We start from the raw sequence: 47481 nt of genomic DNA on the forward strand, positions 1-47481 counted from the left end.
TGTGATCAGTTGTGCGCGTGCGTAGTGCCCGCCGGGGGCTGTGCCCGTGGCGGTGCCGGTGCCGGTCTGATGTCGGTTGTTGGTTTTGTTGTTGTGGGGTCGGTGTGGTGGGACGGTGCCGGCGGGTCGTAGTCGGCCGCGGCAGAGGAGTCGCCGTAATCGGGCGCCGCGGGTGGTCGACGTGGCTGCACTATCGGGACCGGCTCCAGCATCAGGGTCGGGGTCGGGGTCGGGTTTTTCGGATGTCGGTGGTGGGGTGGTTTCGTTCGCGGAGTGCGTCTTTCGGGCAGGCTCGGTATCCGGACCGCCACCCCCGTCTGGGCCACCGCCGCCAGAATTACCGCCGCCGTCCGGATCGTCGTCTGGATCTTCGGTGTCCGGGCCATCGCCGTCGGTCTTACTGCTTGTCTCGGTGTCTCGTGCTGTGTGTGTACGCCGTGCGGTCTGGAAGGCCTCGGACTGGGTCAGCTCCACCAGCAGGCCCTGCCATGTGCTGTCTTCGGCGAGCATCCGCGCCAACTCCGGATCCAGCGGTGTCCCGTCGGCGAGGACTGCAGGAGTCTGACTCAATCCCAGCAGTGTTTCCACTTCGATCAAGATCTGTATCAGATGTCCCCGCCGACCGTCCGCGAGATCGGCGACCCCGAACTGCGGGCACCTTTCACCGCGGTCACAGCGGCATTGCAGGGCATGCTCGCCATGCAGCAACGCCAGTAGTGCATCGACGCGTAGTTCCCGCGCCGACCGCGGATCTTCACCGCAGATCGATTCGACCAGTTCTTCGATCAACGCTTCCGCTTCGGCGCCCTCGACATCGGTCATGGTGACCTTCAACTGCGAGGATCCGTCCCCTTCTTGGGTGAGGGACATTCCGCGTTGTCCTTTCACCGACGCCGACCGCACCCTCGATGCTTCCTGCGGGTCGAGCTCCATCCACATCTGCCACAGCATCAGCCGCAGGCTCCGCGGACCCACCGACTCCGCGAGCGCGAGCGCCTCGAATTCGAGGGCCTCGATGGTGGCATCGGAGGCTTTGCCGAGTACCGATGCGATCGCTGTCACCCGGGCCCAGTCGAGGACCCCGCAGACCATCCGCAGCGCCGTGAGCGGCAACCTGTCGAGCGTCAATCCGACATCGACGAGTGGGCGCGCGACCCGCTGCGAGACTCCCAGTGCCAGCGCTACTTCACAAACCACCGATCGCATCACCGTCAACGGATCCCCGTCGCAGTCCTCGGCGTCGGCGAACCGGATTTCGGCGATCTCGCATGCTGTTTCCACGACCTGCGCGCGGGCGCGGTTCTCCCTCAGCCGGCAGCGTGCGGCGTACACCGACAATCCCGCCACACACGCATCACTGACAGCCGCCGCATCCACGCCCGCTGCCGCGGTGTTGTGTCTGGTGGTGGCGCCTGCCGCACTCCCCATATCGAACATACGTTCGAGACTATCGGACCCCACCGACACAACCCGACCGACGAATGGCGAGTCCGAAGCTTGACAGCAACGGCACAATAAAGCGGACAAATGCGTCGCCCCGAGAACGATCCCGACCACCAAGGAAAGCCCGACAGACATGGCAGAGAAGAAGCCCGCCAAAGACCCCGCTGCAGCGGTAGTCGAGAGGATCGCCTCCTACCCGGCGCCGTACGACGCCGTCGGCAAGCGGCTCCACGAGGTGATTCTGGAGGCCGCTCCGGAACTGCAGCCCAGGCTCTTCTACGGAATGCCCGGCTACGCGAAGGGCAAGGGTCCGATCCTGTGCCACTTCATCGCCGAAAAATACATCTCGTTCGGGCTTTCCGAGAAGGCCAATGTCGTTGTGGGAGATGGTGCATCCGACAAACTCATGCCGTCGGGCTGGTTCCTCACCGAACTCGACGAGGCAACGGAGAAGCGAATCACCGAGATCGTGCGGCAGGCGGTCCAGTAGATCACCGTCGTCGGTAGAGCCTCTCCGGCCGTCCGACGTTCCCGTAGTCCAGCGACACGTCGACCCGGCTGATGCCCGCGAGATATTCCAGGTATCGGCGTGCGCTGGATCGCGAGATCCCCGACCGCTCAGACATTTCGGTGGCAGACACCGGACCGTCGACCTCGCGCAATTTCTCCTCGACGAGATCGAGCGTGACGCGACTGAGGCCCTTCGGTAGATCGGCTGACGCCCCGGTTACGCCGAAAGCCTTGTCGACCGCCGCTTGCTCGGCCTCGTCGATAACACTCAGCGACAACCGCGTCGTGCGATAGTGCTCCAGCCGCGCGTTCAGCACGGCGAATTTGAACGGTTTGATCAGGTAGTGCACGACACCGCTCCGCAGCGCTTTCTGCACGGACGCCACTTCTCGTTCACTGGTGATGACGAGAACGTCGACGTCAGGCACCTCCTCACGGAACTTGCCGATGAGGTCGAGCCCGCTCATGCCGGGAAGGTGGACGTCGAGCAGGACCAGATCGGGTCGCATCGCCGATACTGCCTCGATCGCAGCCTGTGGCGTGTGCGCGACACCGCAGACCTCGAAACCTTCCGCCTTGCCTACGAATCCGGAGTGTACTTTCGCAACCATGAAGTCGTCGTCGACGACGAGAACACGTATCACTGCTGCTCCTTCATCACGGCTCGAAATACCGTCCAGTCGGTGCCCGAGAGTAGTTCCGATCCAACCGACACGTCGCCGCCTCGGCGTCGACACGCCAGCCGTACGAGCGCGAGCCCGAATCCATGGCCGGTGCTCGCGGACCCTCGAGTGCTCCAGCCCTGTTCGAAGATCCGTTCCACATCCGACGCCGCGACACCGGGGCCATCGTCGAATACCGAGACGGCGATCTCGCCGCCCCTCTCCTGCAACGAGATACGCACTCGGCCGTTGCAGGCAGTGACAGCATTGTCTACGAGATTGCCCAGGACGGTGCACAGATCACGCGACAACGCCCCACCATGATGACCGAGCGCGGAACCGTCGACGATCTCGATCGACACCGAACGATGCGCGGCAGCACCGATCTTCGCAATGAGCAACGCCGCGACACCGACATCTTCGACGGAGTCGGTCACGGCCGACGTGGCATCCTCGCGCCTCGCCGTCAATCCCTCCACGTACCGAACAACTTCGTCGTACTCGTGGAGTTGGACGAGCCCGGAGATGGTGTGTAACTGATTGTCGAATTCGTGGATGTGTTCACGTAGCGCCGTCGAACTCGTCTTCGTCACGCCCAGCTCCTCCTCGATGTCGGTGAGCTCGGTGCGATCTCGGAACGTGGTGACCGTTCCGACGGCCTTTCCCTTCGACACGATCGGAACCGTATTCAACACGAGCACTCGGTCTCCGACCAGCACGATCTCGTCGGACGTGGCCACGGTACCGAGCAGCACGTCGCGCAGCCGGTCGGTCAGTCCGAGCTCGTCGACAGTCATTCCCTTACTGCCGTAGTCGATATGCAACAGTTCGTGCGCGCTCTCGCTCATCAGCAGCACCCGCCCGTGCGGATCGAGTGCAATGACACCTTCCTTGAGACCGCGCAGCATCGCCTCGCGCTGGCCGACCAGATCGAGGATCTCACTGGCCTCCATTCCCAGGGTCTGTCGCTTCACTCGGCGCGCGAGCAGCACCGAGCCCACTCCGCCGAGTACCGACGCCACCGCGAGATAGACGATCAGATTGGGCGCCGACTGAAGGAAGCGGTCCAACGCGGACGGATAGCGATCTCCGACGATCGCAGTTCCGACCAGCGTGCCCGAATCGTCCAGAACCGGCACGTGCGCTTCGACTGATCTGCCGAGCGGCGTGTCGGTCAGCCCGACCCACGACGCGCCTGCCGCCGACCCAACAGCGGTACCGACCTGCTCGGGAACGGTGGACAGCACGACGACGGCATCGACGCCCGCCAACTGCGCATAGTCCAGCCCCGAGACTGCTCGAACGGATTCGACGGCACTCTGCAGACCGGTCCTGATGCGGGGCTGCGCCGACGGCAGCAATTGTCGGACGACGGGATTGGCGGCCAGAGTCTCGGCGGCAGACTGCGCTCGTCGACCTGCGTCACGTTCGAACGTCGAGGACGATTGCGCGAGCGACAGTCCTCCGATGGCGACGAGCACTACGACGACGATGAGCAGCTGCAATCTCAGCAGCTGGGCAGCCAGCGTCGTTCTACGCACGGAACGACCCTACGTCGCCCCACCTACGACCGAACGAGAATGCGTGTGAGCACAATGGACACAAATGAAACTGTGGCCGCAAGGGTGACCGCAATCACAAAGTGTTGTTGACTATCGACGTGCCCACAATGAGAGTTCGAACTGCAGCCAGCGCCATGTGCGTCTCGGTCGCCGTTCTGGTGGGCGCCTGCGGATCGGAACCTGCAGTATTCGCTGGTTCGGCAGCCAACGAGCGCGTTCGGTTCGTGGTTCCATCCGACGCGGGTGGCGGTTACGACCTCACTGCCCGCAACCTCACGCAGGCATTGGCCTCGGACGGCACCGATTTCGACGTCGTGGTGTTGCCCGGCTCCGGCGGTGTCGTCGGACTCGGCCGCTTGGCCCTCGAGAGCGGTGATCCCGATCTCGCGATGGTCATGGGCCTGGGCCTGATCGGCGCGCTGGAGACTACGGACTCGGATCGCACGATCGCCGACGTCACCCCCGTGGCCAAACTTCTGGAAGAACCAGAAGTCGTACTCGTTCCGGACAATTCGCCGCTGCGGACGATGGACGACCTGGTTTCCGCCTGGCGTGCGAATCCGGCCGAGCTGAGCTTCGCCGGAGGTTCGGCCGAGGGCGGGGCCGACGGACTCTTCCGAATTCTGCTCGCCCGCGCCATCGGCGTCGACGCCTCCGCGTCGAAGTACCGCCAGTTCGAAGGCGGCGGCCAGCTCCTACCGGCTTTGCTGACAGGAGAGGTCGATGTCGCCACCACGGGCGTCAGCGAATACCTGGACCAGATCGCAGCGGGAACCGTTCGTGCACTTGCGATCAGCACTGCAGAACGTATCCCCGTCGTAGACGCTCCGACCGCCCGCGAAGCCGGTGTGGACGTCGTCTTCGCCAACTGGCGCGGACTCCTGGCCCCACCCGGTTTGACGCAGGAAGAAACAGACGTGTGGATCGACCGCATCCGAGATCTGGATGCGTCCGCCGTCTGGCAGGACATTCTCACCAGAAACGGTTGGCGTAGCTCCGTCCTGACCGACTCCGAGTTCGCCGAATTCCTCACCGAACAAGCAGCATTCGTGCACGAGACATTGCCCGTCACGAACATCAGCTGATCCCCCCGGCTTCACCCTGCTCGCATAGAAGGAGTACACCCATGCTCGTGATACTGGGCTTCCTCATGGTCGCCGTCTTCATGTATCTGATCCTGACCAAACGCGCGACGCCCGTCGTGGCGTTGACCTTGGTCCCGGTTGCGTTCGGCCTGCTCGCGGGCGCGGGCCTGGGCATCGGTGACATGATCACCGACGGCATCAAGTCGCTCGCTCCTACCGCGGCCCTACTGTTCTTCGCCATCATCTTCTTCGGCATCATGATCGACGTCGGACTGTTCGACCCGCTGGTGAAGGGGATCCTGAAGCTCGTCAAGAACGATCCGATGAAGCTGGTGGTCGGTACCGCAGTTCTCGCGATGGTCGTCTCGCTCGACGGTGACGGATCGACGACCTTCATCATCGTGACCTCGGCGATGTTGCCGCTGTACCTGAAACTCGGTGTGAGCCCGGTCATCCTGACCGTCATTGCGGGATTGGCCAACGGAACGATGAACATCATTCCGTGGGGTGGCCCCACAGTGCGGGCAGCATCGGCGCTCGGCATTTCGCCCTCCGAGGTATTCATCCCGATGGTGCCGTCCCTTATCGTCGGCTTGATCATCGTGCTGGCGTTCTCCGTCCACCTCGGCATCATGGAACGTCGACGCATCGGATCGCTCGTCTACGATCGCCAGCTGGTGAAGCAGGGTGCGTCGACGGACACCACCACGGGCAGCGGCGGAAACTCCGGCACCGGCGGCGGTGACGGCAGCGCAGGTCAGTTCATCGACGGCCTCGACCCCAACCGGAACACGCTGCGGCCGAAGCTGCTGTGGTTCAACGCAACTCTGACGGTTGTTCTGCTCGTCGTACTCGTCATGGACATCCTTCCGATCCCGGTTCTGTTCATGATCGCCGCATCCATCGCACTTGCAGTGAACTTCCCGAAGGTCAAGGAGCAGGGCGAAGCTATCGCACGGCATTCCTCGTCGATCGTCTCCGTGGTCGCCATGGTTCTCGCTGCTGCGATTCTCACCGGCGTCTTCCAAGGAACCGGCATGGTCGAAGCAATGGCCGAGTGGCTTCTCAACGTCATCCCGTCGGGAATGGGTCCGTACCTCGCCGTGATCACCGGCGTACTGTCCCTCCCCTTCACGTTCTTCATGACGAACGATGCGTTCTACTTCGGAATTCTGCCGGTGCTCAGCGAAACTGCGGCGCAGTACGGCATCGAGCCCGTCGAGATGGCGCGTGCATCGATCACCGGCCAGGCGTTCCACCTGCAGAGCCCACTGGTTCCCGCAATTCTGTTGCTGGTCACTCTCGCGGGTGTCTCACTCGCCGACCACCACAAGAAGGTCCTGTGGCGTGCCGCCGTCATCTCACTCACCATGCTGATCGTCGGTGTCGCCCTCGGGCAGATCCCGTTCGGCTGACCCCTACCTCACAGTTCGAAAGGCACACCATGTCCGTCGTAGTAATCCACAACCAATCCGATGAGGGCCGTAGCGCACTCGAAGCCGGCATCCGTGAAGCGGAAAGTCGCGGAGCCGAACTCGTTGTCGTCCATGCACTGTCGGGCTCCCCCGACGCTCGTGCCCAGGCGCAAGAGCTCGCCGCCGTCGAAACCGCAGTTCATGCTCTGGCTCCGGACGCCCGCGTCGAAGCTGCTCTTCCCGATCCCGACGCCACCAGCACCCTCCTCACACTCGTCGACAAGGTCGACGCCGAGCTGGTCGTCATCGGATCACGCCATCGCAGTGCCGTCGGCAAGTTCCTGATGGGTCAGACGGTCCAGCGCCTGCTGCTCGAAATTCCGGTAGAGATACTTCTCGTGAAATCGCGGTAGCAGCTTCGAAGCGGCGGGAGCGGAGCCTGCAGGTTTCGCCACCCCGCCGCTCGGGCACACTCCGAGAACATGAACAATGTCTTCGATAGCACCACACCGCAACCGAATCCGGGGAGGGCGCCGTCATGAGTACGACCACCGTCGACGCCGTTGTCATCGGCGCCGGGCACAACGGCCTCGTCGCCGCTGCCGCACTGGCCGATGCGGGTTGGGACGTGGTCGTTCTGGAGGCAGCACCGGAGCCCGGAGGTGCAGTCAGGAGCGCGGAACTCGTTCCCGGCTATACGAGCGATCTGTTCAGCGCCTTCTATCCGCTCGGTGCCGCGTCCCCGGCGATGACGTCACTCGAACTCGAACGTCATGGGCTGCGCTGGTGCCGCGCGCCCGCGGCATACGGTCACGCCAGGTTTCCCGCGGACGAGGACGCACCGATAGTGCATGCCGACGTCGCAGACACTGCCGCAGCTCTTTCGGTGTACGACCGCCGCGACGGTGACGCGTGGATCGCCATGTTCGAACAGTGGACCCGAATCAAGAAACCGCTGCTCGACGCGTTCCTGGGCCCATTTCCGCCGGTACGCGCCGGTGCGTCGCTCGCCCGAACACTCGGCGCGGCCGAGACCCTTCGATTCGCTCGCTTCATGGCCCTGCCTGCGCGCGTCATGGCGCACGAGGCGTTCCACAGCTCCGCAGCACGATGCCTACTCCTCGGAAATGCGATGCATGGCGACGCCCCGCTCGAGGCTGCGGTGAGCGGAGCGATGGGGTACTTGCTGACGATGATGGCGCAGGACGTCGGTTTCCCGGTTCCCGAGGGCGGGTCGAGCGAGCTGACTGCAGCCCTCGTCCGCCGCGCGGGCACAGCCGAAGTGAGATGCGACAGCGAAGTCACCCGAATCGATGTCGCAGGTGGGCGCGCACGATCCGTGCACACCGCATCGGGTGACACCGTCCGAGTACGGCGGGCGATCATCGCCGACGTGTCCGCACCGATCCTGTACGACAAGCTGCTGCCCGACGATGCCATTCCCCCGCGGATGCGCAGGGATCTCGAGAACTTCGAGTGGGACACACCCGTCGTCAAAGTGAACTACGCGCTCGATCGACCGATTCCGTGGCGCTCGAAGAGCCTGTCCCAGGCGGGTACCGTCCACCTCGGGGCAGACGACGACGGACTGCTGCGGTGGACCACCGACCTGGCGACCGGCGTCCTGCCGAAGCGTCCGTTCATGCTGTTCGGTCAGATGACCACAGCAGACCCGACACGGTCACCGAGCGGCACCGAAAGCGCGTGGGCGTACACGCATCTGCCGCGCGGGATCGTCGACGACGCGTCGGCGGACACCATCGCCGAACGGGTGGGCGACGTACTGGAGGAGCACGCGCCAGGATTTGCAGCGTCGATCGTCGGCCAGGTCGTTCAGCGTCCCTCGGACTTGTCGGCGGCGAACTCCAGCTTGTACGGCGGCGCCGTCAACGGTGGCACAGCTCAACTGCACCAGCAGCTGATCTTCCGGCCTACCCCAGGCCTCGGACGACCCGAGACACCCGTCGAAGGCCTGTTCCTGGGAAGCTCCTCGGCACACCCGGGAGGCGGGGTGCACGGCGCCGGCGGCATGAATGCGGCCCGTGCTGCGCTGCGTCAACGGGGAGTCCTGGGCGCGGTGCGAAAAAAGGTGACCAGTTCCTTGCTGGAACTGGTCACCCGGTAGTTCTTGTGGAACTGCCCTTACAGAGCGCTGTCCACCGTTGTGAAGCGTCGAACGCTGGGCACCACCGAAGTGGCTTCCAGCAGTCGGTGGACTGCGTGTCCCTCTACCAGGCACCAAGCGGTACCGGCCGATTCGACGGTCTTGTCGAGCGCGGTGAACACCGTCAACCCGGCAATTCCAAAGAATCCGACATTCGTGAGGTCGAGAACCAGCCGAACCCCTACGGAGACGCGGCCGCAGACGTAGTCACGCAGAATCGGCGCGCTGCGCATGTCGATGTCCCCGTGAACTCTGACGAGCACGGCGTCGGTGCCTGCACTGACCGACGTGAAGATCGCCCCGGTGGCGGCAACTGCTACCGAACTCTCGGCCGTTGCCTTCGACCTGGTGGTGCCTTCGTCATCGAGATTGTGTGGAGTAACAGTCATAGCCGTCCCATCGTTGGTCGATTGGGAGGAGACCCGCTTTTCGGGTGCTGCAACAGAATTCTGAGGCGAACGAACTGCCCTCTACCTGTCGAGCCACACCGGCGGAGAATCCTCCGACAACGGCTGTTAGCTCAACCAAGAACAACCCTACGCCATTACTACCGGCCCGTATACCTGAGTTTCGACTACCAGGGTTTCGACCCGGTGTGCTCTGGGCACTTCGTCGAAGCGATCCGGCAATCGCGGTACAGGGCCGCTGACATCGAATGCCGTGAGGAGGCAGCGACAACCATGACACGTGTGCGAATGGTCAAGAACGGTCCACTCATGGTCGAGGGCCCCGTGGAGATCGAGATGCCCGACGGCCGGATCGTCGAGTCGAATCGAACCACCGTCGCGCTGTGCATGTGCAAGCGCAGCAAAACCTTTCCGCTGTGCGACACGAGCCACCGGACGAGGCGCTAGGCCGTCCAGCGTTGCATCAATGCGTCGCCGAAACGGTCTTCCAGGAAAGACAACGCCCGCATACCGAACACGATGTCGGCTTCGAGCTCGGGCTGGGTGGCGATCAGCGATCCGACGACGTCGTGCCGCAGTATCTGTTCGTGCACCGCGTCGGCCTCGACGTGTTCGGCGTAGAAGTGCACGCACTCTTCCGGGGCCTCGAGCCGCCGTAACGCCTCGACCAGCCGCGCAGCCCCGGGAGAGGACGTGATCTCGGTGGCGGCGAAGTGCCCGACGACGGCACCCCGCAGCGAGCGATGCAAGCCGAACAGCGACATGACGTTGACGATCGCGAGCATTTCCGGGCTCGCATCGTCGAGATACGCCAGGTATCCAGTGTCCATTCCGGCAGCGTGCATAGCCTCCAGGTACAGCCGCTGATGCATGCGATCGACGCGTCCGGCGCCGTACTCGTCGTATTCCACCGCGACGAACGACGCTTTTGCCTGGCCGGTCAGGCGAGGAATTGCCCATGCATGCGGGTCGGCCTCTTTGAGGTGGTAGAGCGAACGGTTGGCGAGGTACTCACGCATCTGGGACCAGGTTCCGGCGTCGCGCAGAAACCACGACGGCCCCGTTCCGGCTCTCGGCTCCACCGACAGGGCGTCCATCTCATCTGTCGCACTCGAACCGGGCTCGACCGATTCCTTTATGCGCGAAAGAAATCCGCGTTCGAGTGGTCGGCGAAGGCCGAGCATCTCGGTGTTCCATTCCCACTCGTCGTCGACGCCGCGGAAGCCGCGGTAGTGCAGTTCGTAGCAGAGGTACAGCGCCAACTGCACGTCGTGACCGAGGTAGTCCGCGTCTGCAGGCACCTCGGGGAGACTCGCGGGCTGGGACGGATCCCCGCGGAGCGCGCTGATCACGGCCGTGGACACCGGACCGCGCGGGCGCGGCAGATGGCCTGGCCGCCCGGTATCGATCGACGCGGCAACAGTGGCTGTGGAAGTCATGTTGCAGTGTTTACCCGGTCGAACGTGGGCGAAACCGGATCAACCGGCGTGCAACTCGTCGTGATGCTCGCGCATCGCGTCGATCAATACGCTGAAGACTCGATGCGCTGCAGCAAGATCCGAATCCGGTATGTCGGCGAGAGCAGCTGACGTCCGTGCACCCAGCGGCCCGAAGAATCCGCGGGCTACCTCCATGCCGTGGGCGTCGTAACGCAGAATGACTTTACGACGGTCGCTCGCGACCTTTTCTCGCTTGATGTGACCGGACTCGATCATCCGCTCGACCAGGTACGTCATCGCAGCCGAGGACAGACCGAGCCGGTTACCGAGCTCCCCCGCTGTCAGCGGCGTGCCTTCGACATCGGCAATCATGATCAGCAACAGCGCGCGAAAATCGTTGGGCCGCAATTCGTGTTGGGCGCCGAATGCGCGACCGATCTCCTCCGAGACAGCAGACAGCGCGCGAACGTCCGATGAGATCATCGACTCCAGTTCACTGCGGTCGGACACTGTCTTTCCTTTCGATCGGTAGCCGCGTCAGACTATCGCGCCGAAGCGCGCCAACTCTCTCAGTTGCTTAATTGTTAAGTTGATGAGATTCTTTTCGGGTGGACCTGTGGACCCGATTCGCCCGAATTGTCAGTTCGCGCCGCTCGTGGGCACTCTCACTCGCGGTGCTGATCCTCTCGTTGGGCTTCATGGCCCTCGTCGGAGAGAACGACTCCGCCGGACAAGCACCCTCGTCCGTGCCACCTGCAGCGGACTCCGCGCAGGTCACCGAACTCCTGACGCAATTTCCCGGTGCCGATACCGCTCCGGTGATTCTCGTCGTCAGCCGGGACGACGGTGCCGAATTGGACTCTGCCGACCTCGATGCCGCACAGCAGGCGCTCGACAGGCTGTCCGACGCCGACACGCCGCTCATTCCTGCGCCCGACGGCAAAGCCACGCTCGGAATCGTGCAGATCGACTCCGCGCTGTCCGGCTTCTCACTCAGCGACACTGTGACCTCACTGCGAGAGTCAGCCGCCAACGGCCTACCCGATGGGTTGTCCGCGCAGCTCACGGGCGGTCCGGCGTTCGGCGCGGACATTGCCGACTCGTTCTCGGGTGCCAACTTCACCTTGCTTGCCGTCACCGCTCTCGTCGTCGCGATCCTGCTCATCGCGACCTATCGATCGCCGATTCTGTGGCTCGTCCCGCTGATCGTCATCGGCCTCGGTGATCGGGTAGCCACCTCGGTCGGTACCGCGCTCGCCGACGTGACAGGCCTGTCGTTCGACGGGTCCACCTCGGGCATCACCAGCGTGCTCGTCTTCGGCGCAGGCACCAATTACGCATTGCTGCTGATCTCTCGCTATCGCGAAGAGCTCCGCACTCGAACGGATCATCGCGAGGCACTGCAACACGCCGTCAGGCATGCCGGTCCCGCAATCCTCGCGAGTAACGCGACAGTCGTACTCGCGCTTCTGACGCTGCTGCTGGCAATCCTCCCGAGCACGCGCAGCCTCGGCGCGCTCGCCGCAGCAGGGCTCGTCGTCGCAGCCGTGTTCGTGCTCGTCGTACTTCCGCCTCTGCTGGCGCTGTTCGGGCCGAAGTTGTTCTGGCCGTTCGTCCCGAAGCCCGGAGACAAGGACACCGCAACCACGGGTACTTGGCATTCGGTCGCTGCGGCTGTCTCGCGGAACCCGATACGGACGGCATCGATCACCCTCGTGGGGTTGATCGCCTGCGCTGCAGCATTGTTCGGAACAGAAATCGGGCTCTCCCAAACCGAGCAGTTCCGAGTCACGGCCGAATCGGTCGAAGGGTTCGACACGCTCGCCGAGCACTTCCCTGCCGGGCTCGCCGACCCGACGACCGTCGTTGCCCCGGCAGAATCCGCAGACCGCGTCGACACGGCGCTCGGCTCCGCGAGTTCCGTCGAAACGTATACCCGTGGAGCTGATTCCGGCACCGGTCTGGCGCAGTGGTCCGTTGTGACCGATGCCGCGCCCGCATCGGACCAGGCTTTCGACGCGGTCACCGATCTCCGTGAGGCACTTACCGACATACCTGGCACGCTCGTCGGCGGAAGCGACGCTCAGGCACTCGACACCAGCGAGGCTGCCGCCCGCGACCGACTGGTGGTCGTACCTGCGATTCTGATCGTGGTGCTCCTCGTTCTGATCGCACTGCTGCGATCGCTGGTAGCGCCCCTTATTCTCGTCGGTACCACGGTGTTGAGCGCGCTCGCCGCCCTCGGCGTCGGAAGTTGGTTCAGTAGCAACGTTTTCGGTTTTCCAGCGTTGGACGACAACGTCCCGCTCTTCGCGTTCCTGTTCCTTGTCGCACTCGGCGTCGATTACACGATCTTCCTGGTCACCCGCACCAGGGAGGAAACACCGGGGCACGGAACCCGAGCCGCGATCGTGCGCGCCGTCGGAGCCACCGGCGGTGTCATCACGAGTGCGGGCATCGTTCTGGCAGCCGTGTTCTGTGTGCTGGGTGTGCTTCCGCTGATAACCCTCACCCAGCTGGGCATCATCGTGGGATTCGGAATTCTGCTCGACACGTTCGTCGTGCGCACGCTGGTCATCCCAGCCCTGTTCACCCTCGTCGGCCCGGGGATATGGTGGCCGAACCGCATCGATTCCAGCAGGACCGAACTGATGGACGTCAAGGAGTGAAAATCATGAAGGTACGTTCCATGGCAGGGCGAGCACTCGTGGCGGGAGCCTGCGCTACCGGTCTGATACTTGCCGGCGGCACTGCTCAGGCGGCACCGGCACCATCCGGATCCGCCGGCTGGGAGCCGCTGACTCCGATCCCGTCGCTGGACGTCGAGCGGTATCTCGGGACGTGGAATCAGATCGCCGCAGTGCCGCAGCCGTTCAACCTCGAATGCGCACGCGACACCCAAGCGAACTATTCGTTGATCGATCCGGCGAACATCCGCGTCGAGAACACCTGCACCACGTGGACCGGCGAGCAGAACGGCATAGTCGGAAACGCGCGCGTCAACGACACCGTCACCAATGCTCAGCTGCACGTGAGCTTCCCGGGCGTTCCCACCCAGGAGAACCCGGAGGGCCCGACCAACTACATCGTGGCCTACATCGCCGACGACTACTCCTGGGCGCTCGTCGGAGATCCGTTCCGCACCTCGGGGTTCGTCCTCTCGCGTTCCCCTGAGGTGAGCACCGAGAAGTTCCGTGAAATCCGCGCAGTGGTGGAGTCCAAGGGCTACAACTCGACATTCGTCCTCACCTCGCCGACTCCCGGCGGCGCGACGGACATCCGGCCGCTGTCGAGCGTCTAGCTCCGGTTTCATCAGGTCAGGGCTTCCAGCCCAGTGGCGCGGTTAGGTGCATTCCAGTGCACTCAATCGTGCCACTGGCGGCGGAGCCGCCTACCCGCTCCCGCCGCAGTACGCTCACTCGACGTTCAGCGCAACCCGACGCAGCAGACCTGCCAACGTCTCCAACTCGCGATCACTGAGCCCACCCAGTAGCTCACGATCCTTGCCGAGCCGGACTGGGAACACGCGATCCACCAATTCGCTTCCGGCGTCGGTGAGCTCGAGCAGCACCACCCGGGCATCGCGCGCAGACTTCGAGCGCTGAAGCAGCCCCACTCCCACCAGACGCTCGGAGATCTTCGTCGTCGATGCCCCACTCATCAGGGTCACCGAGGTCACTTCGCTCGCGCGCAACGGCCGGTCGGCGCGTCGGAGCGCACTGAGCACGTCGAACTCAGCTCGCGACACACCCACCGGGGCCAACGCCACTTCGAGGAGGTTGTTCGCCTTCGACGCGATTCTGGCGATACGCGCCAGAACTTCGATGGGTGACGTGTCGACATCCGGGAACACTTCTGCCCACTCGCGCCTGACGTTGTCGACGAAGTCTCCGCCCGATTTCTGCGCCGGAATCATGCCGTCACACTACGGCGCGCATCACAGTCCGACCCAATTACTTTACTAGTGAAATACCTGTAAAGTTCTTGCCGTGACTGCCTCACTCGACCGACTCGAACACTCCCGATCCGCGTTCGCCCATGCCGTGTCGCCCAGAACATGGCGTCAAGCACTGGCCATCGCGCCATCCGACGCGTCGTTCGCGCCCGCTCTCCGAGTCGGCCTGGCAGTCACCATCGTGCTGGTCGGCGGCGGCTTCCTGGGTCGTCCCGACCTCGCCGGCTTCGCGGCGCTCGGCGCGCTGTGCTCGGCCTTCGGCCGCTACGAACCATATCCGCGCCGCGCCGGCAAGATCGCGCTGGTGAGTGCGCTGATCGTCGCGTACGCATCGTTCGGAGCACTTCTCGGCGCGACCACGACGTCCGCCGCCGTACAAGTACTTGCAATATCGGTCTCGGCCGGCGTCGCAGCCATGGTGCTCGCCGCGTTCGCAATCACCGGTCCAGGTGCGGTCATCCTGATCTTCGCATCGACAGCGGCGGTCGCTTTCTCCCACACCGAAGCCGACATCGCCACGGTGTGCACGACGGTCACTGTCGGTGCCGCTGTCGGGTGGGTGGCCTCGATGCTGCCTGCCCTCGTCCACCCTGTCGGACCTGCGCAGCTTGCAGTGGCGCGAGCACTCGCTGCCGTCGACTCCCGGCAACAGGATGCGGCTCGCGCGGCCATCGCGCGAGCCCGGACCGTCGTCGCGCTGAACACCGGCACCCGCGCGCACCGACTCGGACTGGTGACACTCCTCGACGACGCCGAAGCCCTCCTCGACGCATGGGCGAACGGCGACGACCCGACGCACGCGAGTGACGTTCTCGCTCACGAACGAGAACTCCGCAAGATGCGACGCTACAACGCACTCGAAGTCCGCGCAGCGCAGTTCGACACACCGCCGCGGAACTTCTTCGCGGCAGGACTGACGCAGCTCACTTCGCCGGCGCTGGTGGTCAATGCCGCCCGAATCACCGTTGCCGCAGCGCTGGCTGCTTGGTGCGCAACACTTTTCGGATTCGAACACCCACTGTGGGCAACGATGGGTGCGATTGCAGCAATGCAAGGAATCACGTTCCACACCACCGTCCAGCGCGGCATCCAGCGACTGCTCGGCAATATCGGTGGCGCGATCTTCGCAGCCGGACTGATCGCTCTGTCACTCGGATACTGGCAGACCGTCGTTGCGATCGTCGTGCTGCAGATCGCCGCCGAGCTGCTCGTGCTCAAGAGCTACGCCTTGACCACGCTCGCCATCACGCCGATGGCCCTGTTGCTGACCGGACTGGCCGGTCACCTGACGCCGGCAGTGACCATCAGCCGCATCGGCGACACGCTGATCGGAGTTCTCATCGGCATCGTGATCGCGGCACTCACCATCGAGCGAGCCGATCGATACCATCGGAGCTGACCACCGCGGCGTCAGGACGAGGTCAGGCCAGAATCTCGGCAACCGGCGTCGACGCGCGACCGATCAGCTTCTGCAGATCTCCGGAATCCGTGTCGAGATCTCCGCGAGCAACGCCAGCGTCGGCACTGGCCAGCATCTCGGCGACGAAGCTGGGCAGGCCCGCACCTTCGAGAATCGAGCGGTACTCGGCCTCGGGAACATCTTTGTAGACGACGGGTTTGCCGGACACCTGGGCGATGACGGCGGCCAGCTCGGTGTAGGTCAGACGCTCGTTGCCACCCAGCTCGTAGATCCGGCCCTCGTGGCCCTCCGACAACAGAACCTGCACTGCCGCCGCCGCGAAGTCGGCTCGCGAGGCTGCGGCGAGCTTTCCGTCTGCTGCCGCGCCGAGTAGGACGCCGCTGCCGATGATCTGCTGCAGGGAACCCTCGTAGTTCTCCCAGTACCAGCCGTTGCGCAGGAGAACGGACGGGATCGACGACGCCGCGAGCCGCTGCTCGGTTGCGACATGCTCCACCGCGAGGCTGACTCCGGAGGTGTCCGCCTTCAGGAGCGATGTGTAGGCGATCAGGGAAACGCCTGCGGCCTCGGCCGCATCGATCACGTTGGTGTGCTGTGCAACCCGCTGACCGATGTCCGAGCCCGATACCAACAGAAGCTTGTCCACACCGGCGAGAGCGGAACGCAGGGCGTCGACGTCACCGTAGTCGGCAACTCGCACCTGGACGCCGCGATCGACCAAGCTCTTCGCCTTGGCCTCGTCGCGGACGATCGCAACGATGTCCGAGGCAGCGAAGCCCCGCTCGATCAAACCATCGACGACGAGCCCGCCGAAGTGTCCGGTTGCGCCTGTTACTGCAGTAGTCATGCCCACTCCTTGGTTGTTCCTTCAAGTCCTCAACTACTATGCACTTACTGTTTCGATAGTGCAACCGCTAGCGACAGTGCATACAGAAGTGCATGCGCTACCATTGCCGAATGAGCGAAGCCGATACCTCTATCGAGGCCGACGTCTTCGCGCGGAATTGTTCGTCGCGCGAGGCGCTGCACAACGCAACCAGCAGATGGGGCATCCTTGCCCTCGCGGCCCTCGCAGAAGGTGACTACCGATTCAATGCGCTACGCCGGCGGGTCGACGGCGTCAGCGAGCGCATGCTTTCCCAGACCCTCCATACGCTCGAACGCGACGGGCTTGTCGTGCGTACGGTTCTGGAGTCGATTCCACCGAAAGTCGAGTACAGCCTGACGCCACTCGGACGCGGCGTCGCCGAGCAGTTGACCAGCTTGATCGAGCTGATGCAGTCCAATCTTCCGGCCGTCCTGGCAGCGCGCGCCGAGCACGACGCGCGCTGATCACGCCGGGACTACCACGCACCACTCGTTGCCCTCTGGATCGAGCAGTACTTGGAACGATCCAGCCGTGCCGGAATGGACATCCCCTACCACCGTCGCGCCCAGCTCCGTTGCCGCGCGCGTCGCTGCGGCGATGTCCGTGACGACAACGTCCAGATGTAGGCGGTTCTTCACTGTCTTCGCCTCGGGGACTCGCTGCAGCGCGATGCGGGTGAAGCCTGGAACATCGACGTAGTGCCATGCCGGATCGCGCACGGCCGGTACCCCGCCGAGCACGCCCGCCCAGAACGTGGCCAACACGGCCGGTTCCGCGCAGTCGATCACAACCTCGTCGATTCTCCCGATCATGATCGGATCGTATCGGGCTCACAGCGGCGAGGTGCGGTGCTACCGTGCAGTTCGACCAGCCGAGAGGGGCACGTACCAGGTGATCGGGAGAAGATCTTTCCTTGCCGCAACCGGTGTTGCCGCTCTCGGAAGCGTTGCGCTCGGGTCTGGTCGGGCATCGGCGTCGCCGAGTGGCCTGGATGTAGGCCGGGGCATCGGCGACATGACCGGCGAACCGTTGGGTGCCGGGATGAACGGCTATGCGGTACTGGAACAGTCGTCTGCCGGCCTTCATCTACGTCAGCGTGCCCGGGCGTTCGTTTTCGTGGACACCGCGTCGGGTGCGCGCCTTGCCCACGTGACGTGCGAGGTCGGCCTGATGTTCGAGAGCATCTTCGAGGAAGTACTCACCCGACTCTCGTCGCGCTTCGGCGACCTCTATCACCGCGGAAACGTGCTGCTGTCGGCAACGCACACCCATGCTGCCCCAGGTGGGACTGACTCTCATCTGCTCGTGGACATCACGACTCTCGGATTTCGTCCGATCACGTTCGACGCCAATGTTTCCGGAATAGTCGACGCAATCAGTCGGGCGCACGAGGACGTACGACCAGGACAAGTACGCATCACCACCGGCTCGCTGCACGACGCAGGCGTCAACCGATCACCCGTGGCGTTCGACCGAAATCCGGACAAGGATCGGCTGCCGACGAGAATCGATCCTCGTTCGGTCAATCTTCAGCTCGAACGAGACGGAGAATTGGTCGGCATCATCAATTGGTTTGCCACACACGGCACCTCGATGACGGCAACCAATCTGCTCGTCAGCAGCGACAACAAGGGGTACGCGGCCTGGCACTGGGAGCGAGAAGTCGCCGGGGTCGACTACTCGAACCCCAGTTTCGTCGCTGCCTTCTGCCAGAGCACCCCCGGCGACATCTCCCCCAATCTCGACAAACAGCCGGGAACCGGACCCACCACGGACGAGTTCGAGAACACCCGCATCGTCGGAATGCGCCAATTCGACACCGCACGTGGACATACCGGCGATGCAGGTGCATCGTCGGACAACGGAATCGACATACGGTGGATGTATGCGGACTTCTCCGCGATCACCGTCCGCCCCGAATTCACCGGAGACGGCCGCACACACACGACGAGTCCTGCTGCCCTCGGTGCCGCGTTCGCCGCCTCGAGTCAGGAAGATGGCGGAGGTCTACCCGAACTCGGACTGGCAGAAGGTGAGCGAGGGGGCAATCCCGCGTTGGCTGCGTTGAGTTCGGTGGTCATGCCGCAGTGGCTTCGCGACGCCCATGCGCCGAAGGACGTCGTCCTGCCGGTCGGGCTGATCCCCGGAATCGTCCAACAGGTGTTTCCATTCCATCTTGCGCGCATCGGATCCTTCTACCTGTTCACCTGCCCGTTCGAGCCGACGGTCATGGCCGGGTCGAGGTTGCGTACCGCGCTCGCGAACACGCTCGGAGTGGACCCCGAGCTTGTTGTCGTGCAGGGCTATACCAACGGCTACGGCCACTACGTCACCACTCCCGAGGAGTACGACCAGCAGGACTACGAGGGAGGTGCGACGGCATTCGGACGCTGGCAGCTACCCGCGACACTGCAGATCGCCGTCGATCTGGCATCGGCCATGCGTGACGATCGTCCCGTGCCGACCGGCGCGAAGGAGCGCGATCTCACCGGCATCGTTCCGACGTCACCTGGCGGAGTACCCGTCGTCGACATCGCTTCCCCCGGAACCGAGTTCGGTCAGGTCTTGACCCAACCCGCACCGTCGTACGCCCCCGGGCAGCGCGTCTCCGTTCGGTTCTCCGGCGCGAACCCGAACTCGAATCTCCGGCGAGACGACACCTATCTCGCCGTCGAGTCTGCCCAGGGCATCGAGTGGCGGCGCGTGTACGACGACGGCGATTGGTTCACCAAGATCCTGTTCGAGAACGTCGGCCCCATCACGACGTCGACCGTCGTCTGGGACATTCCACCCGGCCAACATCCCGGTCGCTACCGAATCGTGTATTTCGGCGATTCCCGCGCGCTCGACGGGCACCTGACGCCGTTCGTGGGCACCTCTACGGAGTTCGAGGTCAGCTGAGCAGTGTGTGGCCTCGACGACGTCAGGGCTCCAGCAGTGACCCCAGCATCCGTGCCGTCAGGGCAACTACCATCTCCTGATCGGCAGAGGCCAGCTCCTCCAATGTTCCTGCGGCTCGGCCGAGAGCAACGCCCGACAGCGCCGCAACCGCCATCTGTGCACGCAATCTAGGCGAGTCGAGACCTGCGTCCCGCATGCGCCTTTCGAGTCCCGCGGTCAGACGCTTGTCCACTCGATCGGCCGCCGCCGATTGCACGGACGGGTCGTCGTGTGCTCGCATGACAGCTTGCAGGACCGGGCCGGACCCCTGCCGACTCACCCTTCCGATCGTCTCCCCGATACGCGCCGGATCGGCGATGTGAGCGAGGTCCGGACCGGTGTCGTCGGTCGGCAGCGTCTCCAGATACAGCGCGGCTTTGTTGCCGAAGTACCGTGCGATGAGAGCAGAGTCGACGCCGGCGCGGTCACCGATGTCACGGATCGTGGTCGTCTCGTATCCACGCTCCCCGAAGAGTACGGCTGCGGCATCGAGCAAGTTCTGCCGTGTCCGTGCGGAGTTCCTGGTCCGTGCTTCAGGTTTCACTACATTTTCAGAACCCATTGCGCGCTCCCATGTCGCGGTGGCTGTCGATATCGTAGACGAATCCGCCGGTCGCGGCCGATTCGACACTCTCGTCGATCAACTCCTCACGCACGCGAACGGTCCGCCGTCGGGCGTAGGACAGCGTGAGCGCCAACAGGGCCGTCACAACCCACAGGCCAACTCCCACCACGATGACCGTCGAGTATCCGTTATCCGTGGGATAGAGCTGCCCCGGCAGCGTGTACCCCGCGAGAACTGTTGCGCTGAGAGCGCTTCCGACAGCACCACCGACCGTTCGGGTCACCTGGTTGACACCGAGGGCACTCCCGGTCTCGTGAGCGGGGACGGCACTGACGATGAAGGCGGGCATCGCTGCGAAAGTGAATCCGACTCCCAGCCCGGCAATTCCCATGACCACGAACACGATCCACAGATCCGAACGGCCGAAAAGCAGGAGCACGAGTGCCGCGACGAATGCCAGCGCACCGACGGGCATGATCAGGTTGCGCGGCAACCATCGACTCGTTGTCGGGACAAGCTTGTTGGCGACGACACTCGCCAGCGAGAACGGAACGAGGACCAGCCCCGCGATCATCGCCGACCGACCGAGCCCGTATCCGGTATCCGTCGGCGTCTGGACGAAACGGATGACCGTCGAAGACATCACGAACATCCCTATCCCGGCGAGCAATCCGGTGACGTCCGCAGTCAGCACGGATCGGTTGCGCAGCAACCTAAGTTGAACGATCGGGTGATCGCAGCCCAACTCGTGGCGGGCCCACGAGGCCAGAATCACCGCTCCCAGCACGGCGCACGACAACAGCGGCACCGAAGTCCAACCCCACTGGCCTCCCAAACTGATGGCAATCAGCAGCGCGGTGAGCCCAGCCCCCAGCGCGAGCGCCCCGACCACATCGAGCGGGTGCCGCTCCAGATGGCCGCTGCCCGGGACCACGACGATCGCACCGATCAGGACGATCGTCGTCGCGAGAGCGGCAACGACGAAGCACGCATGGAACCCCCAGAAGTGCGCTATGACGCCGGTCAGCGGGTACCCGAGTCCGATGCCGGCAACCGCGGTGACGGACAGCGCAGCAACGCACGCTCGCGCACGGTGCGCATCGAGGTGATCACGAGCGACGGCCATCGCCAGCGGCATCAGACCGAGACCGATTCCCTGCAGGCCGCGTCCGACGATGAGCATCGCGAAATTGCCGGGGATCGCCGCGAACACGCAGCCGACCAACACGACGGCCAGTGCGCCGATCACGACCGGTCGACGCCGGGGTCCGTCACCGAGGCGTCCGAGCACGGGCACCGTGACCGCTCCGGTCAACATCGCGATGGTCAACGACCACTGTGCGGCTGTGAACGAGACCCCGTAGGTCTGGGCGACCGTCGGAATGAGCGGCGCTCCGACGCTGCTCACGACCGCGACGATGGTGCAGACAGCGATCAGGATCGGCACGAGGGCGCGATCGCGCGTCGACCGGCGGGTGTCTACACCCTGTTTGTCATCGATCGATGTCATCAGGTGATGATAAGCCCCAGCGCTCGAAGTTACCGAAAGGAGATCATTTGGTTACCCCTCCGTGATCAGTGCTGCGCTCTGCCGTGTCGGACGAAGCGGACTGTTGGGTGTACGGGGTGAACACGGCCTCGACCGGCACGACCTATAGGGAGGACTTCATGACCAGGACACTCGGAACCACCCTCACCAGATCGATCGGCGGAGCGGCTGCGCTCGGAATTGCAGGCGCATGCGCACTTCTACTGCCCGGCACAGCGTCGGCCGCCCCCGTCGGATGTACGACCGCACCCGGCGGAATGGTCGAGACCGGCCTCGGCGGCACCTCCCAGTGCGACAGCGCGGCCGACTCTACGAGCGCAGCGGCGGGATACGGTGTCGACGGCTGGGGTTCGGCAACAGCCCTCGGCAACGCCGCCGCCCTGGCTCTCGGAATCAACGGGGGCACTGCGGTAGCGGACGGCTCGGTGGGTGCCGGACCGGCAACCATCGCAATCGGCCCGGGCAGCGTTGCCGTCAACGAAGGCATCGGTCCCGGCCTGTCCATCGCCGTCGCGGGACCCGGCGCGACCATCACCCTGACCCCGACAGGCGCCGTGTGCGAGGGCCCCGGAATCGCGGGGAGTTTCACCACACTGCAGGGATGCATAGGCTAGATCATCACTTGACGGAAGCCTTCTCGCGCTCCGACTTTCGCGCACGGCGTGAGCGGAGCGCGACGAAGGCCTTGGCTCCGAATGGCGCCGCGAGCAAAATGATGACCAATCGGACGACCTGGACCGCGGCTACGAACGTGACGTTCACCCCGCTCGCCGCCGACACCGCCAGCACGGCCGAGAGTCCACCGGGCGTAGTCGCCAGATAGCCTTCCAACAAGCTTGTTCCGGTCAGGCTCGACAGCATCAGTCCCAGCAACGCACACACCACGCCCAGTACGAGGACGAGCAGAATCGCCCACGGCAGAACTCTGCCGACCGCCCTCACGCTGTCGCCGGTGAACGCCAGCCCCGCTTGCCATCCGATCAGCACGAACGCGATCGGCAGCAGAATCGTGGGCGCGGACACCGAGTCGATCCATCCCGACAGCTCCAACGCGCCGGATGCGCCCAGCGGACCCAGCGTGGCAGGTGCAGGTAGGTGAACGAGTCGCCCGACGCCGATGCCGACACCGATGCATCCCGCGACCACCAGAAGGTCTACGTACCAAACGCTTCCACCTTCGGCGGCGGGCACGGCTGCACCCGAGCCTGCCCCGAAGAGAACAGTTGCGACCACGGGCATCGTGACGATGATCAACCCGACACGCACGTACTGAATCACGGCGACGATGCGTTCGTCGCCGCCCAGTTCGCGAGAGATCGCGACCAACCCCTGCGCGCCACCGGCAATCATCGACAACGCACCGGTCACAGCGTCGACGTCTCGATGCGCAGCCAGCAGGAACCCGGCTGCGACGCTGACCACGAGGGTCGCGACACAGACTGCGAGCGCCGGCAACCAACTCGAACCGAGCGCCGAGAGCGTCTCCGTATCGATCATGAAGCCGATGCTCACCGCGAGAATCCCCTGCGCGAGCATTCCAACCGGCCTGGGAATCCGCTCCGGTCCGATACCTCGGACTGCCAGCACCGCCGCGACCACCAGCGATGCGAACAGTGCCGCGGCCGACAGACCCGCGAAGGCCAGGACCGTCCACACCGCGCCGGTGGCGAGGGCGAGTCCGGCCCACCGAAGTGCAGAGTTCCGCATCGACACCATTCGCATATAGTAAGACTACTCTTAGCTTTATCGAGGTCAAATCCAACACAATCGCGCATTGAACTACGGGAATTCTTACCAATGTCCGTGCACCGGCGATCACCTGGCACTCTTGTGACCTGCACGCCAGGCCGCAACGGGCGTCACCATCCACGAGAGGGGTCATGCGCATGGGCACCGAGAGGCTCGCGTCGAACGCGTCGGAACTGCGTGAAGCGATGCTCGCATTGACTCGGCGACTCCGACGCCAACGCCCACAGCACTACCTCACCCCGAGCCAGATGCAGATCCTCGGCGACGTGGAACGCAGCGGAGGTTCGAGCGCACCGGTCGACCTAGCCGCGATGCAGGGGGTTCGGATTCAATCATTGACGAGCAATCTCAATTCGCTCGAAGCGGAAGGACTCGTCACTCGCAGCCCCGACCCCAGCGATCGACGCCGACTACTGATTCGCATCACCGATGCCGGCACCGCTCTGGTCGCCGCCGACCGAGAGCAGCGGGACAGCTGGCTCGCGCAGGCCATGGAATCCGAACTCGGCCAACTCGAGCGCGACGTGCTTCACCTCGCGGCCCCCATCCTCTGGAAACTCGCGCGACGCCCCGAAAACAATGTGGCGGTTGACCTCCGACCCCGTTCTGAGGAAGCATGAGAGCCAGAACACACCTTCTGCAGCCGTGATGGCTGCGGGCCGAAAACAGGAGCTCTCCCGATGATGTCCTACTTGCTCTACGACGCGCTTCTCCCCCAGCTCGGTCACGACGCTGCGACGTATTGGGCGACCTCGCTCGTGTTCGACGCGCGTCAGTTCTGTCAGGTCGACATGGCCGCCGTGGCCAGTGCGTCTGTGGGGAGTAGCCGGGAGAGAACATCCGACAGCGTCACGACGCCGACTGTCCGGTCCCCGTCGACCACGAGCGCGAGGTGGCTGCTTGTCTCTCGCATCTTCGCGAGCGCGACATAGACCGGGGTGTTCGTCTCGAGCGTGAACACCGGGCGGGTGACGTCCGCGAGATCGACATCGCCGTTGAGCGTGTCGCGAACGTGCACGACGCCGCTCACCTTCTCGCCGTCACGCACCAGGATGCGCAGATGACCCGACTCGAGCGACGCAGTTCGCACGTCGGCGATCGTTGCCGTGGACAGCACCGACGTCGACACGCCGGGCGTGCCGATGAGGTCGCCCACGGTGAGTTTCTGCAGTTCGAGCGCTCCGGAAATCTGAACGGAGTAGCTCGCGTCGAGAGCCCCCACGTTGACCGAATGCTCCACCAACTGACGTAGGTCGTCCGGGTTCTGGCCCGACGCAACCGTGTCGGCAGGCTCCACGCCGACTCTGCGCAAACACCAGTTCGCCATGTTGTTGAGCAGAATCAGGATCGGCCGAGTCACGAACATGAAGCCACGCATCGGGAGGGCCAGCATCGTCGCCGACTTCTCCGGGTGCGCGATCGCCCACGACTTCGGCGCCATCTCACCGACCACGAGATGCAGGAACGTGACGATGATCAGTGCGAGTACGAACCCCGCAACGTCGGCCACCCAGTACGGGATTCCCCACGACTCGAACGCCGGCGTGAGCCAATGGTGCACAGCCGGTTTGGTCGTCGCACCCAACGCCAGGGTGCACAGGGTGATGCCGAGCTGCGAGCCTGCCAACAGAACCGTCAGCTCACTGGAACTTCGCAGTGCCGCACGAGCGGAACGACTGGTCATGGCCGCATCTTCGAGGCGATGACGCTTGGCAGCGAGCAATGCGAACTCGACGGCGACGAAGAATGCACTGGCCGCGATGAGGCCGACGGTGACCGCCAGGATTACCCAGGGATTGCTCATCGGTGGTTGTCCATTTCTCGCTCGTCGGAGCGTTCACGTTGACCGACTTCCAGACGTACGGACGAAGGAACGTAATTGTCGATCTCGAGCACCTCGACGGAGACGAACCTCTCGGGCGCCTCGTCGTCGTCACCGATCAGGTCAGCGGAATCTGCGGGCAGATCGACCTCGATCTTGGTGCCCACCTCCGGCAACGAGCCGTAGTGCGTGATGACGAAGCCTGCGATCGTCTCGTAGTCACCTGCGGGAAGGTCATGGTCGATGGACCGTTCGACTTCGTCGATGTGGATCTCACCCGACATCGTCCAGGTGCCGTCCTCGGCCACGATCGGCGTCGTATCGAGTTCGTCGATGTCGTGCTCGTCGGTGATCTCGCCGACGAGTTCCTCGGCGAGATCCTCGATGGTGATGACGCCGGTCAGTCCGCCGTACTCGTCGATGACACAGGCGAGTTGGTTCTTCGAACCGCGCAACTCGAGCACGGCGGCAGGAAGCGCCTGGGTCTCGGGAAGGATGAGCGCGGGGCGCACGTACTCGCTGACCGCGACGTTGCCGCGATCGGTGACTGCCAGGATGTCCTGCAGATGCACTACGCCGACGATTCCATCGTCCTCGTCGAGCACCGGATAGCGCGAATGTTCCTGCCCCATCAGGGCTCTGATGTCGGCAAGGGTGTCCGTAGCACGTACGGTCGCCGCACGGGAACGCGGAATCATCGCGTGCTCGACCGTCCGAGTCGGAAAGTCGAGAATACGATCCAGAAGGTCCGACAGCTCGTCGGGCAGATCACCGGAATCCTTGGATTCAGCGACGATGTGCTCGAGGTCGCGCGGCGTCGCGGAGTGCTCGACGTCGTGCACCGGCTCGATCTTCAGCGCTTTGAGCAGCAAGTTCGACGCGTGGTCGAAAATAGTGATGAGCCAGCCGAACAGCTTCAGGTAGATCGTGGTCGACAGCGACAACCAACGCGCCACCGGTTCGGGACGCGCGATCGCGAAGTTCTTGGGAAACAGCTCACCGAAGAGCATCTGCACGAACGTCGAGAACAACAACGCAAGGACTGTGCCGACGGTGACGCCGACTGCGGTAGGGATTCCCACGCCGCCGAGCATGGTGCCGAGTGACTGTCCGATCAGTGGTTCGGCCACGTAACCCACGAGAAGGCCGGTCACTGTGATGCCCAATTGAGCACCGGACAGCATGAACGATGTTCGTTTGGTGACTTGGAGTGTGCGGCGGGCACCTGCATCTCCGGCTTCGGCGCGGGCCTTGAGCCGGGAGCGGTCCACCGTCATGTACGCGAATTCCTGAGCCACGAAGTAGCCGGTGGCCACGGTGATCAGGAAGACGACGAGGATGCCGAGCAAGAGAGTGAGCAACACGCTCATTCGCCGGACACCGCCTCGCACGTCGTCGACGTCGTGCGGGGAGCCGTGTCCGGCCCGGGTTTATCGCTGTCCATGAATCCTCTGCTTGTGGTGGTGGTCGGTAATGTCCGATTCTAGCGGGTCACTCAGCGCTCACGGAGCCTTCACGACCAAAACGGGAACTGGACTGTCGAGTAACACTCGCTGCACGGTGCTGCCCATCAGGAATTTGCCGACCGCCGAGCGTCGACGCGAGCCGATCACCAACAGTGACGCTCCCGTGTCCGCAACGAGGTCGACGATTGCGCCTGCGGGATCGCCGGCGTCCGGTTCGACCCGAACAGAGAACTCGGCGTCCGAGATTCCGCGACTGGCCAAGACCTGCCGAGTTGCGAGTGTTGTTGCCTCCCTGTCCTCTTCGGTGACCGAGTTGGCATCGACCACGGTCAGGGCGATCAACTCCAGGCCGCGTAGCTTCGCCTCTTCGACCGCCCGAACGAGGGCCTCGCGACCTTCGGGTGAGTCGCTCGTGACCACGGCTACCGACATTGTGTCTCCATTCGTTTGCTGCAGTTGATTGGACTAATCGGACAAAGCGTATCTACAGTTGCACTGTGACACATCACACGAAAGGCTTTTGATGGAGTTCTCGCCCACTCTGTCCAAATCTATTCTCGCAGTCGCAGTGATCGGTGCGGTGACCGTCGCGGGCATTGATGCGAGCCGCAGTGAGAGCGGCTCCGACGCCCGCGCGAAACTGACGTTGATCGCGCCAGCCGCCGCCGGCGGCGGCTGGGATCTCGTTGCACGCGAAGCACAGCAGGCGATGCGCTCGGACAACATCGTCAACAACGCGCAAGTGGTCAACGTGCCGGGCGCAGGCGGCACGATCGGACTCAGCCAGCTCGAAGCCCTGTCCGGTCAGTCGACGACGATGATGGTCACCGGCACCGTCATGCTCGGTGGAATCGCGATCAACAACTCCGAGACCACGCTGGCCGACACGGTGCCCATAGCCAAACTCGCCGAGGACTTCGAAGTGTTCGTCGTTCCGAAGGACTCGCCATACCAGAGCGTCGAGGACATGATCGCGGCCTGGCGAGAGAACCCGGGTGGCTTACCCATCGGCGGTGGTTCCCTCGGCGGCATCGACCACATCGTTGCCGGGCAGTTGGCGCAACAAGCCGACATCGATCCGGCGGCGATCAACTACATCGCCTACTCCGGCGGCGGCGAGGTGCTCACCGCACTGCTCTCGAACACCGTCGGCGTTGCGGTGAGCGGCTTCAACGACTTTCGCGATCAGATCGAAGCCGGCAACGTCCGTGCACTCGCCGTCGCGGCACCGGAGCCGGTGGAAGGAATCGACGTCGACACCTTCGCCGAACTCGGATACGACGTCGACCTGGTCAACTGGCGCGGTTTCGTCGCACCACCCGGGATTTCCGACGAGGACCGCCAAACACTGATCGATATCGTCACCGAAATGTCGGAGACCGAGCAGTGGGCCAGCGCCATCGAACGAAATCGATGGAAAGAATCCTTCATGACCGGTGATGAGTTCGGCGAGTTCCTCGAGACCGAACAATCCCGCATCACGGACATCCTTCGAGAGTTGGGACTCGTATGACCTCCGAGACGAAGTCCTCCCCGGGCAACGATCCCGTTGTTCCGTCCAAAACCCCCGAGGCTTCGTTCTGGACCGGCCGCAGTGGCCTCGTCGTCCCGGCACTGCTCGTTGCCCTCGGTGCATTTCTGGTCTACGGCACGGTGACGATGACCGTCCCGGAAACAGCGACATCGCCAGGCCCACAGGTATTCCCGTCGATCGTTGCCGGCGGATGCTTCATCATTGCAATCCTCGTTACGATCCAGCTGATCCTCAAACCCGACGTCATAGACCGCGGGGTAGACGCCAACGGCGTAGCGCACACGGGCAGCGTCAGCAACTGGCGCACAACGGGGATCACCGTCGCCTCGGTGGCCGTCTTCATCGTTCTGCTGGACCCGCTCGGGTGGGTTCTGGCCGGTGCACTCCTGTTCTGGGGTGTGTCGATCGGACTCGGTAGCCGTCGGTACGTGTTCGACGCCGCCATCGCATTGTTGGTCTCCTCCGCGGTGCAGATCGCGTTTTCGGGCGGACTCGGACTCACTCTCCCCGGTGGCATTCTGGCGGAGGTGTTCTGATGGATTCGTTGAGCAATCTCCTCGAGGGCTTCGGGACTGCCCTGACGCCGATGAACCTCGTGTGGGTTCTCGTCGGCGCCATGCTCGGTACTGCGGTGGGCGTGCTCCCCGGCCTCGGTTCAGCCATGGCCGTCGCACTGTTGCTACCCGTCACGTTCACCCTCGACCCGACCGCAGCGCTCATCATGTTCGCCGGCGTGTATTTCGGTGGACTCTTCGGTGACTCCATCTCCGGCATCCTGATGAACACCCCCGGCAACAGCACCGCGATCGCGGGCACGTTCGAGGGCCACCGGATGGCGAAGAACGGCCGAGCGCCCCAGGCACTGGCCACGTCCGCGATCGGCGCCTTCATCGGTGGCATCGTCGCAACCACACTGGTCGTGTTCTTCGCACCCGCGCTGGCCGATCTTGCGACGAACTTCGGTCCTGCCGAGTACTTCGCGCTGGCCGTCTTCGCTTTCGTAGCAACCTCCGCGGTGGTATCGGACTCGGCGCTCAAGGGTCTGACTGCGCTGCTGATCGGCTTGACTCTCGCCGTCATCGGCATCGACGGCCCGTCCGGCGCGTCGCGCTTCACGTTCGAGGTGCCCGCGATGTTCGACGGCATCCACATCGTGGTCATCACCGTGGCCATGCTTGCTCTCGGTGAGGTGATCCACGTGGCATCGAAGATCGGACGCCCGGAGGACACCTCGCTCATCGCCTCCGAAGGTCGCCCCTTCCTGAGCCGGTCCGAGTTCCGGGATGCTCTCCCGGCCTGGCTGCGCGGTACCGCGTTCGGTGTCCCATTCGGGGTCATCCCGGCCGGCGGCGCCGAGGTACCGAGCTTCCTGGCCTACGGCACCGAGCGCAGGCTCGACCGCAACAGGAAAAATCCCATGTTCGGTAAGGGCGCCATCCGCGGGGTCGCCGGTCCGGAGGCAGCAGGCAACGCCACCGCCGGCACGGCGATGGGCGCACTCCTCGCGTTGGGTCTGCCGACATCGGCAACTGCAGCGATCATGCTTGCGGCGTTCCAGCAGTACGGGATGCAGCCGGGACCGTTGCTGTTCGAGCGCAGCGGCGAGATCGTGTGGGCCCTGATCGCCAGCCTGTTCGTCGCGATGGTGGTTCTACTCATCCTGAACCTGCCGTTTGCGCCGTTGTGGGCGAAGCTGCTGAAGATCCCCAAGAACTACTTGTACGCGGGGATTACCGTGTTCGCTGCCCTCGGCGTCTACGCATCGAGCGCGTCCACCGTGGATCTGATGTTCATGCTCGGTCTCGGCATCCTCGGGTTCATGATGCGGCGCTACGGCATTCCGCTTGCCCCGGTGCTGATCGCTGTCATCCTCGGCCCCCTGGCGGAGGACTCGCTGCGACGCGCGCTCGCCGTCAGCGAGGGTGACCCCACCATCCTCATCGGTAGCGAGATCACCGTCGTGCTCTACACGCTGCTGACGATCGCCATCGTCTTCACCATCGTCAGCAAGGTCCGTTCGCGCGCCAAGGTTGACTTCTGATCCCTGCGCCGGTGCCGAAAGCGCCCGCGCCAGTGCCGAAAAGCGCCCGCGCCAGTGGCACGGTTGAGTATGTTCCTGTGCACTCAACCGTGCCACTGCGGCGGAGCCGCGGCCTTCGAATGCCGGCTTACAGGATGTAGAGCATCTCCTGGTACGTCGGAAGCGGCCACAGATCGTCCGCCACCATTGCCTCGAGAACGTCGGCCGCAGATCGGACCGCGGCCATAGCCGGCAACAGAGCCTCTTTCGCGTGCTCTGCCTCGGCCAACGCATCCCCGCCCGGATCGCTTTCCAATGCAGATTTCAGCGATGCCAAGGCAGCTTTGAGTTCGCCGAGCGGAACAGTCACGGCTTCGAGCGCTGTCATGTCGGCATCGACGCCCGCGGCCTTGAGCGCAGACACGTTCTGCGCCAACTCGGTCTGGTAGCGAACAGCAGCCGGGAGGATGGACGTCTGTCCCATCTCCAGCGTCAACCGTGCTTCGACGAACACCGTCAACGCATACTGCTCCAGGCCGATCTCGTACCGCGAGTGCATCTCTCGGTGGTTGAAGACCTTGTACTTCTCGAAGAGCTCCATCGAGGACTCACTGATGAGCTCGGGGAGCGCGTCGAGCGTGGTTCGCAGGTTGGGCAGTCCGCGTGCCTCTGCTTCGACCTGCCAGTTGTCGGAGTAGCCGTCGCCGTTGAACACCACGGCGCCGTGCTCGGTGATGATTTCCGTCAGCAAGTTCTGCACGGCAGTATCGAAGTCGGTGCCGTCGGCGACGGCGGCTTCGAGGTTGGTCGCCATGTAGTCGAGGGCCTCGGCCATGATCGTATTGATCGTGACCATCGGACCGTTGACGGTCTGCATCGAACCGGGGGCACGGAACTCGAACCTGTTGCCCGTGAAGGCAAACGGGCTTGTGCGGTTGCGGTCGCCCGGATCGGTCGGCAGCACGGGCAGGGTGTCTGCACCGATCATCATGGTGCCCTTGCCCTTCGACGACGTTGCCGCGCCCTTGGCGATCTGGTCGAACACGTCGGCGAGCTGGTCGCCGAGGAAGATCGAGATGATCGCGGGCGGAGCCTCGTTGGCGCCGAGTCGGTGATCGTTGGTCGCCGACGCCACCGAGGCGCGCAGCAGACCACCGTATTTGTGGACGGCTCTGATTACTGCCGCACAGAACACCAGGAACTGCGCGTTGTCGTGCGGGTTGTCTCCAGGAACTAGCAGCGACCCGAGGTCGGAGTTGCCGAGCGAGAAGTTGACGTGTTTGCCGGAGCCGTTGACACCTTCGAACGGCTTCTCGTGGAACAGACATTCCATGCCGTGCTTCTTGGCGATCGTCTTGAACGTCGTCATCAGCAGCTGCTGGTGGTCCGCCGCGATATTGCCTCGCTCGAACATCGGCGCGATCTCGAACTGCCCCGGCGCAACCTCGTTGTGCCGAGTCTTCGCCGGAATGCCGAGCTTGAACAGCTCACGTTCGGTGTCCATCATGAAGCCGAGCACGCGCTCGGGGATCGCACCGAAGTAGTGATCGTCGAATTCCTGGCCCTTGGGCGGCTTCGAGCCGAAGAGCGTGCGTCCGGCGTTGAGCAGATCAGGCCGGGCGAGGAAGAAGTGCCGGTCGACAAGGAAGTACTCCTGCTCAGGACCGCAGAACGAGACGATGTTCTCGATGTTCTCGTGCCCGAAGAGCTTCAGGATTCGCTCGGCATGCCCGCCCATCGCCTGCTGCGAACGAAGCAGCGGCGTCTTGTGGTCGAGCGCTTCGCCGGTCATGGACACGAAGACCGTCGGGATACACAGCGTGTTGCCGTTGGGGTTCTCGAGAACGTATGCCGGGCTGGTGACGTCCCAGCCGGTGTAGCCGCGGGCCTCGAAGGTGTTCCGCAGACCGCCGTTGGGGAAGCTCGACGCGTCGGGCTCACCCTGAATGAGGGTCTTGCCGGCGAATTCGGCGAGCGCGCTGCCGTCACCGACGGGGTCGAAGAAGCTGTCGTGCTTCTCGGCCGTCAACCCGGTGAGAGGGTAGAAGACGTGCGCGTAGTGCGTCGCACCCTTCTCGAGAGCCCAATCCTTCATCGCCGACGCGACGGCGTCGGCCACCATGGGATCGAGCTTCTTGCCCTTGTCGATCGTCGCCATGACCGACTTGAACACGGACTTGGGAAGGCGCTTCTGCATGACGACCTTGCTGAAGACGTTCTCGCCGAAGATCTCGCCCGGCTTCTCGTCCCCGACAAAGCTCACCGCAGGCGGTACATATGCCTCGACGTCTTTGATCGCCTGCAGACGAACGGTATTTCCACTCATACGCTTACTACCCCTCGGCCTGTGCCCCACGGCTTGTTCGCGGAGCCAACCAGCGAACTGTACGAATCAGACGTAGCGGTGATGTTTCGCAACTGTGACCACTGCAATTCGCCCGTTACAGCTGTTCACGACGCATCGCGACCGACTCAGTCACACCTGTCTGGACAAATTTTGCATTTTGTCTAGACGGTTTACATTTTCGGTGTATTGTCATGTATCAAGTGATGGACACCACCGGTTCGCTCGGCCGGTGGGTCCGCCCGAACAAAGGAGATCCGTCGTGGCAACCCAGATGAGTCCGCAGTCGAATACCCCGGTCGACGAGTGGCGTGACAAGAAGCGATATCTCTGGCTCATGGGATTGGTGCCACCGACCGCGGTGTTCCTGGCCATCGGACTGATCTGGGCGTTCAACATGCTGGGCTGGAACGCTGTGTCACCGGTGTGGTGGTGGATCGGACCACTCCTGGTGTACGGACTGCTTCCGTTGCTCGACCTCTTCTTCGGCCCGGACGGGCAGAACCCGCCCGACGAGGTCATGGAAGCTCTGGAGAACGACAAGTACTACCGCTATTGCACGTACATCTACATCCCGTTCCAGCTCGCCAGCCTTGTCATCGCGTGCTACCTGTGGACTGCGGACAATCTCAGCTGGTTGGGAATCGACGGCGGACTCGGCCTGATGTCGAAGATCGGCCTGGCCATCAGCGTCGGCGTCATGGGAGGCGTCGGCATCAATACCGCCCACGAGATGGGGCACAAGAAAGACAGCCTCGAGCGCTGGCTGTCCAAAGTTACACTGGCCCAAACGTTCTACGGCCACTTCTACATCGAGCACAACCGTGGCCACCACGTACGCGTCGCCACCCCCGAGGATCCGGCGAGCTCCAAGTTCGGCGAAAGCTTCTGGCGCTTCCTCCCCCGCAGCGTGTGGGGCAGCCTGAAGTCCTCGTGGGAGATCGAGAAGACTCGGATGGAACGACTCGGCAAGCCCACGTGGAACATTCGCAACGACGTCCTCAACGCCTGGCTCATGTCCGTGGTCCTCTTCGGCGTCCTGACGGCAGTGTTCGGAGTCAGCATCCTCCCGTTCCTGGTCATCCAGGCTGTCTACGGCTTCTCGCTGCTCGAGACGGTGAACTACCTCGAGCACTACGGACTGCTCCGCGCCAAGACCGCCTCGGGCCGCTACGAGCGCTGCGCTCCTGCTCACAGCTGGAATTCCGATCACATCGTCACCAACATCTTTCTGTATCACCTCCAGCGACACAGTGATCACCACGCGAACCCGACTCGGCGCTATCAGACCTTGCGCAGCATGGAAGGTGCGCCGAACCTGCCGAGCGGCTACGCCAGCATGATCTCGCTCGCATACTTCCCGCCGATCTGGCGAAAGGTGATGGACCACAGGGTGTTGGAGCACTACCGAGGTGACATCACCGCCGTCAACATCGAGCCGAGCAAGCGCGAGAAGATCTTGGCCCGCTACGGCGCAGACTCGGGCAACGAGTGATGGCAGCGTACGAATGCCCCGTCTGCAACTACGTCTACGACGAGGCGGCAGGGGCACCGCGCGAGGGCTTCCCTCCAGGAACCGCCTGGGCAGACGTCGATGACAACTGGCCGTGCCCCGACTGCGGTGTACGGGAGAAGATCGACTTCGAACAGAAAGCAGGATGACATGTCCACCGACTTCAAGCTCTACCAGTGCATTCAGTGCGGGTTCGAATACGACGAGAAACTCGGCTGGCCCGAAGACGGAATCGAACCCGGCACCAAGTGGGACGACATCCCGGAAGACTGGAGCTGCCCCGACTGCGGTGCCGCCAAAGCGGACTTCTTCATGGTGGAGATCAGCCGACCATGACGGCGGTGGCTCGGGTCCACGCGTACACGGCGGATAGACTGGCCGTCGTGACAACCCATCCGGTGAACCCGAGCCCTTACAAGAGCGCGGCGACCAACCTGATGCGCACCACGATCCTCGACGGCTTGCACGATCTGCTGCTCGAACGCACGTGGTCGACGGTCAACATGACCGATGTCGCCAAAGCAGCCGGCATCAGCCGGCAGACGCTGTACAAGGAATTCGGCACACGCAAAGGCCTAGCTCAGGGGTACGCGCTTCGGCTCACCGACTCGTTCGTCTCGGCCGTCGACGATGCTGTGTATACCAATGAAGGTGACGCTCTGCGAACCCTGTACGTGGCGTTCACCGAGTTCTTCAGCCGAAGCGCCTCGGACCCACTCGTGCTCTCGATGCTCACCGACGATCCTCCCCCGGATCTGCTCAGGCTGGTCACGACCGAGAGCGGGATTCTCATCGAGCACGCCGCGGTCCGGTTGGCTCAAACCTTCGAGCGCAGTTGGCTTCGGGCGTCGGCTCACAACGCCGATGTCTTAGGCCGCACGGTGGTTCGGCTTGCCCTGAGCTACGTCTCCATGCCGCCGGACAACTCGGCCGATGTCGCGGCCGACCTCGCGTCGCTGCTGACGCCGTTCGTGGTCACCATCCAAGATACGGCGTAGGCGGGCCCGGGGTTTTCGGACCGAACGGCTGATTCAGTCACTTCAAGTGACCGAAAGGCTCGTTCGGTCACTCTGAGTGACTCAAAGGCTCGTTCGGTCGCCGCAAGTGACCGAAAGGCTCGTTCGGTCACCGGGACCCGTCGACCATCCCCAACGCAGCGTCGAGGATACTGTCCTCGGACAACAAAACCTCCAGTGCCGCGTCGCCGAGCGGGATGAAACTATCCTCGCTGGTGACCCTCCTGATCACGCCGTCGAATCCTGCGTCGACCAACGCCGTCACAACTCCTTCGCTCACTCCCCCGGACCTGCGGGTCTCGTCCACGACCACTACCTTGCCCGTCGCGCGCGCGTTATCGAGAATGTCGTCGACGGGTAGCGGTGCAAACCAACGAAGGTCGACGACGCGCACTCCGATACCCCGCTCCTGCAGTTGTCGTGCGACGCGAAGGCTCATCCTGACGCCGTTGCCGAACGTCACGATGGTGAGATCCGTTCCGTCCCCGTGCACTCCGGCCTGTCCGATTCGAACAGTCGTGGCGGTTCCCGATCCGAGCCATCCGCCGTCACCATCGTCGTGAAGATCGCGAGTGTGGTACAGCGCAATGGGTTCCAGGAATACACACACCGCACCGTCGCTGACCGCAGCGGCCGCGCAGGCGAGGAGCATCGCCGCGGCATCGTCGGGCCGGGACGGTGACGCGAGGACGATGCCGGGGATGTCACGCAGTGCGGCAATTGCGTTGTCGTTGTGGAAATGTCCACCGAACCCCTTCTGGTAACCGTAGCCTGCGACTCTGACGATCATCGGGTTGCGGTACTGCCGGTTGGAGAAGAACTGCAGCGTCGACGCCTCGCCTCGGATCTGGTCGGCGGCATTGTGCAGGTACGCGAGGTACTGAATCTCGGCAATGGGCAGAAGTCCGGAAACACCTGCACCGGTAGCCAATCCGAGTATCGCCTGCTCGTCGAGAACGGTGTCGAACACTCGCGTCGATCCCATCTTGGCCTGCAATCCGCGTGTGACGCCGTACACGCCGCCCTTGCGGGCAACGTCCTCGCCGAACAGTATCGACTGCGGATACATCGCCAGGATCTGCAGCAGCGCTGTGTTGATCGACTGCGCAAGGGTCGACCCGGCTGCCGATTCCGCACTGTCGGCTTCCGACCGACCAACTGCCGCGGCCAATTCGGTCAGTGGCGCCATCACAGCCGAGGTGCTGTCCAGTTGTGGACACCCGCACACGTCCCGGGCAGCGTCCATCACGTGTGTGCGCTTGGCCTCGTACATCTCGATGACCTCCTCCGCGGTGAGCACCTCGGCGTCGATGAGAAGACATGCGGTTCCGAGTACCGGGTCCCGTGAATACTCGGACGTGATCTCGGCCGGCGTTCGGTAGGCCGACTCGACGTCCGATCCCGCATGTCCCATCAGTCGCACCGTCGTGATGTGCAGAAACGCCGGTCGACGGTGACGGCGGACCCAGTCGACTGCGGCCGTCGATGCGTCGTACGCCGCCCCTAGATCGCTTCCGTCGGCGTGGAAATACTCGAGACCGGCGCGGCCGGCGAAGTTCGACGCGATCCATCCGGACGGGGTTCGCACGCTGATGCCGATCCCATTGTCCTCGCACACGAACAGCAGTGGCATCGAAACACCCTGGTAACCAGCATGTACGGCGGTGTTGATCGCGCCGACGGCCGTGGAGTGATTGGCCGAGGCGTCGCCGAAGCTGCACACCGTCACCGCATCACGCGGCCAGGGACAGTCCACCCCCAGCTTATGGGCACGCGCGGTCGAGAACGCGACCCCGACAGCACGCGGCAGGTGCGAGGAAATCGTCGACGTCTGGGGAATCACCGCGAGATCGGCGCGCCCGAACACCTTGTGCCTGCCGCCGGAGATCGGCTCCTCGGTCGCCGCCACGAGCCCGAGCAGCACGTCCCTGATCGGTTCGCTGCCGCCGACTTGCCTGGCGCGCTCGAGGAAGAAGGCCCCGGAACGGTAGTGCAGCAGAGCAGGATCCGTCGAGCGAAGCGCACCTGCCACCGCAGCGTTGGCCTCGTGCCCGGAGGAACCGATGGTGTAGTAGCCCTTGCCCTGCGAACGCAGCCACCGTGCCGCGAGATCGAGATGACGGCTGCCGAGTTGGGCATCGAACAGTTCCAGCGCGCGAACCGGCGTCAATGCCGCGTCGAGTGGCCGGAGCCTGGACGAAAAGGTCGACACAGTTGACAGGAAGTGCTCGTCGATCGCCTCGGCCATGGTGCCAGGATATGCGCCTCTACCGGGTTGTCACCAGAAGTCCGCCGCCCTCGGGTCGCTTCCAGGGTAAGAAGATCGCCACCACGACCGCACACGTCAACGCCGCGCCCACGGTGACGAACGAAGCAAGTTGGAAGCCCTCGAGCGACGCAGCCTTCATCGCGTACACCAACTCAGCTTTCTGAGTGGCGAACAGTGGGTTGGTCGGTGCCTTCACGATCTCGATGACGCTGACGACGGTCTCCCGTGCGAACGCCTTCTGATACGGCTCCATGATGGCGTCGGGAATCGCGTCGATCCTCGGTCCCACCTTGGTCGTGTAGATCGATGCGACGATGGAGCCGAGCACTGCCACACCAAGGGTCCCGCCGGCTTCGCGGGTCGTATCGTTGACTGCAGAACCGGCTCCCGCTTCGTCGAGCGACACCGAGGACATGATCGACTCCGTCGCCGGCCCCTGGACGATCGCGAGCCCGAGGCCCATCAATACCATGGAGATCAACACTGGTCCCATATAAGGGGTTTCGACTTCGACTTGTCCTGCGATGAACATCCCCGCGCTCATCACGAGCAACCCGAACACGATCACCGCAGTCGTCCCGATCCGCTGCGCAATGAGGGTTGCCACGGGTGCGCCGACCGCAATCGACGCTGCGAAGGGCAAAGAATGAATCCCGAACTCGAGCGGGCTGAGTTCCATCACGCCCTGGAAGTACTGGGTGATCATGAACAGAAAGCCGAACATGCTGAAGTAAGCCACGGCAATCGCTAGCGCCGGAAGCGAAAACCGCCTGATTCTGAACAGGTTCATGTCGAGAACCGGAGAGTCGGTGCGAAGTTCCCACCACACGAACGCCACGAGAGACAGCGCTCCGCCGATGTACGCGGCAACGCTGATCGTCGACAACCAGCCCTGATGCGGCGCCTCGATGATCGCCCAAACGAGCACGGTGATGCCGAGGAGGGACAACACGATTCCGATCGGGTCGTACTTCCCGACGTGCGAGGCGCGTGACTCGGGAACCACAGCGATCGTTGCTACGACCACCACAGCTGCCACCGGGATGTTGATCCAGAACACCGAATGCCACGAGAAGTGCTCGAGCAGAAAGCCGCCTGCGGTTGGACCGATGGCGATGGCGAACCCTGCCATCGCCGTCCACGCGGCAATGGCGAGTGCACGTTCCCTCGCGTCGGTGAAGATGTTGATGATCAAGGCGAGGGTCGCGGGGAACACTGCCGCTGCACACACGCCCATCGCGGCCCGAGCGACGACTACCTGACCGAGGTCTGCGGCCACCGCACCGAAGACCGACATCACTGCAATCCCGACGAGTCCGACGATCATGACCTTCTTGCGCCCGTACCGGTCCCCGAGATGCCCGAAAGCGAGCAACAGGCCCGCAAAGGTGAGCGTGTAGGCGTCGACGATCCATTGCAGTCCGCTGATGCTCGACCGCAACTGCAGACCCATCGATGGCAGCGCGACGTTGACGACGGTGTTGTCCAGCACGACGAGGAGTTCGGCTGCACAAATCACCACCAGCGCCGCCCAGCGCTGTCGAGTCGTGAGTACGGAACTTCTATGACGTGACACGACTGACTGAGACACAGGTTCAACCCCTTCGAATTATGACGCGCTCCATAGCGGCACGACTCGAAAGGTAGCTGTAACTTTGAGTAATAGCAATACCGGGTTCGGCCTTCAGCGACCATCCACGCCGTCGAGAGCCACCTCGAGCCACTGCAACAGCTCGACCTCCACGCGATCGAGAGCGACTGTGCTGCGCTGGGCTTTCGCCATGATCAAGGCGCCTTCGAACGAGGAAATGACCATCGTCGCGAGAGTCCGGGAGCGTTCCTGGGACAGACCACGCTGCCAGAGCGAAGCAGCAATGGAGTCCTCCCACGAGGTGAACGACTCCCCTGCGGCCGCAAGCGCCGCGGGGGAATTCGCACCCTCGAGCGCCGCGGGCGCGACCGGGCAGCCCGCGGTGAAATCGGTGGCTTCGAGCTGCACACGAAACCCGCCGATGATTGCTCGCAGAGTGGCTGCCGGGCCTTCGTTCGCCAGACCCGACGAGATCATCGACCCCATCAGGGCACCTGCAGTCCTCGTCGCCTCTTCCACGAGCTGCGGCTTTCCCCGGGGAAAATGATGATAGATCGACCCGCGAGGGGCGCCGGCATGCTCGATCACTTCAGCGAGAGACGTCGCCTCGACTCCTTTCTCACGAAACAGCAGCGCTGCACTCCGCAACATGTCGTCACGGGCAGTACTTCTACTCACAGCCCCTCCTCGAGTCCCCGGCTTGGCAAGCATTGACGTAACCGATGGTTACACATACGCTCGACAAAGCTATGCACATCAGCATAGCCGCCGCGCCCGCGATGAGGAGTCACCATGGACACAGACGAGCGAAGCGGAGTCAGCACCCTGTCCTCGCCGCTGACACTGTCATGCGGCCAGATACTTCCCAACCGAATCATGAAAGCTGCGCTGAGCGAGGGACTCGGCACACCCGACCACGCACCCGACATCAGACTGGAACGCCTCTACACGCAATGGGGAGCGGGCGGATACGGCCTGGTGGTGACCGGAAACGTCATGGTCGATCGGAAACACATCGGTGAGCCCGGCAACGTCGTCATCGAAGACGACCGCGACGTGGACGCACTCACGCGCTGGGCGAAATCGACTGGCGACGGCGGATCACCGGTATGGATGCAGCTCAATCACCCAGGACGGCAGGCGAATCCACTCGCTACCCACGCCACACCAGTCGCACCGTCGGCGATCGCCCCCAATATCCCCGGCATCCCCGCGCCGCGCGCCCTGACCGATTACGAGATCGACGACATCGTGGAGCGGTTCGCCATCGCCGCATCGGTTGCCGAGTCCGCAGGCTTCGACGGCGTACAGATACATGGAGCGCACGGATATCTTGTGTCGCAGTTCCTTTCACCCGCGGCGAACAAGCGCGAGGATCGATGGGGCGGCGACATCGACGGGCGCATGCAGTTCGTTCTCGAGGTGGTCCGCACCATCAGGGCGTCCGTCTCGCCGAGCTTCGCCGTCGGAATCAAGCTGAACTCGGCCGACTTCCAGAAGGGCGGGTTCACCGAGGAGGAGTCGCGGCTGGTCGTCGAGCATCTTGTCGGCGAGCGCATCGACCTGATCGAGATCAGCGGCGGCAGCTACGAGTCACCGGCGATGATGGGCCGCCCGGTGGCGGTCTCCGACAGCACGGCGAAGCGGGAGGCATACTTCCTGGACTATGCGCGAGAGGTGCGACGCGCCGCGGGCGACGTCCCCCTCGCCGTGACCGGGGGCTTTCGTACGAGATCGGCGATGAGCATGGCCGTCGGGTCGGGAGACTGCGACGTGGTCGGCCTCGGTAGGCCGACTGCAGTGGTGACGGCAGCGGGGCATGCCCTGATCCGTGACGACGTCGACCGTCTCGACTCGCCACAGATCACCCTCGGCCTTCCGAAGAAGTACGCAACGTCGAAGTCGCTCGACGGCGCTCTCGACCTGCAGTGGCACACCGATCAACTTCAACTGGTCGGAAACGGACAGGCCCCGGATCCGCATCGATCACTGTGGAAGACTGCCGCGACCATGGTGCAGCGCAACGGCATCGACGCGTTCCGCAGTCGACGGGGTGCCACCGGGGCGGATCCGACGCTGCGCAAGTTCAAGCGCGAGCGCTTTGTCGGTCGGTACTTCGCCAATCCGTTGATGCGTGGCCTGACGCGGGCAGGCGTGCAGGTGTCGCTGATGACCGACATCGAAACCGTCGGTCGTACAACCGGTCTCGCCCGACGCGTGCCGGTCTCGGCGAAGTTCGACGACACCGGGGCATGGATCATCTCCCAGCACGGCACCAGGTCCGGGTGGGGAGCGAACATCGCCGACGATCCAGCTGTCCGCCTCCGCGTCGGCAATCGTTGGCGCAGCGGTACTGCAGCGTTCGTTCACGACGACGACATCACAGCCCGGGCGCGATCCTTCGCGGGCAACCCGCTGCTCGGCCGGATTGTCGGTGCCACGTTCGCAGCGCTGCAGACGACGCCGATCACGGTGCGCGTGACGTTCGACTGAGTTACCGCCCAGTGGTTGAACCGACCGGGTACCGGCTATTCACTTCACATGACAACCGACAAAGCAGCCGACCGGGCAACCGGCAAAGCAGCAGAGCACGACGACGAACCGAAGGGTGGGCACCCGGGCCCAGTGGACGAGGGAAAGAACGGCGGCATGGCGACACGCGAATTGGCGCCGGAGCTCACCGAAGAGTGACCTGCCGTTGCGGTGTTACTGTATAACAGTCATACCGTCACACGACAGGATCCCGATGAACCTCTCCGACTACGACGCCGTGAGCTTCGATTGCTACGGAACCCTGATCGACTGGGAAAGCGGCATCACCGCCGTGTTGGCCCCGTGGGCGCGAGAGGTCGGGCTGACCGTGGGCGACGAAGACCTGCTGGCGACTTATGGGCAGAACGAAGCGCGGTCCCAGACCGAATCACCCACAGCGCTGTACCCCGAGATCCTCGCCGACGCCTTTCGTCGCACCGGCGAGGATCTCGGCGTGAGCGTGTCGAATCAGTGGGCGCAGAAACTGGGAAGTTCGGTCCCGGACTGGCCCGCGTTTCCCGACAGCCACGACGCACTCGCCTCGCTCGCCGAGAGATACACGCTCATCATCCTGTCGAACGTGCATCGCGCGGGGTTCGCCGGCAGCAATGCCCGACTCGACGTGCACTTCGACCGCATCATCACCGCCGAGGACGTCGGCGCGTACAAACCCGCCCCGAACCACTTCGAAGCGCTCGACGTGGCCCTTACCGAACTACAGATCCCCAAGGATCGGCTACTCCACGTCGCCCAGAGCCTGTTCCACGATCACGTTCCCGCGAAAACCCATGGCCTCGACTCGGTGTGGATCAACCGTCGCCATGATCGATCCGGCTGGGGCGCGACTCCCGAGCCCACGGGCGAGTTCACCTACGCAGTCGAATTCCCGTCCATGCGCGCGTTCGCCGAGGCGGCACAGGAAGCACGATGAACGTCCTCAACACCGTGTCGACCCGCGACGCGCTGGTCGACGAACTTCGAACGCTGATCCTGTCCGGCGAACTCGAGCCGGGAACACCACTCACCGAGACCGGTCTGTCGGAGAAATTCGGAGTAGCTCGACCCACGGTCCGTTCGGCGCTGCAAGTGCTCACAGCCCGACATCTCGCGGTGCAGTCCGAGGGACGGTCTTTGATCGTTCCCGATCTCGATATCTCGGACGTGCGCGATCTGTACTTCGTTCGACTGCCACTCGAACTCGAATGTGTATCGGCGATAGTCGAGCGCAACCTGTCGCTCGACGAAGCGCACGCGCAGCTGAGCGTCATGGAGCAACTACCGGACACTGCAGACTGGGTCCGACGGGTCGAGGCCCACACCGCGTTCCATGTCGCGATCGTCGACGCCGTCGGGAGTCCTCGATTGAGCCGGGTCTACTCGACGCTGCAGGACGAGATCCAGCTGTGCCTGGCACAGATCAAGGACTCCTATCCGCAGCGGCAGGAGTTGGCGATCGAGCACCGCGCGTTGCTCGACGACCTTCGATCCGGCGATCTGGACCGTGCTCGGGCGCAGATGCGCGCCCACTTGGCCGGCGCCGTCTCCAACTTCATCAGGCACAGTGCTAGCTGAGAACCTCGATGTCTTGCGGCACGGTCAGCGGCCGCGTTAGTGTGGTCAGACCACACCGAATCTGCACCAGCGAGGACCGTCGATGACTCAGCGCCACCTGCCCAAAATTCGCGATCTCGCACCGCTCATGCAGTTCCAGAAGCCGAGCTTCGATTTCAAGGCCAACCGCCTCGCCAAGGCCCAGACCGTCTACGACCTGCGCAAGATCGCGCAACGACGCACTCCACGAGCGGCATTCGACTACACCGAAGGCGCCGCCGAAGCCGAGATCTCACTTCGTCGGGCTCGCCAGGCATTCGAGGACATCGAATTCACCCCCTCGGTACTGCGCAACGTCGCAAACGTCTCGACCGGGTGGGATGTTCTCGGTGCTCCGGTGGCCCTGCCGTTCGGTATTGCACCCACCGGCTTCACCCGACTGATGCACACCGAGGGTGAAATCGGAGGTGCCCACGCGGCTGCGAAGCACGGAATTCCGTTTTCGTTGTCCACCATGGGCACTACCGCCATCGAGGACGTCAAAGCTGCAAACCCCAGGGGCCGCAACTGGTTTCAGTTGTACATGTGGAAAGACCGCGACCGTTCCATGGCACTCGTCGACAGGGCAGCGCACGCCGGATTCGACACACTCCTCGTCACCGTCGATGTTCCGGTAGCAGGAGCGCGGCTGCGCGACAGACGAAACGGCTTCTCCATTCCTCCGCAGCTGACTCTGGGAACCGTCGCGAACGCGATTCCACGTCCGTGGTGGTGGTACGACTTTCTGACCACCGACACACTGTCGTTCGCATCGCTCGACAAGTGGTCCGGAACCGTCGGCGAATTGCTTGATACGATGTTCGACCCCACAGTGGATTTCGACGACCTTCGCTGGATCAAGGAACAGTGGCCAGGAAAAATCGTCGTCAAGGGAATCCAGAACATCGCCGACGCCAAGAAGGTCGCCGACGTAGGCGTCGACGGCATCATCCTCTCCAACCACGGCGGCCGCCAACTGGATCGAGCGCCGATACCCTTCCACTTGCTACCCGAGGTCGTGAAGGAGGTCGGCAGCGAGTACGAAATCCATGTCGACACCGGCATCATGTCGGGAGCGGACGTCGTGGCAGCCGTCGCCCTCGGTGCGCGCTTCACACTTCTCGGACGGGCCTACCTGTACGGCCTCATGGCAGGCGGGGAGGACGGGGTGAACCGCATGATCGAGATCGTCGGTGAGCAGGTGAGCAGGACGATGCGGCTCCTCGGCGTCAGCTCGCTCGAAGAACTCACTCCCGAGCACGTCACTCAGCTGGTTCGGCTCGCCCCACGGGCGCTCACGCCTCGGTGATGCCCGGCCGCTGCTGACCGATCCGAGCGGCTCGACGCGTGAGATGGTGACGCTCGGCGAGGCTGGATGCCAGCCCAGCTGCTTCGACGTAAAGCCTTGCAGCCGTATGTAGATCACCTGCCTTCTCATGCAGGTGCGCCGACACTGCGGCATATCTCGGCACACTACGATCGACGGCCGCCAACTCGGCCAGTCCCGCCGCCGCGCCGTCGGCCTCCCCCACCGCAACCGCCCGATTCAACTGCACCACAGCGCTGCCGGTGATCCGTACCAGCTCGTCGTACCAGCTGACGATCTGCACCCAGTCGGTCTCCTCGACGCACTGTGCGTCGGCGTGCAGCGCTGCGATCGCGGCCTGCACCTGATACTCGCCGAGGCGGTCACGCGCGAGCGCTGCCTGCAGGATGTCGACGCCTTCGGCGACGAGAATTGTGTCCCACTGCGATCGGTCCTGCTCGGCCAGCGGGATCAGACTGCCGTCGAGTCGTGTCCGCGCACTGCGTCTGGCCTGGTGCAGCAACATCAATGCCAACAAGCCCGAGGTTTCCTCGTCGTCGCTCAGGACGGTCAGTTGCCTGGTCAGACGAATCGCCTCCGACGCCAGGTCGACATCGCCCGTGTAGCCCTCGTTGAAGACCAGATACAGCACCCGTCGCACCGTCGACAGATCTCCGTGCTCCTCGAACCGGACATCGCGAACAGCACGTTTGGCCCGGCTGATTCGCTGAGCCATTGTCGATTCCGGTACAAGGTACGCCTCGGCGATCTGCTTGGTGGTCAACCCGGCGACCGCACGCAACGTCAGTGCCACCGCCGACGACGGGCTCAGCAACGGATGCGCGCACAGAAAGAACAACTGCAGGGTGTCGTCGGTGTTTTCCGTCGGCCCCGGTGGTGGTTCGGCCCAGGTGCGGAACTCGCGCGCGCGCCGGGCCTCCTCGGACCGGTGGCCGTCGAGGAATTTTCGCCACGCGACGGTGACCAGCCAGCCCTTCGGGTCCGCTGGCATTTCGTTCGGCCACGTCCGAGTTGCCTGGATCAGCGCTTCCTGCACGGCGTCCTCAGCCGACGCGAAGTCGAGACCGCGACGGGTGAGGACGCCGATCACCGCAGGTGTGAGCTCCCGCAGCAGCAGGTCGTCCATAGTCAGTCTTCGATGGTTGCGGGTGAGCCCATTGCCGGACGCACCTCCAGCCACTCGTGGATGGGCTTGCCTCCTGCGCCGGGAGCAGCCGACAGCTCACCTGCCAGTTCGAGCGCTCGCGCGTAGGTGTCGACGTCGATGAGCATCCAGCCGGCGACGAGATCTTTGGTCTCCGCGAACGGCCCATCGGTGACAGGCGGTTTACCTTCGCCGTCGTAGCGGACGAACGTACCCTCCGGCCTGAGCGCCTGACTGTCGACGAACTCGCCGGTGGCGCGCAGCTTGTCGGCAAAATCCTCCATGTACTGCATGTGCGCGTCGATCTCCTGTGGGGTCCACTGATCCATCGGAACATCGTTGGCCGACGCCGGCGCACCGCGGTAGTGCTTCAGAAAAAGGTACTTCGCCATGATGATCTCCCTATGTTCGTGCAACCCTGTGGCTGCATCCAACCCTGGGACGGAGCCGGTTGTACGTTTTCGACATCTCGCGCCGACATTTCTTCTGCATCGAAAGCGTCGTGTTCGATGCCGTGGACTCCGGTCGCGTACGCCGAACACACTTGTCTGAAGGCGAGCACCATTACCATGACCGGCATGACAATGCGTTACGACGTCGCAGGCACCGGCCCTACCCTGGTACTCGTCCACGGGATCGTTCATCGCAGGCAGGCCTGGAACTCGGTCGTCGACTTGCTGACGCCGTACCGCACAGTGGTCACGGTGGATCTCCTCGGCCACGGTGAATCGCCTGCCCTCGACATGAGCGGGCCTGATCTGCTCGAGCAAGTCGTCGACGCTCTCAGTGCTCTGGTCGCCGAGTTCGAGACACCCGACTCACGAGTCCACATCGCCGGCAACTCACTCGGCGGATGGTTGGCGCTTGCCCTCGCGTGCCGCGGACGCGTCGCTTCGGCCACTGCACTCTCGCCCGCCGGCTTCTTCGTCAACGACCGCGACCGTCGTCGTGCCATCGGCACGTTCCAAGTGCTCCGCAGCCTCACCCGCGGAATGGGCGATCATGCACCGAAGTTACTGTCGTACAAAGCTGTACGCTATCCGGCAATCTCTGCGTTCTTCGCACACCCTAGCCGAGTGTCCTACGATGATGCCGTCGTCGACGCCGCCTCGCTACTGTCCAACACACTGGTGGACAAGGGCCTCGACGCAACGTTCGAGCTTCCGGTCGCAGCGGAACCTCGCGTGCCCATCACCATCGCATGGGGTCGCCGCGACCTCGTGCTGCCGATCTATCAAATGGCACGAGCAAAGAAGAATCTTCCGCACGCGCGCTTCATCACGGTGCCCGGCGTCGGACACGTCCCGATGACCGACAACCCCGAGCTGATCGCGTCGATACTGTTGTCCGGCAGCGAACCTCCGGCGGTGGCGAGCGGGTCGACGGGATAGTCGATCACGCCCAGCGCCCCTGGCCGCGCACCTTCCAGCCAACGCGCACGTTGCACCCTGCGCGGCCGCTGAAACGTGCGCGGGACGTGGCCCACGGTGAGCGAACGGCTCATTCGGTCACTTCCGCGCGCGAACGCGCACCTTCCAGCCAACGCGCACGTTGCACCCTGCGCGGCCGCTGAAACGTGC

General features: G+C 63.7%; 47 protein-coding genes. 26 read left to right on the forward strand and 21 right to left on the reverse strand.

Annotation, left to right across the window (positions count from 1 at the left end; translation table 11 throughout):
* Nucleotides 1-1437 (reverse strand): 13E12 repeat family protein (locus tag ACODSO_RS25070; protein WP_489039390.1); only part of this gene is annotated, 1437 nt, incomplete at its 3' end.
* A gap of 139 nt (nucleotides 1438-1576) precedes the next feature.
* On the opposite strand from ACODSO_RS25070, the gene ACODSO_RS25075 reads away from it, so the two are divergent.
* A complete protein-coding gene (locus ACODSO_RS25075; protein ID WP_489039392.1) occupies nucleotides 1577-1933 on the forward strand; it encodes a DUF1801 domain-containing protein in 357 nt (118 codons plus the stop codon).
* A 1-nt stretch (nucleotide 1934) separates the two neighbouring features.
* On the opposite strand, the gene ACODSO_RS25080 is transcribed toward ACODSO_RS25075, so the two are convergent.
* On the reverse strand, nucleotides 1935-2597 hold the full coding sequence (locus ACODSO_RS25080; protein WP_489039394.1) for a response regulator: 663 nt from the start codon (nucleotides 2595-2597) through the stop codon (nucleotides 1935-1937).
* Nucleotides 2594-4156, reverse strand: a complete 1563-nt coding sequence (locus ACODSO_RS25085) for a sensor histidine kinase (RefSeq protein ID WP_489039396.1) — start codon at nucleotides 4154-4156, stop codon at nucleotides 2594-2596. The genes ACODSO_RS25080 and ACODSO_RS25085 overlap by 4 nt, the downstream gene beginning before the upstream one ends.
* Nucleotides 4157-4284: 128 nt before the next feature.
* Here ACODSO_RS25085 and ACODSO_RS25090 point away from each other — a divergent pair, with 128 nt between their 5' ends.
* The 4 genes from ACODSO_RS25090 to ACODSO_RS25105 all read left to right on the forward strand — a co-directional run bounded on the left by ACODSO_RS25090 (nucleotide 4285) and on the right by ACODSO_RS25105 (nucleotide 8802).
* Complete coding sequence (locus tag ACODSO_RS25090) at nucleotides 4285-5262, forward strand: Bug family tripartite tricarboxylate transporter substrate binding protein (RefSeq protein WP_489039398.1); 978 nt, start codon at nucleotides 4285-4287, stop codon at nucleotides 5260-5262.
* Nucleotides 5263-5303: 41 nt separating this feature from the next.
* Nucleotides 5304-6677 carry a CitMHS family transporter gene (locus tag ACODSO_RS25095; RefSeq protein WP_489039400.1) on the forward strand — a complete coding sequence of 458 codons (1374 nt, stop codon included), beginning with the start codon at nucleotides 5304-5306 and terminating at the stop codon, nucleotides 6675-6677.
* A gap of 29 nt (nucleotides 6678-6706) precedes the next feature.
* Nucleotides 6707-7090 carry a universal stress protein gene (locus ACODSO_RS25100; protein WP_068374437.1) on the forward strand — a complete coding sequence of 128 codons (384 nt, stop codon included), beginning with the start codon at nucleotides 6707-6709 and terminating at the stop codon, nucleotides 7088-7090.
* Between the two features lie 125 nt (nucleotides 7091-7215).
* Nucleotides 7216-8802, forward strand: coding sequence for a phytoene desaturase family protein (locus tag ACODSO_RS25105; protein WP_489039401.1), 1587 nt, complete (start codon nucleotides 7216-7218; stop codon nucleotides 8800-8802).
* Nucleotides 8803-8819: 17 nt separating this feature from the next.
* On the opposite strand, the gene ACODSO_RS25110 is transcribed toward ACODSO_RS25105, so the two are convergent.
* Nucleotides 8820-9230: an STAS domain-containing protein gene (locus tag ACODSO_RS25110; protein ID WP_489039403.1), complete on the reverse strand. Its 411-nt coding sequence runs from the start codon at nucleotides 9228-9230 to the stop codon at nucleotides 8820-8822.
* A gap of 291 nt (nucleotides 9231-9521) precedes the next feature.
* On the opposite strand from ACODSO_RS25110, the gene ACODSO_RS25115 reads away from it, so the two are divergent.
* On the forward strand, nucleotides 9522-9695 hold the full coding sequence (locus tag ACODSO_RS25115; protein ID WP_068374445.1) for a CDGSH iron-sulfur domain-containing protein: 174 nt from the start codon (nucleotides 9522-9524) through the stop codon (nucleotides 9693-9695).
* On the opposite strand, the gene ACODSO_RS25120 is transcribed toward ACODSO_RS25115, so the two are convergent.
* A complete protein-coding gene (locus ACODSO_RS25120; RefSeq protein WP_489039405.1) occupies nucleotides 9692-10687 on the reverse strand; it encodes an iron-containing redox enzyme family protein in 996 nt (331 codons plus the stop codon). The two genes, ACODSO_RS25115 and ACODSO_RS25120, sit on opposite strands and share 4 nt — an antisense overlap.
* A 39-nt stretch (nucleotides 10688-10726) precedes the next feature.
* Nucleotides 10727-11170, reverse strand: a complete 444-nt coding sequence (locus ACODSO_RS25125; RefSeq protein WP_068374495.1) for a MarR family winged helix-turn-helix transcriptional regulator — start codon at nucleotides 11168-11170, stop codon at nucleotides 10727-10729.
* Nucleotides 11171-11385: 215 nt separating this feature from the next.
* Here ACODSO_RS25125 and ACODSO_RS25130 point away from each other — a divergent pair, with 215 nt between their 5' ends.
* Both ACODSO_RS25130 and ACODSO_RS25135 read left to right on the forward strand, forming a co-directional pair.
* Nucleotides 11386-13356: an MMPL family transporter gene (locus ACODSO_RS25130; protein ID WP_489039453.1), complete on the forward strand. Its 1971-nt coding sequence runs from the start codon at nucleotides 11386-11388 to the stop codon at nucleotides 13354-13356.
* Nucleotides 13353-13988 (forward strand): lipocalin family protein, encoded by a 636-nt coding sequence (locus tag ACODSO_RS25135; RefSeq protein WP_489039407.1) that lies wholly within the window; start codon nucleotides 13353-13355, stop codon nucleotides 13986-13988. Before ACODSO_RS25130 ends, ACODSO_RS25135 begins: the two co-directional genes overlap by 4 nt.
* A gap of 114 nt (nucleotides 13989-14102) precedes the next feature.
* Here ACODSO_RS25135 and ACODSO_RS25140 read toward each other — a convergent pair whose 3' ends face one another.
* Nucleotides 14103-14603: a MarR family winged helix-turn-helix transcriptional regulator gene (locus ACODSO_RS25140; protein WP_489039409.1), complete on the reverse strand. Its 501-nt coding sequence runs from the start codon at nucleotides 14601-14603 to the stop codon at nucleotides 14103-14105.
* 73 nt (nucleotides 14604-14676) lie between these two features.
* Between ACODSO_RS25140 and ACODSO_RS25145 the strand changes: the two genes are divergently transcribed.
* Entirely contained in the window at nucleotides 14677-16041 is a 1365-nt protein-coding gene (locus ACODSO_RS25145; RefSeq protein WP_489039411.1) for an FUSC family protein, read from the forward strand.
* Between the two features lie 22 nt (nucleotides 16042-16063).
* Here the strand turns inward: ACODSO_RS25145 and ACODSO_RS25150 are convergent, their stop codons facing one another.
* On the reverse strand, nucleotides 16064-16909 hold the full coding sequence (locus tag ACODSO_RS25150; protein WP_489039413.1) for an SDR family oxidoreductase: 846 nt from the start codon (nucleotides 16907-16909) through the stop codon (nucleotides 16064-16066).
* Nucleotides 16910-17019: 110 nt separating this feature from the next.
* On the opposite strand from ACODSO_RS25150, the gene ACODSO_RS25155 reads away from it, so the two are divergent.
* The gene (locus tag ACODSO_RS25155) at nucleotides 17020-17394 is read left to right on the forward strand and encodes a winged helix-turn-helix transcriptional regulator (RefSeq protein ID WP_489039415.1); all 375 of its coding nucleotides are present in this window, start codon (nucleotides 17020-17022) and stop codon (nucleotides 17392-17394) included.
* Here ACODSO_RS25155 and ACODSO_RS25160 read toward each other — a convergent pair whose 3' ends face one another.
* The gene (locus ACODSO_RS25160) at nucleotides 17395-17742 is read right to left on the reverse strand and encodes a VOC family protein (protein WP_489039417.1); all 348 of its coding nucleotides are present in this window, start codon (nucleotides 17740-17742) and stop codon (nucleotides 17395-17397) included. It abuts the gene before it with no gap.
* Here ACODSO_RS25160 and ACODSO_RS25165 point away from each other — a divergent pair.
* On the forward strand, nucleotides 17741-19831 hold the full coding sequence (locus tag ACODSO_RS25165; protein ID WP_489039419.1) for a neutral/alkaline non-lysosomal ceramidase N-terminal domain-containing protein: 2091 nt from the start codon (nucleotides 17741-17743) through the stop codon (nucleotides 19829-19831). The genes ACODSO_RS25160 and ACODSO_RS25165 overlap by 2 nt on opposite strands.
* A 22-nt stretch (nucleotides 19832-19853) precedes the next feature.
* Here the strand turns inward: ACODSO_RS25165 and ACODSO_RS25170 are convergent, their stop codons facing one another.
* Nucleotides 19854-20432: a TetR/AcrR family transcriptional regulator gene (locus ACODSO_RS25170; protein WP_489039421.1), complete on the reverse strand. Its 579-nt coding sequence runs from the start codon at nucleotides 20430-20432 to the stop codon at nucleotides 19854-19856.
* Nucleotides 20422-21945, reverse strand: coding sequence for an MFS transporter (locus tag ACODSO_RS25175; protein WP_489039423.1), 1524 nt, complete (start codon nucleotides 21943-21945; stop codon nucleotides 20422-20424). Before ACODSO_RS25175 ends, ACODSO_RS25170 begins: the two co-directional genes overlap by 11 nt.
* A 158-nt stretch (nucleotides 21946-22103) precedes the next feature.
* Between ACODSO_RS25175 and ACODSO_RS25180 the strand changes: the two genes are divergently transcribed.
* Nucleotides 22104-22598 (forward strand): DUF6764 family protein, encoded by a 495-nt coding sequence (locus ACODSO_RS25180; RefSeq protein WP_489039425.1) that lies wholly within the window; start codon nucleotides 22104-22106, stop codon nucleotides 22596-22598.
* A gap of 4 nt (nucleotides 22599-22602) precedes the next feature.
* Here ACODSO_RS25180 and ACODSO_RS25185 read toward each other — a convergent pair whose 3' ends face one another.
* Complete coding sequence (locus ACODSO_RS25185) at nucleotides 22603-23700, reverse strand: AbrB family transcriptional regulator (RefSeq protein WP_489039427.1); 1098 nt, start codon at nucleotides 23698-23700, stop codon at nucleotides 22603-22605.
* A gap of 170 nt (nucleotides 23701-23870) precedes the next feature.
* Between ACODSO_RS25185 and ACODSO_RS25190 the strand changes: the two genes are divergently transcribed.
* Nucleotides 23871-24353, forward strand: a complete 483-nt coding sequence (locus ACODSO_RS25190; RefSeq protein WP_489039429.1) for a MarR family winged helix-turn-helix transcriptional regulator — start codon at nucleotides 23871-23873, stop codon at nucleotides 24351-24353.
* A 161-nt stretch (nucleotides 24354-24514) separates the two neighbouring features.
* On the opposite strand, the gene ACODSO_RS25195 is transcribed toward ACODSO_RS25190, so the two are convergent.
* The 3 genes from ACODSO_RS25195 to ACODSO_RS25205 form a co-directional block, all read right to left on the reverse strand.
* Entirely contained in the window at nucleotides 24515-25537 is a 1023-nt protein-coding gene (locus tag ACODSO_RS25195) for a hemolysin family protein (RefSeq protein ID WP_489039430.1), read from the reverse strand.
* The gene (locus ACODSO_RS25200; RefSeq protein WP_489039431.1) at nucleotides 25534-26925 is read right to left on the reverse strand and encodes a hemolysin family protein; all 1392 of its coding nucleotides are present in this window, start codon (nucleotides 26923-26925) and stop codon (nucleotides 25534-25536) included. Before ACODSO_RS25200 ends, ACODSO_RS25195 begins: the two co-directional genes overlap by 4 nt.
* 132 nt (nucleotides 26926-27057) lie before the next feature.
* The gene (locus ACODSO_RS25205) at nucleotides 27058-27453 is read right to left on the reverse strand and encodes a universal stress protein (protein WP_489039432.1); all 396 of its coding nucleotides are present in this window, start codon (nucleotides 27451-27453) and stop codon (nucleotides 27058-27060) included.
* Between the two features lie 91 nt (nucleotides 27454-27544).
* On the opposite strand from ACODSO_RS25205, the gene ACODSO_RS25210 reads away from it, so the two are divergent.
* Genes ACODSO_RS25210 through ACODSO_RS25220 form a run of 3 tightly spaced genes read left to right on the forward strand, consistent with a single transcriptional unit; the run spans nucleotide 27545 to nucleotide 30596 of the window.
* Entirely contained in the window at nucleotides 27545-28534 is a 990-nt protein-coding gene (locus ACODSO_RS25210) for a Bug family tripartite tricarboxylate transporter substrate binding protein (RefSeq protein ID WP_489039433.1), read from the forward strand.
* Nucleotides 28531-29091: a tripartite tricarboxylate transporter TctB family protein gene (locus ACODSO_RS25215; protein WP_489039434.1), complete on the forward strand. Its 561-nt coding sequence runs from the start codon at nucleotides 28531-28533 to the stop codon at nucleotides 29089-29091. Before ACODSO_RS25210 ends, ACODSO_RS25215 begins: the two co-directional genes overlap by 4 nt.
* On the forward strand, nucleotides 29091-30596 hold the full coding sequence (locus ACODSO_RS25220) for a tripartite tricarboxylate transporter permease (protein WP_489039435.1): 1506 nt from the start codon (nucleotides 29091-29093) through the stop codon (nucleotides 30594-30596). Before ACODSO_RS25215 ends, ACODSO_RS25220 begins: the two co-directional genes overlap by 1 nt.
* A gap of 127 nt (nucleotides 30597-30723) precedes the next feature.
* On the opposite strand, the gene ACODSO_RS25225 is transcribed toward ACODSO_RS25220, so the two are convergent.
* Nucleotides 30724-32901: a glutamine synthetase III family protein gene (locus ACODSO_RS25225; RefSeq protein ID WP_489039436.1), complete on the reverse strand. Its 2178-nt coding sequence runs from the start codon at nucleotides 32899-32901 to the stop codon at nucleotides 30724-30726.
* A gap of 292 nt (nucleotides 32902-33193) precedes the next feature.
* Here ACODSO_RS25225 and ACODSO_RS25230 point away from each other — a divergent pair, with 292 nt between their 5' ends.
* Genes ACODSO_RS25230 through ACODSO_RS25245 form a run of 4 tightly spaced genes read left to right on the forward strand, consistent with a single transcriptional unit; the run spans nucleotide 33194 to nucleotide 35430 of the window.
* Nucleotides 33194-34414, forward strand: a complete 1221-nt coding sequence (locus ACODSO_RS25230) for an alkane 1-monooxygenase (protein ID WP_489039454.1) — start codon at nucleotides 33194-33196, stop codon at nucleotides 34412-34414.
* Nucleotides 34414-34581: a rubredoxin gene (locus tag ACODSO_RS25235; RefSeq protein WP_489039437.1), complete on the forward strand. Its 168-nt coding sequence runs from the start codon at nucleotides 34414-34416 to the stop codon at nucleotides 34579-34581. Before ACODSO_RS25230 ends, ACODSO_RS25235 begins: the two co-directional genes overlap by 1 nt.
* 1 nt (nucleotide 34582) lies before the next feature.
* Nucleotides 34583-34768, forward strand: a complete 186-nt coding sequence (locus tag ACODSO_RS25240) for a rubredoxin (RefSeq protein ID WP_489039438.1) — start codon at nucleotides 34583-34585, stop codon at nucleotides 34766-34768.
* A gap of 38 nt (nucleotides 34769-34806) precedes the next feature.
* Entirely contained in the window at nucleotides 34807-35430 is a 624-nt protein-coding gene (locus ACODSO_RS25245; protein ID WP_489039455.1) for a TetR/AcrR family transcriptional regulator, read from the forward strand.
* Between the two features lie 127 nt (nucleotides 35431-35557).
* Here the strand turns inward: ACODSO_RS25245 and ACODSO_RS25250 are convergent, their stop codons facing one another.
* The 3 genes from ACODSO_RS25250 to ACODSO_RS25260 form a co-directional block, all read right to left on the reverse strand.
* Complete coding sequence (locus ACODSO_RS25250) at nucleotides 35558-37696, reverse strand: thiamine pyrophosphate-dependent enzyme (protein ID WP_489039439.1); 2139 nt, start codon at nucleotides 37694-37696, stop codon at nucleotides 35558-35560.
* A gap of 19 nt (nucleotides 37697-37715) precedes the next feature.
* Nucleotides 37716-39308: an MFS transporter gene (locus ACODSO_RS25255; RefSeq protein WP_489039441.1), complete on the reverse strand. Its 1593-nt coding sequence runs from the start codon at nucleotides 39306-39308 to the stop codon at nucleotides 37716-37718.
* Nucleotides 39309-39401: 93 nt separating this feature from the next.
* A complete protein-coding gene (locus tag ACODSO_RS25260) occupies nucleotides 39402-39986 on the reverse strand; it encodes a TetR/AcrR family transcriptional regulator (RefSeq protein ID WP_489039442.1) in 585 nt (194 codons plus the stop codon).
* 114 nt (nucleotides 39987-40100) lie between these two features.
* Between ACODSO_RS25260 and ACODSO_RS25265 the strand changes: the two genes are divergently transcribed.
* The 5 genes from ACODSO_RS25265 (at nucleotide 40101) to ACODSO_RS25285 (ending at nucleotide 44739) form a co-directional block, all read left to right on the forward strand.
* Nucleotides 40101-41801: a nitroreductase/quinone reductase family protein gene (locus ACODSO_RS25265; RefSeq protein ID WP_489039443.1), complete on the forward strand. Its 1701-nt coding sequence runs from the start codon at nucleotides 40101-40103 to the stop codon at nucleotides 41799-41801.
* A gap of 48 nt (nucleotides 41802-41849) precedes the next feature.
* The gene (locus ACODSO_RS25270; protein WP_489039444.1) at nucleotides 41850-41999 is read left to right on the forward strand and encodes a hypothetical protein; all 150 of its coding nucleotides are present in this window, start codon (nucleotides 41850-41852) and stop codon (nucleotides 41997-41999) included.
* A gap of 55 nt (nucleotides 42000-42054) precedes the next feature.
* Nucleotides 42055-42771, forward strand: coding sequence for a haloacid dehalogenase type II (locus ACODSO_RS25275; RefSeq protein WP_489039445.1), 717 nt, complete (start codon nucleotides 42055-42057; stop codon nucleotides 42769-42771).
* Complete coding sequence (locus ACODSO_RS25280; protein WP_489039446.1) at nucleotides 42768-43412, forward strand: GntR family transcriptional regulator; 645 nt, start codon at nucleotides 42768-42770, stop codon at nucleotides 43410-43412. The genes ACODSO_RS25275 and ACODSO_RS25280 overlap by 4 nt, the downstream gene beginning before the upstream one ends.
* 82 nt (nucleotides 43413-43494) lie before the next feature.
* Complete coding sequence (locus tag ACODSO_RS25285) at nucleotides 43495-44739, forward strand: alpha-hydroxy acid oxidase (protein WP_489039447.1); 1245 nt, start codon at nucleotides 43495-43497, stop codon at nucleotides 44737-44739.
* Here the strand turns inward: ACODSO_RS25285 and ACODSO_RS25290 are convergent.
* Together ACODSO_RS25290 and ACODSO_RS25295 are read right to left on the reverse strand one after the other, a co-directional pair.
* Nucleotides 44726-45883 (reverse strand): RNA polymerase sigma factor, encoded by a 1158-nt coding sequence (locus ACODSO_RS25290; protein WP_489039448.1) that lies wholly within the window; start codon nucleotides 45881-45883, stop codon nucleotides 44726-44728. The two genes, ACODSO_RS25285 and ACODSO_RS25290, sit on opposite strands and share 14 nt — an antisense overlap.
* A gap of 2 nt (nucleotides 45884-45885) precedes the next feature.
* The gene (locus ACODSO_RS25295; RefSeq protein WP_489039450.1) at nucleotides 45886-46293 is read right to left on the reverse strand and encodes a YciI family protein; all 408 of its coding nucleotides are present in this window, start codon (nucleotides 46291-46293) and stop codon (nucleotides 45886-45888) included.
* 186 nt (nucleotides 46294-46479) lie between these two features.
* On the opposite strand from ACODSO_RS25295, the gene ACODSO_RS25300 reads away from it, so the two are divergent.
* Nucleotides 46480-47292, forward strand: a complete 813-nt coding sequence (locus tag ACODSO_RS25300; protein ID WP_489039451.1) for an alpha/beta fold hydrolase — start codon at nucleotides 46480-46482, stop codon at nucleotides 47290-47292.
* Nucleotides 47293-47481: the final 189 nt, after the last annotated feature.

Source organism: Rhodococcus sp. FG69 (genome assembly GCF_057808915.1).

Bases quoted from the DNA above. Each gene is read 5' to 3' on its own strand.
- ACODSO_RS25075 (WP_489039392.1), top strand. From the start codon at position 1,577: ATGGCAGAGAAGAAGCCCGCCAAAGACCCCGCTGCAGCGGTAGTCGAG.
- ACODSO_RS25090 (WP_489039398.1), top strand. From the start codon at position 4,285: ATGAGAGTTCGAACTGCAGCCAGCGCCATGTGCGTCTCGGTCGCCGTT.
- ACODSO_RS25095 (WP_489039400.1), top strand. From the start codon at position 5,304: ATGCTCGTGATACTGGGCTTCCTCATGGTCGCCGTCTTCATGTATCTG.
- ACODSO_RS25100 (WP_068374437.1), top strand. From the start codon at position 6,707: ATGTCCGTCGTAGTAATCCACAACCAATCCGATGAGGGCCGTAGCGCA.
- ACODSO_RS25105 (WP_489039401.1), top strand. From the start codon at position 7,216: ATGAGTACGACCACCGTCGACGCCGTTGTCATCGGCGCCGGGCACAAC.
- ACODSO_RS25110 (WP_489039403.1), bottom strand. From the start codon at position 9,230: ATGACTGTTACTCCACACAATCTCGATGACGAAGGCACCACCAGGTCG.
- ACODSO_RS25115 (WP_068374445.1), top strand. From the start codon at position 9,522: ATGACACGTGTGCGAATGGTCAAGAACGGTCCACTCATGGTCGAGGGC.
- ACODSO_RS25120 (WP_489039405.1), bottom strand. From the start codon at position 10,687: ATGACTTCCACAGCCACTGTTGCCGCGTCGATCGATACCGGGCGGCCA.
- ACODSO_RS25125 (WP_068374495.1), bottom strand. From the start codon at position 11,170: ATGATCTCATCGGACGTTCGCGCGCTGTCTGCTGTCTCGGAGGAGATC.
- ACODSO_RS25130 (WP_489039453.1), top strand. From the start codon at position 11,386: ATGGCCCTCGTCGGAGAGAACGACTCCGCCGGACAAGCACCCTCGTCC.
- ACODSO_RS25140 (WP_489039409.1), bottom strand. From the start codon at position 14,603: ATGATTCCGGCGCAGAAATCGGGCGGAGACTTCGTCGACAACGTCAGG.
- ACODSO_RS25150 (WP_489039413.1), bottom strand. From the start codon at position 16,909: ATGACTACTGCAGTAACAGGCGCAACCGGACACTTCGGCGGGCTCGTC.
- ACODSO_RS25155 (WP_489039415.1), top strand. From the start codon at position 17,020: ATGAGCGAAGCCGATACCTCTATCGAGGCCGACGTCTTCGCGCGGAAT.
- ACODSO_RS25165 (WP_489039419.1), top strand. From the start codon at position 17,741: ATGATCGGATCGTATCGGGCTCACAGCGGCGAGGTGCGGTGCTACCGT.
- ACODSO_RS25160 (WP_489039417.1), bottom strand. From the start codon at position 17,742: ATGATCGGGAGAATCGACGAGGTTGTGATCGACTGCGCGGAACCGGCC.
- ACODSO_RS25170 (WP_489039421.1), bottom strand. From the start codon at position 20,432: ATGGGTTCTGAAAATGTAGTGAAACCTGAAGCACGGACCAGGAACTCC.
- ACODSO_RS25175 (WP_489039423.1), bottom strand. From the start codon at position 21,945: ATGACATCGATCGATGACAAACAGGGTGTAGACACCCGCCGGTCGACG.
- ACODSO_RS25180 (WP_489039425.1), top strand. From the start codon at position 22,104: ATGACCAGGACACTCGGAACCACCCTCACCAGATCGATCGGCGGAGCG.
- ACODSO_RS25185 (WP_489039427.1), bottom strand. From the start codon at position 23,700: ATGGTGTCGATGCGGAACTCTGCACTTCGGTGGGCCGGACTCGCCCTC.
- ACODSO_RS25190 (WP_489039429.1), top strand. From the start codon at position 23,871: ATGGGCACCGAGAGGCTCGCGTCGAACGCGTCGGAACTGCGTGAAGCG.
- ACODSO_RS25195 (WP_489039430.1), bottom strand. From the start codon at position 25,537: ATGAGCAATCCCTGGGTAATCCTGGCGGTCACCGTCGGCCTCATCGCG.
- ACODSO_RS25200 (WP_489039431.1), bottom strand. From the start codon at position 26,925: ATGAGCGTGTTGCTCACTCTCTTGCTCGGCATCCTCGTCGTCTTCCTG.
- ACODSO_RS25205 (WP_489039432.1), bottom strand. From the start codon at position 27,453: ATGTCGGTAGCCGTGGTCACGAGCGACTCACCCGAAGGTCGCGAGGCC.
- ACODSO_RS25210 (WP_489039433.1), top strand. From the start codon at position 27,545: ATGGAGTTCTCGCCCACTCTGTCCAAATCTATTCTCGCAGTCGCAGTG.
- ACODSO_RS25215 (WP_489039434.1), top strand. From the start codon at position 28,531: ATGACCTCCGAGACGAAGTCCTCCCCGGGCAACGATCCCGTTGTTCCG.
- ACODSO_RS25220 (WP_489039435.1), top strand. From the start codon at position 29,091: ATGGATTCGTTGAGCAATCTCCTCGAGGGCTTCGGGACTGCCCTGACG.
- ACODSO_RS25225 (WP_489039436.1), bottom strand. From the start codon at position 32,901: ATGAGTGGAAATACCGTTCGTCTGCAGGCGATCAAAGACGTCGAGGCA.
- ACODSO_RS25230 (WP_489039454.1), top strand. From the start codon at position 33,194: ATGAGTCCGCAGTCGAATACCCCGGTCGACGAGTGGCGTGACAAGAAG.
- ACODSO_RS25235 (WP_489039437.1), top strand. From the start codon at position 34,414: ATGGCAGCGTACGAATGCCCCGTCTGCAACTACGTCTACGACGAGGCG.
- ACODSO_RS25240 (WP_489039438.1), top strand. From the start codon at position 34,583: ATGTCCACCGACTTCAAGCTCTACCAGTGCATTCAGTGCGGGTTCGAA.
- ACODSO_RS25250 (WP_489039439.1), bottom strand. From the start codon at position 37,696: ATGGCCGAGGCGATCGACGAGCACTTCCTGTCAACTGTGTCGACCTTT.
- ACODSO_RS25265 (WP_489039443.1), top strand. From the start codon at position 40,101: ATGGACACAGACGAGCGAAGCGGAGTCAGCACCCTGTCCTCGCCGCTG.
- ACODSO_RS25270 (WP_489039444.1), top strand. From the start codon at position 41,850: ATGACAACCGACAAAGCAGCCGACCGGGCAACCGGCAAAGCAGCAGAG.
- ACODSO_RS25275 (WP_489039445.1), top strand. From the start codon at position 42,055: ATGAACCTCTCCGACTACGACGCCGTGAGCTTCGATTGCTACGGAACC.
- ACODSO_RS25280 (WP_489039446.1), top strand. From the start codon at position 42,768: ATGAACGTCCTCAACACCGTGTCGACCCGCGACGCGCTGGTCGACGAA.
- ACODSO_RS25285 (WP_489039447.1), top strand. From the start codon at position 43,495: ATGACTCAGCGCCACCTGCCCAAAATTCGCGATCTCGCACCGCTCATG.
- ACODSO_RS25290 (WP_489039448.1), bottom strand. From the start codon at position 45,883: ATGGACGACCTGCTGCTGCGGGAGCTCACACCTGCGGTGATCGGCGTC.
- ACODSO_RS25295 (WP_489039450.1), bottom strand. From the start codon at position 46,293: ATGGCGAAGTACCTTTTTCTGAAGCACTACCGCGGTGCGCCGGCGTCG.
- ACODSO_RS25300 (WP_489039451.1), top strand. From the start codon at position 46,480: ATGACAATGCGTTACGACGTCGCAGGCACCGGCCCTACCCTGGTACTC.